Below are 57671 nucleotides of genomic sequence, written 5' to 3'. Positions count from 1 at the left end.
AAGGCGACGTGATCAATACGGCGAAGGAGGGAGCGAGCGCCGCGATAAGTTCGCAACACCAGCGCGCGCGAGATGAGGCCCGACGCTCTGCGTTCCCGGAGCGAAAGCCGGCAGAAGGTGATTGCATCTGCCGCCGGTGTCGAAGCGGGACACCAGGCAACCGGCAACCGGCAACCGGCGCAGCATGTCCGTAATAGCGCCGCACGACGCAGGACCTCAAATACGGTCTGCGCGGCAAGCACCGGCCGCGGCGATTGTCGAACAGTCGATGTCCGACGAACGTAATCGGTCTATCGAGGACAGGGCCAGCGGAACGAGCGAGCGCACGGCCGGGCTGTTCGGGTACTCCCATCTGACCGGCGGATACGCTGGCGGACAGGCGGAGTATGTGCGCGTGCCCATGGCGGACACCACGCACGTCAAGGTTCCGGGGGGACTAACGGATGAACAGGTCCTTTTCCTCGGCGACATTTTTCCGACCGGCTGGCAGGCGGCGGCAAACTGCGACATACAACCCGAGGACACCGTCGCCATCTGGGGTGCGGGGCCGGTCGGCCAAATGGCGATCCGCAGCGCGGTGCTTCTGGGAGCCCGACAGGTAGTGGTCATCGACCGGGTACCGGAGTGGGCGGCGACAATAACTACGTCCGGCGCATTGACTCATCAGAAACGATGGCGGCCTCATCGACAAGATTCCATTCGGCGCCTCGATGAACAAGGGTCTTACCTGGAAGATGGGCCAGACGCTGATCTGCGACGAATTCGACGCCTGTGCGGCGCATCCGGTTGTGGGCTGTTGCGCCTATTTCTTCCGTGGTGCGGCCGCGTTCAGGAACGGATTGAAGCCCGTCGATGCATTTTTCCGGACCCTTACCATTCGTGAGTTCTTTCAGACGGTCGAGCACGCTCTCCTCGTCGAAGTTGATCGTGATCGCACCGCCTGCTTTGGCCATCGCGAGTCGTGCTTCCCGAAAAGGTCGTGACGTTCACGGTTTGAGGACGACCTTGATGCAGCCGTCCTCCTTGTCACGAAACATTTTATACATGCCCGGCTCTCCTCGAGCGGAACCGTATGCGTGATAACAAAGGAGGGATCGATCTGCCCGTCCTGAATCCGGCGTAACAGATCATCTGTCCAGCGGTTGACGTGCGTTGTCGGCATGGAGTCCCACGCTACCCGTTCATTCGACGCCATGTACGATCATGTCAAGCAGGCGGTGATGCTGGAGACCGACCGGCCGCACGTCCTGCGGGAAATGTTCTACGTGTGCCGCCCTGCTGGCATTTTGTCGGTGCCCGGAGCTACGGCCGACTTCGCAGAGCGCTTGAGGCCGGCTGATCGGCTTCGTGAGGCTGGTTGTGCGTTGCCCGATAATTGCGCAAGCAGGTCCCCGTTGTCTCCCTGTTCGTTGTCATCAGGCGCATCCGGTCTTCTGCGCGCGGTTGCTCGACGTAGCAAGCGGCGGCTTCGGTAACATTGACGACCTCGATCTGCACTCGTCGCCGCGTGGCTAGTTGCGTAAGACCCGGCCTTTAAGCGGCTCCAGACGAGGCTTTGCCTCGGAGCCGATGATCTCCGTACAGTTGAGCCAGCCGGTCACCGTAGCTTTGAGCGTTCGATGCCGACGCCTCGCACGATGGGACGGACGGTCGCAGTCGTAACCTTCAAATGCCTCAACCGCTTCAGTTTCTGTTATCGAAGCGAGCAACCGACGCGTAACTTCTTTCCAAGCCTGTGGACGCGCGCTTTCTCGCCGAGGCCATCTTGAACCGCTCCCGGCACGCTTCGGGGGTCGTCGCTCACCCACTTGCTGTCTGCGTCCCCGTCCAGCTTTGCATCGGCCGCATCCCCGCTTATGCGCACGCATGCCCTACGCCGATGACGACGGAAGGCCGGTCAGGAACATCAGTCGGCTCGCACGTCAATCCGATCTAGCGAGGTCGCCCGCACTCTGCCCGCGGGAATTAGGGGTTCGGAACTGTCCACAATCGCTACCCGAGCGACAGCGATTGTTCCCGCCACTTTCCCCGGGACAACAAGCAGCGGCTGACCGCGCCGACTCCCGAGCAACCGCTGCGGCGGACGCAATGTTGACCGGGTCCAGAAACGTCTCCAGAGTGTTTTCGAACTCAGCGCGCGTAGCTGCAAACAAACCGTGGCGCGTCCGTGTACCGATGTCTTGCATGTACCCGCCAGTAAGCGAACGCCTTTATAACAGCGGCTGGGAAGTGCTGCAACTGGAGATCGACGACTTCGCTGAGCGATCCGGGAGAAAACGCCGCGTCGGCCCAAGCCTGCTTCCGGCGAACCGTCTATACATCCTGTATGGCCGGGACCGCAGCTTTTGGAGGTGGCAGATACGTGGGACGCAGCCAAGGTTGCGTCGACAGCTGCGGTAAGGAGACGGTTGGAGAACTGTCTCACAGTATCGGGATCCATGGTGGCGAGGCGCGTACCGCGCGTTAACGGGCGTCGTCCAGACACGCTGTCGTGCGACTCATACGGCGCCGCCGCGGGCCCAGAAACGAACCGCCCTGGCCTGCGTTGCGCTGGCGGCGAAGGCGTCGTTCCTGTTAGCGCTTTCACTCCGCCGGCGCATCCTGGCCGGCCCCCAGATCGGCGCCGGTCACGGGATCGGTTTCAGACCCGGAAGCGGTTCGGGATGCCATCGCACTCAACACCTTGACGTCCGCTTCGGACACCCTGAACCCCACGATTAGCAGCGTAGTAAGGGGCGCCCGGCGAACGCATAACTGACATGTCGGCCGCCTGGACGACGACGGACGCGTGAGCGGAATGTCGCCGGCCCCTCTTAGAGCGGGTGCTCCGGCGCGAAGTGCACGCGAGCTCCTGGGACTGCGCTTGCGACTTGGCATTCGTCGTGCCCGCAGCCCCGCCTGTCTCGGCGTAGATCGCCGAAGCTCTCCCGCCTGGTCACCGGCTGCCGTCGTGTCGGCGAGCCGTCGGCGCGGAACCAGATTTGGAGCCGCGTCGCGCGAGCGAGCGCTTTTTTTTCTTTGCATCGCCTGTAACAGGCAACCCCAGCTGAGGTCGGAATTCGTGCTTCCGGCCAGGAATGGCAACTTCTTGCCGTGCAGCTAGCAGACGACGGGCGTCCCGACCAGCCGGAACGGCTGCCATCTCTTTCTTGCTCCCTCGGACCGGCCGCCCTTGTGAGCCTTCCTGACGTCTCAGCGTTGCCAAGCACCAGCAGCCTGCATGCATCGCGGCGACATTTTTTTATGACAAGGTATGATCCCGGTTCGCACAGTGGCATCCCGTGTGCGTGTGTCTTGCAGCCACCGACGTACTCGGTGGCTTTTTTTGCGGGTCGCTAGGTATTCCCCGTTGCTGGCTGCGTCGCACCATGCGACCCCTCAGGCGGTTTCATGGACGCTCGGTGGCGACGAATGCTGCACCGCGCTTGCGGGCCACCTGTTCGCAAACGCAGTAGCGAAATATTCGCTCGCTCAGGACGCGACCAGTTTTTCGCGCCCCATCCTCGAGTCCCTCGAAGACGAGCACGCTAGCTCCTCACGATTTTTTCCCGTGCGACACGGGACCCTCGCACGAATTTTTCGCGTTGTCGGTATCGTCGGGCAGGTCAGGATTGGTCCTGGCTTCGACACGGAGAACTGACCCGGCGATTGCCGGCTCCGGGTAGGCACAACCGATCGAGCGTATTGGAGCGCGCCGTTCCGTGCGGCCGCACTGAGCCGCCAGGCGACGAACTTGGCATATGCTGCTAGGTAAAAATGCGCGGGCAATTCGCCAGCGTCGACGGCGCCGTGGGAGATGTCCCTCTCTGAGACAGACAAACGCCGACGTCGCGTCGCCGTTGAAACCGCTGCATCGTTTGATATGGTAGGCAGGTCGTATTCAGGCCGACTTCCGGAATCAGAGAATCGGTGCCCCACCCGTCACCGCAATGGTCGCGCCGGAAATATAACTCGCCTCGTCGGAAGCCAGCATTACGTAAGCCGGCGCGACTTCTGCCGGCTGCCCGGGCCGTTTCATCGGCACCTGCGAGCCAAACTGCTGGACCTTTTCTGGCGGCATTGTCGACGGAATGAGCGGCGTCCAGATGGGCCCCGGTGCGACGCAATTCGCGCGAATGCCCTTCTCGGCAAGCAGTTGGTCGAGGCCCGCAGTGAAGTTTTGAACAGCGCCCTTCGTGGTCGCGTACGCGAGCAACCCGGGGTTTGGTTTATCGGCATTGATTGACGTCGTGTTCAGGATTGCCGCGCCCGGCTGCATGTGCCGTACCGCCGCGCGTGTAATCCGGAACATTGCGCCGATGTTGGTATCAAACGTGCGTTCCCATTCTTCGTCACTGATATCATCAAGCGACTCGTGCGTCATCTGGTACGCCGCATTGTTCACCAGCACATCGAGTTTGCCGAATGCGTCTACGGCGCGTTTCACTATTTCGTTGCAGTGCGCCGGATCCGCGATATCCCCGCGCAGCAGAACTGCGCGGCGCCCCGCCTCTTCGACCCAGCGCGCAGTTTCGCGCATCGTCGTCCTCCTCGAGATAGGAAATCAGCACGTCCGCGCCTTCCCGCGCGAACGCTATTGCGACCGCCCGGCCAATCCCGCTGTCGCCGCCCGTAATGATCGTGGCCTTGCCGGCGAGGCGGCCCGAACCCCTGTACGAGTGCTCGCCATGATCCGGTTGGGGCTTCATGTCGGCGGTTCGGCCCGGCACGGCGTTTTGCTGCGGCGTATCGATCGGAGGCCCCGGACGTTGGGTTTTGCTCATGGCGTTCTCCAGGTGAGAATTCAGGGCCCGTTGCGTTCGTCCGGCGCTTGCCGCCATACGCGACGCGCCACGCGCGGTGTCACCCTGGTTAAGCAACGGTCGGACCCGCAACGTGCGGCATGCAGCTCGGCTCACCGGTCATTCGAACTATGCGGTCCGCCGACTGGAGCCGTGTCCGGCAGCCGGGGCCACCGCTGCGAGTGGGGCGCGGTGAGCAGCCGCGCCCCGTACTTCGCTCCGCGCTGGCCGCGAGCGGCGACGCCCCGAAATCCGCTCTTGGGATCATCTGCTTAGTCGACCGGCTGGATTGCCAAGGCGCTTATAGCGGCACGGTTGCCGGGCGACCGCAACGCGGCGGCTTAGGTGCGCGGATCTGCGTGTCACGTGGACGCGACCGCACTGGCGCTGCGAGCAGGCGCGATGGTCAGCCTGGGAAGAACCCGTCCGCTCCACTGATTCCGCTGATCCCACAGCAGCAAAGGCCGCTGGCGTATGCCCGCTTACTGAATAGGGAGTCTGACACCGGTGGAATGGAAAAGCGAGCTACGATGTTCACCTATGGCGGGGCTCACTCCTGGATGAGATCCGCAGGTGTCTCTTTTGCGTAGCATTGCGCTTTCGTACATGACTCGACCGGCACGCGTCCGGCCCTGTGACTAGGGGACCTCGACGGAAAAATCTCGCGCTTCGTTCGCCATGATGGAACCCGTCGCTCATCAGGCATGAGGGTGCCGGATCGATGCGCTTAATAGCCCTGGCTTGGGCCGCTCCTCAAGCGACTGGCTGCTGATTGCTGGCAACCGGCCTTGCCAGACGCATTTAGGGCGGGGACAGGCGTATAACCCTGAACAGGGTGGCTTGCCGTGGGTCCTCCGGAAGCGAAGGTTTTTGCCCGCCCAACTTGTGGGGGGCGTTTCCCATGTGGCGCGGGTCGGCAGAATCCGGCACGTATCGTTTCGTTGGGCGCCAGGTGCCAGAACGGTGCGTCGCGAGGACCTCCTCCGACTACGTACATAAAAAAAGCCAAGGCGCAGAGACCTTGGCTCGACAGGGTCTGCTGGTGGGGATGAACAGCAGATCCAGGTGAGGTTGCAGCGTCTGAGAATCGCCGCAGCCAACTTAACGATAGCACCGCTTCGTTGTCAGGCAAAGCGCAATGTTTCGCGAACAGACGCTTACGATGCCTCACGGCCTTACGAAGTTATGCGCCGTAACAAGAAGGTGCGCCGTCGAGGACGCGCGGCGACGCCCGGAACGCTCTGCTTGTCGCGCTCAGAGAGCGTCTATTGTTCATGCGGCAAAAGCGTCGGACATGGCGATTTTCGCAATAATGAACGAATCGTTTCGCGAATCGAGTCGTCATCGTCGTGAGTGTTTGCATGAAGCGCGGTCGAAGACCCGCGCTGGTCTACCCGGCGCTGCGCAATGCCCGACTCAGGAAACAACTGCCGATTCCTGGCCGTGCGCACGCGTCATCCAACGTTTTGCGCAGCAAGTCGTAGGCAGCGTCCTTGGTCACCGCGAGCCTTTCGATTCGCGCGCCAATCTCTTTCTGTTCCGAAGCATCGTCCGAGTTTGTCGCCGCTGTTTTGCAAGCGATAAATGCTCCTGCAAGCCGCGGAAGACAGACCATAAGGCATACTCGATCTTTTGTCGCTGCACTTCTTCGAGCGACAGAGCGGAACGGCGTGACCGGTGTGACACCGGTAGCGAAGTGGTGCGTTTTCACCGATGCGCTAGACAACGCCGCCGCACTCCGGGCACGTCAATGGGCTGCGCGTACCGACCGACTCAATGGCGTCGACGCTGGCCTTTCGGTCAATGCGATTTGCGCTTCGACTGCGACGACGCGTTGTGCGCCAACTTTCGGATCGATCCGATACCTTCGTGGCTGCGGATGGTGCGCCGCAGCATGTCGCCGAAGATCCCGCACCATATTGAGGTTGTGCCGCAACTTACGCTTGACGTGAGCCGCACAAGGGCGTCGGTCGGCTGTTCCGTCTGGACATGTATTCGTTGCTTCGGGGCGCAGGAAATCTTTGACCGTCCTGAGTACTTGTTGACGAGATCCGGTATGGAAGTCTTTCGGCGACCGGGAAAATGAGAGACCTGCTCGACGCCTGTCGAGCACCCTTCGAAGCAGGGCCCCGGAATGGGCAGATGGCTGAACTGACCTTGACAGAGGCCCGGTCGGAGCGACTCGCGGCCGAAAAGCCGCTAGCCGACGCACTTCCTTAGATCTACCGCGGGCAGCCCGCGCTGCAAGTGAGAGGAATCTGCTGGGGGCGCCAGAGCGTCGCGCCGGGCGCGTCGGACATTGTCGACGCCCTCGAAAAGCGATCAGATGAGGCAGATAGCGCCGATCATCCGGGGGCGCGGGACATCGCGTTCGCTCCGCGCGCCCATTCTTCACTTGCGCCGACGAGCCGCCTAGCGGGCTAGGTGTAAGCCAGCCTTCAAAAATCCGGCGCATTGGCCGTAATCGTTGACGCTGGGCGCGAAAAATGCGCAGCCTTTGAAAGATTTAACCTGTTTCGGAAATATGCCAATGGGCTCTTCTCGCGAAAGCATTTTTTTAGCCGAACACGGCATGGCGGCCGCACGGTGCTTTCGATCCGTATTTCAGCCGATCTACGGCCTCGCCTATCAAAGACCCGTCGGTTATGAGGTCCTGCTTCGCGAAAGCCACGCTGACGGCAGCCTTCACACCCCGGCAGAGTTTACCGGGCATCGCCGTGGAACAATCTTCGGCGCGATCGACCGGAAAAGCCACGCGCTGCACCTTGAAAATTCTGCGCATGCGATGCCCGACGACCACTGGCTGTTTCTTAACATCAGCGCTTCAACGATGCGGCGTCCCGGCTATGCGGGCCGGCTTGCCGCGCGTGCGGAACAATGTGGACTGCCGTCCGGGCGAATCGTGCTGGAAATTCTTGAAGACGCGGACTGTGAAGGGACAGACCTTGCAATGACAGTCGAAGGATTCCGTGCGGCGGGGTTCCTGATCGCGCTTGACGACTTTGGTGTCGGCTATTCGAACCTCGCGCGGCTGGTGCGGCTGCGGCCCGATGTAGTCAAACTCGACCAGTCTCTTCTGAGAACGGTCGGGATTGACGGGCAACTGCTCGCGCATCTCGTCCGGCTGTTGCACGAAAAAGGCATTCTGGTCGTCGCGGAGGGGGTTGAGACCGACGACGAATTGCTCGCCACCGTGCAGGCAAACGTCGATTTCGCGCAAGGGTTCTTTCTGGGCTCGCCGCAAATCGCTCCGGTTGCAGATCGGGTCGCCGCCGCCAGAATTGAAGACGCTTATGAGGGGTTGAGCGGCATGATCGCTGCGCCTCAGGCGCCAGACGGCTTCTCAGCGGCACTGGGACGGGCCATTCCCGACTTGATTGCCGGAAAACCACCGCAGACATGCTTCGCAGATCTGCTGGTCATGCCCGGGTGCGTGGGCTGCTTCGTGCTGGATGGGCGCGGAAGGCAACGCGGACCGACGTTATGGGGACCCGACGCCCAATCGGCTGATCAACGGTTCGCTCCCATGGCGGAGTTCGCAAGCGCGAGGTGGGACAACAGGGAGTACTTCAGGCTTGCCCTCAGTCATCCAGGCCACGTTGTGCAGAGCCAGCGCAGCCGGTCGGTGAACGGCGCCCAGTTGTGCCTAACCATTGCCGTCGCTCTTCAATACTTTGGTCAGCCGCAGATCTTTGGTGTGGATGTGGCGCTTGCATACTGACTGTTCATGGCGATTCCGGTGTTGCAACGGTGATCTTGGCCGCGATCACGCTCTGGCAGTCACTATCGTACGGCGGCGGAAGCAAAGAGTCCCGAACCGGGTGACGCAGGCGATAGGGAACAACCGCCCGGTCAGCGGACAATGGGCAAGGAACAAACAGGCACGCGGCGATAGAATAGCGCCTTCTTTGGCGCTTTCGTGTGGATACGCGGACCCAGGAGCCCTGGCGTACCGGCTTTTCAGCAACCGGAGTCCGCAAAACAAATTGGCGGCGCGTTGGGCAACCCGCTCGTCCCGCACACCTGAGCGAGGAGCGAAGGACCTCCGGCCTGCAATTGTTGATTCGTGATGGCTAACGCCCCCGGGGGGAGACGACACTTGTCCATCAATACGCCACATTTATGGAACGAACCGGCGCTTCCGGCCCGAAATTTTTCCGCAATGCGCCGCGTCCTCGCGGCCATGCTGCTCGCCTCCGTCGCGATCCCGCTAGTATGTTTCGCCGGCTACTGTTACTTTGACTATCAGCGGCGGCTGGCAGCGATCGCCGAAGGACTGGACAGGCTGACGCTCGTGGCGCACGAACAGGCGCTCAAGGTGTTCGAGATGAACACGGCGATTGCGGGGCGGGTGGATGACGTACTGGGGTACGACACACCTGCCGGAATCAGACAGCGGGAAGCGCCGCTTCATCAGCGACTCGCGGACATGAGTGCGGATTCACCGCAGGTTTCTGCCATTTCAGTCTATGGACCAGCCGGCGTGCTGCTGGCGAGCAGTCTCTATTCACCGCCGCCCGAGGTGTCGATCAACGACCGCGACGATTTCAGAGCTGCCCGCGATCTCCGTCCACAACCATACTTCTCGCTGCCCTATGTCGAGCGTCTGAAGGGGGAAACCGTCGTAACCACGACCGTCGGCCGCAGCGATGAGCGGGGGGCATTTCTTGGCGTCGTATCCGTCGCGCTACGGCGAAGCTATTTCATTGATTTCTACCGGCAGCTTATCCGCAGCAGCCCGGGGATGTCGGTCGGCCTTTACAGGCGCGTCGACGGAGGCGCGCTGGTTCAGGTCGCGAACAGCGACCGACCGGTCGAGCCAGCAGGAAGCGCGGCTTTCACCCGTGCGCTGCGGGACAACGTCCTGTACGGCAGCTTCGAGACCGGCTCACGACATGTCACGTGGGGAGCGATCGTCAGCTTCCGGCGAGCCGGTGCCTACCCGCTCTATGTCGCGACCACTTACGACAAGCAGGTTCTTTTTCATGACTGGTCCCGCAATCTCCTGGTCGTCGCCGCCATCACCGCCGTGCCGTGCGCCGCAATCTGGGCGCTGATACTGTTTTCCTTCCTGCAGCTTCGCACCGAGGAACTTGCCTGGCGGCACTGGCAGAACGAAGTGGCCTTAAGGATCTCTGCGGAGGCAGCCAGTCGCGAGCTGATGAAGCTGGGCGCAATGGGCAACCTCGTCGCGAATGTTGCGCATGCTTTCAACAATCTGCTTGCGGTGGTTTCAAGCATCACGGCGCTCGCTCGCGAGAAGGCCTTCAGCAACCTCGAACCGGAGGTCGTGTCGCTGGAAGGAGCGGCACTTGACGCGCGGACACTGGCACAGCGACTGATGAGCGTGGCCCGCAAGCAGATCCTCACTCCTGCGCTGCTTCACCTGGATGCATGGCTACCTTCCAACGGACCCGTAATACAGGTGGCGCTCGGTGACGACATCGAATTGCTGATCCAGGTGCAGGACGTCTGGCCTGTAATGGTGGACCCTCGGGAACTGCAGGCGGCGCTGGTCAATATCGCATGCAATGCCAAAGAAGCGATGCGCGGCCCAGGAAGGGTGACGCTCAGGTGCCGGAATCTAACCTCACCGGTCGATACCGCAGCCCTGACTGGCGAGTATGTGTTGATTTCTGTCTCGGACAACGGGTCGGGAATGTCGGGCCCAGTCGCCCGGCACGCATTCGAGCCTTTTTTCACGACGAAGCGCGGCGCGGCCGGCACCGGGCTGGGCCTGACTCAGGTGCTGTCGATGTGCGACCAGGCTGGAGGCGCAGCCCGCATTGACAGTGCAGCCGGCAACGGCACGACCGTGAGCATCTACCTCCCGCGCAGCAGGGCCCCCATAACGACGCAAACCTCGCAGACGATTGATCCGCCGAGTCCAGCGGCATCCTCTACGGCGGTCCTTCTCGTCGAGGACGACGTACACGTTGCTGCAGGCGTGAGCGCCTTGCTGGAGCTGTTCGGCTGCGCAGTCATTCACGAGTCCAGCGCCGATGGCGCACTGATGCGCCTGCGCGCGGGAGACCGGTTCGACGTCGTCCTGTCGGATATTCAGATGCCCGGCGAGCTGAACGGCATTGACCTGGCCGAAGAAGTTCAGCGCCGGTGGCCACATTCGCGCATCGCGCTGATGACGGGTTATGCCGAGGAAATGACCCGAGCGCGTGGCGTCGGCATCCCGATGTTTGGCAAGCCTTTCAATGTTGACGAACTGAAGGCCTTCATCTTCGACAGTGGCCCGGTCAATCCGCGCTGGTGACAGGACTATGGAGGGCAGAAGAATCTGGATCTATTCGCGTGCATACCCGCCTCTCCGATAGTCTGTCGAAGGGACTTTTCAGCCAGCGCGCCCCCACCGCTGCGGCCGGTGCACCCGCGGCTGAGCCGGCTGAGGCGTTCCGCAACGGGTCGAGTTCCCGTTGCCGCCACGTCGCATGCTGCCTCCCATCCTGAGGCGAGGTTAGCAGACACGCAGACGTCTGCTAATTTATGCAGGATTTAGGGTGCGAGCGGGCGATCGACGACCCGCTGGCACATAATGCGCAAGGCGGGCTCCGGAAGTGTTCCTGAGCTTCTCGCCGCTCAGTTCGAAAAGCACGGCAAGACTGCTGCGGCGGCACGGTCTCAAAGACACCCGCTGCACCGCCGCAGGTATCGCCGGCTCCGCTGTGTCGGCCGAGCGATTCATCGCGATCGTAGCTGAACCGGGCCTTGGCGCACTCCGCGAGCGAGGGCGCGAAAACCCCTTGCGATTGCGTCTACTGTAGCCCTATCTCATTCAACAGGCCCAGCAGCATCTCAGGGTCTACCGGCTTGACGAGGTGCCGCGCAAAACCGCTCTCACTCGACCGGGTGATATCGTCCTCCGTGCCGAATCCGGTGAGCGCGATGATTGTTGCGTCGCGCGAGTGCGGTAAGGTCCTGAGTTTGCGCGCGACGTCGTGACCGCTCATCCCGGGCATGCCAATATCCATCAGGACGACGTCGGGCGACCAGGCGGCGGCCGCTTCGAGCGCGGTTGGCCCGTTTTCCGCTACCCGGACCTCATGCGCGTTCATGCGAAGGACCATCGCGAGTGAATCTGCCGCATCGCGGTTGTCGTCAACAACCAGGATCTGGAGGTGCCGGCTGGCGGACCCACTGGCCGCGCCTATTGCGTCGCCCCCCGGTTCCGGCGGCTTCGCGAGTGGTAGTCGAACGCTGAAGCGGCTCCCGCGCCTCGGCCCCGCGCTCGTCGCCGAGATGTCGCCCCCGTGCATCTGAACGATCGACTGAACCACAGAGAGTCCGATGCCAAGGCCGGTGCTCGATTGCCGGGTGAGCGGGTCGACCTGCACAAACAGGTCAAAAAGATGAGGCAGGTCGCCGGGAGCGATCCCGATCCCGTTGTCTTCCACCGCGATGACAGCGGAGCTGTCGGTAACCCTCACGCTGATGCTGATTTCACCATGTTCGTTGGTGTATTTGATGGCGTTATCCAGCAGGTTGGACATCACCTGCGCGAGCCGGGTCACGTCGGCGTCCACGAATACAGGCCTCTCGGCAGGATTGATCACCAGTCGATGATGGCGCGCTTCGGCGAGTGGCCTCACGATCTCAACCGCATGAGAGATGGTCTGCTGCAGATCGACGACTTCCATCCTGAGCTTGATCTTCCCGGTCGTGATCCGTGAAACATCGAGCAGGTCATCAATCAGGCTGGACAGATGCTGACTTTGTCGCTCGACTACTTCCTGCACCCACTGTATGTCCGAGGGCAGGCTTTCACGCCGGTCCTTCATGACCTGTGCGACGTTGCGGATGGGCGCCAGCGGATTTCGCAGTTCATGCGCCAGCATGGCGAGAAAAACGTCCTTGCGTCGGTCTGCCTCCCGCAGCGATTCTTCCGCCTTCCTGCGCTCCGTAATATCGGCGAGCGTTCCCGTAAAACAGTGAGACGCGCCGGCGTCGGAGAACTGGAATCGTCCGCACAGCTCGAGGATGCGCAGGGCCTGATCGTTCTTGCGATGGATCCGGAACGTTACGCTGATCTGCTGGCCGGGCACCTGGCCCGCATCAAACTGCCGCGCCAGTTCAGCGACGTCGTCGGGATGAACAACGGCACGCATGAACTCATCGCCAGAGAGCGGCCCATCCGTCGGCCGCTGCCCGGTGATTTCATACATCCTCGCGTTCTCCCACACACCGGCGCCTCTTTCCAGGTCCCACTCGAATATTCCGAGGCCCGCTGCGGCCGCTGCGATCCGCAACCGCTCCTCGCTTTCCTGTCGGGCTGCCTCTGCACGATCACGCGCCTGAAGCGATTCTTCGAGCCGTTGGTCCTGCTCCTGGATGAGTTGGCGGATGGCGCTGTGGATAATTGCGCCGAAGAGCTCCTCAATGGTGCGTTGTGCCTGAACCTCGAGCTTGCGAGACCGGCCCGCGACGTTCGAAAAATAATCGCTCGCGAGATCCTGCACACATTTTCGGAGCAGGTCCAGTTCCCGATAGAGCTCATCAAGCTGGAAGCCCTGCATCCAGCGGTAGTGACCGTAATTACGGGCGTCACGCTCGATGCGGCCAGAAGCCCGACGAGCGGACTGACACTTCAGCGCGTCACAGATTTCCGAATAGATCGCGGGCAAATGGTCAACGAGCTGCTCGGTCGTCAATCGCTGCGCCTGCGGCATCGCGGGATCGTCGAGGACGGCGCTCAGCCACCGGCGTGTCACAAGATCGCGCTTTCTCTCCAAGTGCAGGGGCAGTTCCCGAAACGGCTCGCTACGTTTCGCTTTCATGTCGTCCTTCGACTTTGGGCTTGCCGAACATCCGGCCGCGGCGACCGGCGGATCACAAACGGGAAATAGGCACTCGCGTCGAGCGAAGGCGCAGTAGGGAATGCGACTGTGAGAGGCTGTCTGCGCGAAATGGGACCGCGCGCGGTGAATCGCAGCCCCAGTCCGTGCATGACCTGCGGCTGCGTACAATTATCATAGACCATGCCACGCCTGTGCGCGCCGCGACTCTCCCGTATGAACCGCCGAAGAATCGCAGCACCATCCACCAGCCGGTCCCTTGTTCCGTCTGTCACGTCCGACTCCCCCAGCCTGCAATTGACCAACATTCTGATCTGCTGCCAGCAGGTTCGTGCTCGGCGAACCAGCGCGTGACGACAACCGGCCGAAGAAGATGCGCACTATCACGGCTCGCCTCGCTTATGCGGGCACATCAACTGCTGGCTGTCGGGTTCAACCTGAAAAGGAGCCTGACACAAGAGCAATCGTCTTTAACGGCATTGGGAATGTTTCGCTGGATGAAGTTCCGGATCCTCGCTTACAGCACGACAACGATGCAATCGTACGGCTGACGGCAAGCGCGATCTGCGGAACGGACCTGCCCATGGTGCGCGGTACGCTTGGCGGCATGCTGCCGGGACCATCCTTGGCGACGAAGGCATTGGTATTGTGGAGGAAGTCCGCGTGCGGTGCGGAACCTGCGACGCGGTGACCGCGTCCTGATCCCGTCGGCATTTCCTGCGGTTGTTGTTCTAACTGTCGCGCCGGCTACACCGCGCAGTGCGATACGGCCAATCCGAACGGCTCTCTCGCCGGTACCGCGTTCTTCGACGGTGCGCACGGCGATGGCCGAACTGGCCAACAGGGCCGGCGCCGAACACCGCGACGCGACAGTATCGCCCGGCGTTATTTCGCACGCTGCGCACGGAAGGCCGGTTGGAAAGATGTCAGACAGCAGGGATCGCCCTGTCTTCGTCGATGCTGTCGGGCAACCGGATCAGGCTGGCGTTGGCAAAAGGAGTGCGGGCATACTCGGCCTGAAGACCGTGAATGGGCCGGTCGACTTCGAAACTGCTCGGCGCCGGACGGGTGATAGCAGTGGACCGGCTGCCCGACCGGCTCGAGACGGCGCGTCCCATGAGGCCAGGTCATCAATTTCGCCGAGGAAAACCTTGCTGCACATATCGCATCCTGCCATTTTTCCGCGCGGCTCCTCGAAGGCGAGACTAGAAACATACAAAGCCTTACCCGCTAAGACGTCTCGGGCAGCAAGCGCGCAAAAGTTCCGATTCTTGAGCGCACCCAAGCCTGAAAGATGATCGGAGCCCTAGCACATGGTCCGCTGACCGTCGTCGCACGGCACGGGGATTGCTCACGCTCCCGTATCAGCCCCTGTTGTGCGAATGGCAGAATCGCAGGAATTCGACCAAGGAGGACTAACAATCCATTGGACGGCGAGGAAACCCCCTGATCATTGAACTGCAGACGAAGTCGAGCGATGCCCTGCGGACGCTGTGCTGCGATCTAGTGTTCAATGGGTACGCCACGACGGCTGTCGTCAAACGAATTTGGTAACGCAGGCTTGCCCCCTCCCGCGGACAATCAACTACCGCCGGTCCTACGGCGGTAGCCGACGCGACCTGGGCCGAGCGTCTGCACAAGTTTGCGCCCGAGCAAATCCGAGCGGCTCCCGGTCAGACCCTTTTGATATGCGTGGGCCAAGGAGGCCGAGCCTGCCGATAGATTGCCGGTCCGCTGCTATCGCCACCGTCATCCGTCACCACCCAACGGCACGGATCGACACATGGACAAGGATGGCGCGCCGTATTACAGTGCGTTCCCTGCCTTCTTGCCTCGATTACCACCTAACGCCTCGGCCGCCACTTTCTCTGCTGCCAACAGCGAAAGTGCTTCGTCGGTTGCCTTCTCCTGCTTCAGGGTTTCAATCAAAAGGTTGACTGCCTCCGTCTCCTCCAGCTGTTTGCCCAGAGCTATCAACGAGCCATACGAAGCGATTTCATAGTGCTCGACCTTTTGGGCGGCTGCGATCAGAGCGGTATCCAGAACGGCGCCTTTCTCAATCTCTTCAATCTGTTCTTGGCCTTCCTCGACAAGACCTTCCATGGCCACGCACTTGATGCGCTTGAGCTTGATTCCGGTTGCCTCGACGACCTGATCGATCCTTTGAATCTGACCATGTGTTTCCTCAAGGTGTTTCTCGAATGCCGACCTGAGGCCCGGGCTGGTCGACGCTCGCGCCATTTTAGGCAGCGACTTGGTCATCTGCTTTTCGGCGCTATAGATGTCGGACAGCGAATGGATGAATAAATCCTTCAGCGTCTTCGTACTCATGTCTTTCTCCTGACTCTGTTTCGTGCCGCAGCCCACAGGTGCGGAGTACCAGTCGCGCCGCATTCGACATGCCTGAGGGGCCAGCGACCAGAGCCTCGGGAAATCGCTGGTGACTATCGTCAGCGATCTATTCAAACACGATCTCCTGCGGCGGCGAAGTACGCTCGTCGAAATGACGGCGGGCCCTAGGGTCTGCGGGGGGGTTGTCGATCTTTTCCCCCGGCCTTTCCGCATCTGTCGTGGTGCAGAGAACCCCAGGCAACGCCCTTCTTGCATGGTTTTCGCGTAAGCGTTGTAAATCGCTACGCTCGCCTTGGGAAGTGGGAAGTCCGCACTCCGTCTGAAAATGCTTCTCGGTCCTTGAATGTTGCGTCGAAACCCTCGGCGCCAGGCTTGAGCGTCGTGAATTTCCCGATCAGCGTTTTTACAAGAAAGCGCTCGACATAGGCTTCGTCGACATCCTTCTGCGCGTCACCCGTCAATGCTTCGTGGGAAAACTGGATACAGAAGCTCTTCTTCGATCATCGTGTGAATGGACAATTCCTCGCAGGCCTGTTTTGCCAGGGTCCCCTTGGCGCCGAGATCGTCGTCGGAGGTCTTTTCAAACGCAGAAAAAAGCTTTTCAACCGCCCGATGATCTTTGAGCGACAATGCAAGTGCGCATCGGCTGCCACGACGACGTGGACAGCCCGTTCCCCTGGCGAAAGTGGGAGAGAATCGCGTCATCGGGGACCTCCCCCGCAACGAGTGCCGGAGCCAACTCATGTCACTGATGCAATCGATGCCGTCGCCGCGGATCACCGCCATGATCCGCCTTGATCACATGCATGTGCTAGCAACGTTTCATCGCTATCACGTCGACTCGCCCCGTTGGCGCAAAACCGCCATCGTCAACGTTGCCTGCGCCGCGTTGGAAATTCACGCGCAACTCGAAGAAGAGATTTTTTATCCCGCGCTCAGAGCCGCTGGCGTAGCGGAAGTGGCGCTCGACAAAAGCGTTCCCGAACACGACGCGATGAGAGCGACAATTGCGAGTCTTCGAAGCACAGAGCCGGGCACTAACGAATACGACGTGCTGTTCATGACGCTCATGCGGGAAGTCATGCACCACGTCGCTGACGAGGAGACGATCCTCCTGCCGCAGGCGGAAAAAACGATGAACGCGGAGTTGCGAGCTCTCGGGTCGCGAATGACACGCCGAAGGCTTGCGCTCCTGGCGCAGCGACCGGGCGAAATCGCGGTGAATACGGCGGGGACATTTCCTTTGATGACGTTTGCCATTGGCGCCTTCGCCCTGCTGGGCGCTGCCAGGTTGGGACGCCGGCGCAGGACGGCTCGCTGAGTTCTCGCAGGCCTCCCTATCCTATTTGCCCTGCGAGCCTCGAAAAGACCCAGCACGACGGTCCCGCGCCTTACGCGAGCGTCTGCCGGATTACATACTGCTGGCCAGCCGCCCGTCCCTGCTTAATGAATCACTAGCAGTACGAACATTGCCGTAACCGCCACTCCCATCACGACGGTCGCAAGCCACCCGACGGCCCGCAGGCTGCCCGGAATGGTGAATTTCCCCATCACGTCCGCATGCGATGCCATCTTCATGGTGAGCACCATGATCGGGACCGACGTCACGCCGTTGATGACCGCGCTCCAGAAAAGCGCCTTGATCGGGTCGATCGATGTGAAGCCAAGCGCGAGGCCCACCAGCGTGGCAAGCACGATGATCCCGTAGAAACGCTTGGCCAGCCGGGGAGCCAACTCCAGACTGTTTTTCCACCGGAACGCGCCCGCCATTGCATAAGCTGCGGAGCCGGCGAGAACCGGCAACGCAAGCAGTCCCGTACCGATGATGCCGAGACTGAACAGCAGAAATGCAAATTGCCCCGCAATCGGCTTGAGTGCCGAGGCCGCCTGCGACGACGTCTGGATATCAGTCACGTTGTGCGCGTGGAGGGTCGCAGCGGTCGTGAGAATGATGAAGAACGCAATCAGGTTCGAGAAGGCCATACCGACCCGCGTATCGGATCCGATGCGCCTGAGATTCGCCACCGCCTGCCGGGGCGCCGTCCTCAGCGGACGCTGCCCGTGCGCGGCCTGCAGTTCCTCGACCTCCTGTGAGGCTTGCCAGAAGAACAGATAGGGGCTGATAGTTGTGCCGAACACTGCGACGACGGTAGTGAGATAGACACTACTCCACGACGGATGGGGAAACACGGTCCGGGCTGCAACGGTCATCCACGGAATCTTCACGGCGAAGACGACGCCCACATACGCAAATAGCGCAAGCGTGAGCCATTTGAGCACCCGCACGTAGCTTTTGTACGGCACGAAGACCTGCAGCCCCAGCGAAAACACGGCCAGTCCGATCGTATAGATCCGCGTCGGGCCCCCCGCCACCAGATTGACGGCCGCGCCCATCGCGGTGAGGTCGGCCGCAATGTTGATGGTATTTGCCACGAGCAGCAGCACGACAGCGCCGTAAAGGAGCGAAACCGGATAATGATGGCGGATATTCGTCGCCAGTCCGTGGCCGCTGACGCGCCCGATCCTCGCGCTGATGATCTGGATCGCGACCATCAGCGGATATGTAAGGAGGACCGTCCAGAGGATGTTGTAGCCGAATGCCGCGCCGGCCTGCGAATAGGTGGCAATGCCGCTCGGATCGTCGTCGGCGGCACCCGTGATCACGCCGGGACCGAGTTTCTCAAGCCAGGGACTGGCCGGGCGATCCGGCGCCGAGGAAGGGGTGAGGTTGGTTTCCATCTGATCTCCCTCCGCCTGGCCAGGCGCCAGTTTGCCAGCATCTCGGTCGCCGATTGTCGCGCACCTGCGCTGCTGCGGCCGGATCGCCGTGACATTCTATTTCCAGTGACAAAGATCCACGCCGCAAAAGAACGACAGCAATACTCGTGCCCAAAAATGCAACCACGAAGGACGAATGGCCGGGGCCCCGCTGGGGCTTGCAGGCCCAAAATGGGAAGAGACGGGCCAGAAATGTGCGTTTTGTTTTGAGCCGGGCTGGGAAAGCGCGCATGCCCTATAGCGCATTACGCGGCGCGCTTCGGTCACAGTAGGAGAGGATCAGTTCGTTCAGTTGGGTGATGCTCGCGGGTTTAACCAGGTGGTGATCGAAACCCGCCTGCTTCGCGCGTTGGAGATGCTCTTCTCCAGCATACCCACTATGCGCAATGAGCATGGTATCCGCGAAACCGGATATCGCGCGCAGTCGGCGAGCGACCTCGTAGCCGTCCATGTCCGGCAATCCGATATCGAGCAGCACTATGCCAGGATGGAAATCCTTCGCACGCAGCAAGGCAGATGGACCGTCCCCCGCGATCTCGACCTTGTGTCCCTGCAGCCCGAGCAGCATTGCGGTGCTTTCGGCCGCATCGGTGTTGTCGTCCACAATGAGGATCCGTTGAGGGGGCACCGGAATCGCAGGGGTCGATAGGGCGGCTGCCGGGGGCTGGCTCAGCCTGCTGTCTGTTGCTGTAAGAGCTGGAAGCTGGACAACGAACGTGCTGCCGCGCCCCGGTCCTTCGCTTGATGCTCGCACGATTCCATGATGCAGGCCGACCAGCCGATGCACCAGTGCGAGCCCCAGGCCCAGCCCCGCGGACTTGCGGTCAAGCGAGCGTTCCGCCTGTACAAAGATGGTGAAGATCGTTGGCAGAAAATCCGCCGCCATGCCGATGCCGTTGTCCTCAAACGTTAGTGTTGCCTGAGCGTCGTCACGGGTGAGCGAGACTGAAATTTTACCGCCGGGCGACGTGTATTTGATCGCGTTGCCGAGCAGGTTGACGACAATCTGTTCGAGCCGCATCGCGTCTCCTTCGACCACCACGGCCTCAGCCGGCAGCGCAAGCATGAAATCGTGCTCGCGGGCGTCGATCTCCGCACGCATGGTGGCAGCCCCGTGCCGCACGATCTGCACGAGATCGATCGGCTCGACCTTGAGCTTGATGATGCCGCGTGTAATGCGCGACACGTCCAGCAGGTCGTCAACCAGGCCGATTTCGTGTTTCAACTGCCGCTTTGCCGCGTTTCGCGCACTTAGTTCAGTGGCAGCATCGACATCCTTCCGTTCCCATATCTCCAGACCGTTACTGATCGCCGCAAGCGGGTTGCGCAATTCGTGCGCGAGCATCGCGAGGAACTCGTCTTTCTGATGGTCGGCCGCTTCCAGTCGTTCGACTAACAGGTGATGCTGCGTAATGTCTTCAATGGTCAGCACGATCAGTTCGTGCACTCGTCCGACCACGCGGGCGGCGTTCAGCCGCATCGTGCGTGAGCCAATATCCTCAAAGACGTGCGTGATCAGGAAGTCGCGAACGACCGCTGTCTGCGGCAGAATCTTTTCGAGCAACTGGCGCAGGGGCGGAATATTCCACTGCTGGTTTCCCAGCGAATAAAGCATCGTACCGATCGTGCTCTCGGATGTCGTTTGAAAGGTCTGGTAGAACGCGCGGTTGGCCCGCGTCACACGCAGGTCTGGCTCCAGGACAAGCAGCGGTTCCGACATCGTGTCGATAATCGCGTCCGAGTAATCGCGCGCCCGGACCACGTCCCCGTGAAGGTTCTTGAGTTCGTGATTGCGGTAGCGCAACTCGTCGTTGGTGGTGGACAGTTCCTCGTTCAGCGACTGAAGTTCTTCCTTGGCGGTCTCAAGTTCTTCATTGGTACTCTGGAATTCCTCGTTACTCGATGCAGCTCTTCTTCGCTTGACTTGAGCTCTTCGCGCGCACTCTCATGTTCCTCGAGCATCGTTCGAAGCTGCGTTCTCATGGCACCCACCTCGGCGGTCAGTCGGGCGATTTCTTCGTCTTTTGGATCCTTGCCCTGCGCGGCAACCTTGCGCCCCAGACGCTGGCGTAGCGTCTGCAACATGAGGGCCTTCAACGTTTCGTCTTTTTGCACCGGCAACGCGTCCGGACTTTGCGGCAAGCCCTCAAAAAAAATCAGGAACCAGCGGCCTTCCATTGCAGCGGTCTGAACCGGATGCACTTCAAGACTTGCAGTCACCGGGCCACCAGTATTACCGGTTTGGAGGTCGGCCTTGCGAACAGCAACTCCCTCCTGACGCGCCCGCCTGATCGCGTCGTTAAGGGCAGGAAACACCTCCGGTCTGGCGAGTCGCTGGAGGTTCGTGCTCGGGGGACCGCTCGGGTTGACCAGATAGGCAGAGGTGTCGCCCCGAAATTCGATGATGTTCAGATCATCATCGCACAGCACGGACGGCGGGACATACCGGGCAAGCGAGACGCGATCAACTTCGGCGCGAAGCAATGATGCGTCGTCCGGCACTGAATCGCCGCCCGACACGCTCCGGGAACGGACGGCGGTTGAAGGGACTAACGTTGACGCGAGATGCATCTCGGCAGGTGGTCCCATGCGGGGTTTTTTGCTGTACAGCTTGCTGCGCTTGTTCTCGATAACGCCAAAGAGCTAGGAAAAGGCGCCGACCGTCTCGGAGGGGCCTAGCATCAGCACGCCATCCGGTTTAAGCGCGTAGTGAAAGAGTGGCATGACGCTGCGCTGCGCCGACGCGCTCAGATAGATCAGCAGGTTACGGCAACTGACCAGATTCATCCGTGAAAACGGTGGATCGCTCACCACGTCGTGGCGCGCAAACGTACAGAGGTCCCTTACGGCCTTGTCAACGCAGTAGTGCTCGCCGTCACGCACGAAAAACCTCTCCAGACGCTCGGGCGACACGTTTCGCGCGATGTTCTCGATGTACCGGCCGGCGCGGGCCGTTTCCAGTGCTTCCGGACTGACATCCGTGCCGAAGATCTGGACCGATGGGGTTTTCGCGTGGTCGCCGAGGTATTCAAGCAGGCATATGGCAATCGAATAGACTTCCTCGCCAGTCGCACATCCTGGCACCCAGATGCGTAACGTCGTTACAGTCTCGTCAGCCATGAGGCGGGGGAAAACGCTCTGGGTCAACACCTCAAACGTTTCGGGATCACGAAAGAATTCGGTGACATGGATGAGCAGATCCCGCCCCAATGCGAGCGTCTCTGCAGGCTCGGATTCGAGCACGGTAACGTATTGTGCAATCGAGGTCAGTTGCCGCAATGCCATGCGGCGCGACAGCCTGCGCTGGATCGTGCCGTGTTTGTAGCGGGTGAAATCGATGTTGCAGGCATTCTGCAGAAGTCGGAAGATGGGGCGCAGGCTGGATTCGGCCGGTTCGACCGACTCACGTTTTACACCGGGCACCAGCCCGATTGCCGCATGCGGCATGCTGTTAAAGAGCGCCGACGCGTCCTGGGCGAACGTGAAGCCTCCTTCAGCCTGCACAGCCTGAAGACCTAACGCGCCATCAGAACCGCTACCGGACAGAATCACGCCAATGGCGTTCGGCCCCTGGTCGCTGGCAAGCGATTCGAGCAGATCGTCAATCGGCATCGGTGGTCCGAGCGACTCGTCGCGCGGTTGCAAACGGATCCGGCGGTCGACCACGAACATCCGTTTGTTCGCGGGAATGGTGTACAGATGGTCTACTTCAATCACCATGCCGTCGACGGCTTCCTGGACTGGCACGGCGATGCGCTTGGCCAGAATCTCCGCGAGGAGACTCTGCCGGGAGGGGTCGAGATGCTGCGCCACGAGAAAGGCCATCCCGCTCACGGCAGGGAATTCGGACATCATTTCCGAAATCGCCTCAAGTCCGCCTGCGGACGCGCCAATACCGACGAGTGGAAAAATTGGCGGGGCCGTTCCGGTAGCCGTCGTTGCGGGATTGGTCACATTGTCTCCAGAGCGGCGAAGTCGCGGGGTCGACCGCCTGCGTGTCGACGCAGCACGACGCCGCAATCGGGGCTTTCGACCCACATGTTGCAAGAATGCGTCTTCGTAACCCAGGAGCGCACGTGACGCATGCCACCTTATACGTTCTCGTGACCGGCTACGCCCTGACTATTAACCTCGCCTAACGTGCCAGGGGGCAAGCCACGATTCCGTTCCTGTTGTTCAATCCATGCCAGAAGCGCCTGCTTGATGATCCAGCCTCGCGATCGATCCAGACGTGAGGCAAGCTGATCAACCTTTTGCGCCAGCGGCAAAGGGACGTGGGCGGTAAGGACACGGGTGGTCGATTCGGTCATGTCGCTGCCTCTCTCTTTGCATTTACGTCCGTAAGACTCCGTCAGAGTCGCCCCGGTTAATTTTCTGTATCGCTGCGGCGCAGCGAGCCCACTGTAAGGTTATTCTAATCGAAGTGATTAACCGGCCCGCCAATGTGAGGTCACACGCCCCTAAAATTCACGCGATGCCGGGCTAAAGTTCGCGCAGGTCAAAAGGAACGTCCAGTTTCGAACCTGATGGCCATCGGGCACTTTTTTTGCGTTATCGGATTATCCGGAGGGTACCGTGAAAAAACGCGACATTATTGTAGTGGCGGCTTCGACGGGGGGGCCTTCCGCGCTCAAGCGCCTTATATCAGCGTGGCCTGCCGATCTGCCTGCGGCCGTTTTCGTCGTGGTGCATATCGGCGCCCAGCCCAGCCTCCTTCCGCAGGTACTGCAAAACTCTTGCGCTTTACGCATCCAGCATGCCGTCCATGAACAGGAATTTCAGGATTCTGTTGTTTATATTGCCCCGCCGGACCGTCACCTGATAATTCAGGACGGTAAGACGCTTCTGACGTCTGGTCCCAAGGAGAATTTCACTCGTCCGGCGGCTGACCCTTTATTTCGATCCGCTGCGATTAACTACGGTGATCGCGTGATCGGGATTATCCTGACCGGTCACCTCGATGATGGCGCGGCTGGACTTAAGGCAATCGATGCATGTGGCGGATTCATTGCGGTGCAGGATCCGGCAGAATCTGCTGCGCCCAGCATGCCTGAAAATGCGCTGCGCGCGGTTAAGGCGGACGTCGTTGGTTCGGTCGCTGAACTCGCCTCTGGGGTAGCCAGACTGTTGGATCAACCTGTAGCAGCGAAACCTGGAGCGCCGAACGTTAAGCGCATCGCCGCGGTCGAAACGCAAATTGCATTGTCGGGGAAGGCCAGCGTCGACACGATTGAGTCGATCGGTACTCGCAGCCCATTGACTTGTCCTGAATGCGGCGGCGTTGTCTGGCGCATTGGTGAAAACGCACCCCTTCGCTATCGGTGTCATACCGGTCACGCCTTTTCAGCTCTCTCGCTCGAAGAAGTGCAGCGAGAACAAACCGAGAACGCTCTGTGGTCTGTTGTTCGGGGTCTTCAGGAGCGATTGTCGCTGGCAAAACAGCAGGCGGCAAACATAGACGATCCTTCGGAACAGGCAGAAAACAGCGCGCGAATCGAAAGACTTGCAGGTGCCGAAGACGCCGCGTACGACTTGCTGCTCAAAACGGTGCGCGACACGTAATCCCAGCCTGGTCCCGAATAGACTTTTTTACACACCGTTCGGCCGCGCTGTCATTTGTCAGAATGAGACTACTGGCCGCTGCTAGACAGCCTGGGTTGTGCCTCAACCGGACGTCGGGCGGCGCTCAGAACGGCACTCAGATTAGAGTCCCTTTCGTCATTCCATGACGTCGTTTCGTCGAGCTGCCAGATCCCTGTCTGACAGATATGTCGGTGCGTACAAAAAATCCGATTCTTGACGGTACCCCAGATCGCCAGACCGTCGTTGCAACGGGCGCCACCCGGCGGACGAGCAATTGTGTCGATGGCTGGTGCTTGTTATCGACCGTCGGTCGCCAAGCAACAGAGGATAAGGCGGGAACTGATTGCCAATACGCTTTGCATCCGACGATGCGGGTGACGGCAGCGATCACGGATTGGCTGGATGCCGGACCGATCCGCGAGAGGGGTGAATATATCGAAGTGCTGGATTGGAGTGAGATTGAAAGGCGCGTATTCGATTGCTATGGCGTCGTGAAGCGGGAATTCGACCGGTTGCTTTTACCTCCTTGGACGATGGGCTTCTAGCGGCAGGGAGAGTGAACCATTCCGGGGGCCGGCGTCACTGACCGACTTTTCGACTGTCAGACGGCCTTGCCTTTCCTGCGGGCGCGCAGTAGCGTAGAAATGCTCACCCCCGATCGCTCGGCGGCCTCTTGGTAGGTCGTGCCCTGCCTGATCAGGGACAAGCCCTTGTTCACCAGGTGCGGTGTCGCGTTGGGCCGGCCGAGACGCTTGCCCTTGGCGCGCGCATTGGCCAGGCCCGAGCGGACACGTTCCCGAATAAGCTCCCTTTCGAATTCCGCGACCGTCGGGAGCAAATGCGCCTGCATCCGGCCATTGGCGTGCTCATGTCGATCTGGCCCGGTACCACGAAGGCCACTCCGAGCGCTTCCAGTTCCGCCATTGTCAGGATCAGAACCTGCACGCTGTGCCCCCAGCGGTCCAGGGCCTGGACCAGGATCATATCGACGGCACGGGTGCGCGCCAGTTGCATGATCTCTTCGCGCAGCGGCCTCTTGTGCGACGCGCCGCTGGCGGTTTCCTGCATCTCTCGCACGATCTTCCAGCCGCGGGCTTTCGCGTAGTTGCACAATTCCCGGCGTTGCCGGTCGGTGGATTGGTCCGGGGTGGACACGCGGGTATAGACGGCTACACGCATGGTCAAAAACCCCTCCCATTCTGGTGCCCAGCCCCCAGTCCTGGCGGGCCTTGCAGGGCATCGTTTTTGACGGTCAAAATCAGGTGATTCTGACGGTCATTTACTAAGCTTAGGTGACAATGACAAATGCAACCAGCGCCGCGGTTTACCGGCTCCACGTATGGATTCGCCAGATCAGCCCGATGATCTGGCGCCGGTTGCTGGTACGCAGCGACAGCACGATCGCCGACCTGCATTACGCACTGCAGATCGCGTTCGGCTGGAGCGACGCGCATTTGAATCTGTTTCAGATTCATGGCCAGGACTATGGCGTGTACCACGACGGCGGCACGAGCTTCTCGACTGATCCGGACCAGGTTCGACTGTGCGATTTCAAATTCCGTATCAACGAACGCTTCCGCTACGAGTACGACTTCGGCGACGGCTGGCAACACGAAGTGCGCGTTGAAGCGCGCCTGGCGCAGGACGAAAAACGCACCTACCCGTACTGCATTGGCGGGAAGCGGCGGGCGCCACCGGAAGGCTGCGGTGGCGTTCTGGCCTTCATGGCACGACGGGATGCGGTCCCATCGCACCTTGAAGATTTACTCGAGGCCATCCAGGCCGACCTGGATGGGAACGACATCGAGGCCGTCCGGGATCGAAGCGAGGATATCGCAGCGTTACGTGAATGGCTGACGCTGGATGAGTTTGACCGGCGCGGGGTCAACCGCCGGCTCAAGCAGTACGCGATCCACGATGAGTCCTGGATGTGGCAATAGACAGGAGCCGACAATGAAAATCCGAATACAGGTAGTCGTTGAAGCTGAAAACGGCGAACCGGAGAAGGTCGACGAAATCGCGCGGCTGGAGCGCGGTGCGCTGCGGCCGGAGAGCCTTGGCCTGACACTCGCGGAGGCGAAAGTGTTGCTACACGGCATGCAGCAGGCGGTAGTCACCGGGCAGATCGTGGAATACCTCGAGAAATTCAAGACCTGTCCGGACTGCGGCGCGCACCGGACCCGGAAAGGGCAACATCCCCTTGTTTATCGAACCCTGTTCGGGAAACTTAACCTGGTCAGCCCGCGTCTTTACGACTGCCCCTGCCAGAATCATGGCCGCCATAGTTCAAGCCCCCTGGCCGAGCTGCTGAGCACGCATTGCGCGCCGGAACTACTGTATCTGGAAACCAGGTTCGCTTCGCTGATGTCCTATGGGCTGAGCGTTGAGTTGCTGACGGAAGTCCTGCCGATCGCCGAAGAGATCAGCTCCACGTCCGTGCGGCGCCACCTGCAACGCGTTGCCGAACGGATCGAGGGTGAGCTGGGCGAGGAACAGTTCCAGTTCATTGAAGGTTGTCCCAGCGATTGGGCGAAACAACCGCCGCCGGGGCCACCGTTGACGGTCGGCCTGGACGGCGGCTATGTGCATGCTTCGGACCAGAAGTCGAAAGCCGAAGGCTGGTTCGAGGTCATTGCCGGCAAGAGTGTCCAGACCGAGGGTGGCGCCAAGGTGTTTGCATTCGTCAACAAGTACGACACCAAGCCCAAGCGGCGGCTTTACGAGGTGCTGAAATCGCAGGGTCTGCAAATGAATCAGCAAGTCGTCTTTCTGTCGGATGGCGGCGACACCGTGCGTGATCTGCAGCACTATCTCAGCCCGGAAGCCGAACATCTGCTCGACTGGTTCCACATCAGCATGCGCCTGACCGTCATGAGGCAGATGATCAAGGGGATGACGGCGGAACTGAAGCCCGGCGACAAATACCCGGAAACTGCAACGCCGCTGGCCGATCTGGTACGGGAATTCCGCATCTATATCGGTGCCAACCAGGCGTTCATTCCGAACTACGGCGACCGCTACCGGCATGATGAGACGATTTCCACGGCGTTTGTCGAGTCGACCGTGAACTACGTGGTCAGCAAGCGCTTTGTGAAAAAACAGCAGATGCGTTGGACCCAGCGCGGCGCGCATCTGCTGCTGCAAATCCGCGTGCAGGTCCTCAACGACGATCTGCGGAAAACCTTCGCTCGCTGGTTTCCGGGAATGAGAGCGGAAGAACCAGCGGCGCTAAAGGAGGCAGCATGAAAACGCCGGCCCCCGGAATGGTTCACTCCCGACGCGTTTGGCCAGGTCGATGGCAATGGTCGTGGGTTCCATCAGCTTTCTCCTTAACGGGATGTCCCAACGGAAACGATACTCGGGCTCGACGTCATCGCCAGGGCTGCTGCGACGTCTGGGCGACCGCTAAGGCGGGATGCGACCATTCCATCTAAATAGCTGCCGCTACGACATCTTGAAATGGCTATGACAGTGTTGCAGTTAGTTAAAACATGACTTGGGCAATCTTTAGCGATCTCTCATACGCACATTTTGTGCTATTATTGTGCATATATTGTGCATGGAGTATCGCTGATGAAACCGGATTCCGCTCACGCCGGCGCAACAACGGGCGCCAGCTTTGACCAGTTCATGGCTTCATTGCGCGATCCCGACAACCCGGCGCCGATCCTGTCAGCGCGCCGTTTCGGCGAGGTGCTGCACATCGATCTGCAGACGCTCGCCGAGCAGGCGCACGTGCATCGGAATACGCTCAGCCGCCAGCCCGGCTCGGAAAGCGTTCAACGGTTCCTGCGCGATGCGCTCAGGGTGATCCGGGCCGCCACGGACATTTCGGGCGATGTCGGTCAGGCCTTGTTCTGGTACAGAAATGAGCCGCTGCCGGTGTTTGATTACCAGACGGCCGAACAGCTGGTATCCGATGGTCGGACTGACGATCTGCTTCGATACGTGTCCTCGCTCGAGGCCGGCGCAGCGGGATGATCCTCATCACCCTGTCCGGTCTCACAGCGTACCGGATGCACGTACCGAAGTGGGCTGTGGCGCCGACCAGCGGTGCCGGCGCAGGCCGGCACGGCGGTCGGGTTAATCGCATCGGACTGAACGCCCTCTATCTCGCCCTGGACGTGCAAACTGCGGTATCGGAGTATCAGCAGATTTCCCCATTGATGCCGCCCGGCACGCTCGTCAGTTACCAGGTCACTGCAGATCCGGTTGTCGATTTCACAGGTGGCTATCAGAGCGGCGTCTGGTCGCCTCTATGGGAAGAATTCTATTGCGACTGGCGCGCTGCTGGTTTAACCAGCGCATCGAACCGCCAAGCTGGATCCTCGCTGATGAAGCCGTCGCCGCTGGCGCAAAAGGCATCCTCTTCCGATCACTCCTGTCAGCCGAAGGAGTGAACCTGGTCATGTACGTCGACGACCTAGCTCCCACGGACCGCCTTGACGTTCATGACCCGCAACGTTCGCTTCCCCGGGATCAGTCGTCGTGGACATAGGGCGTAGCTGCCCCCCAAACACACCTGGTCGGCTGCGGTCTAGCCATCCGGACTTGAGGCAGCCGTGATCACCGGACGACAAAATCGCCGGCGCCCAGTCGTACCACTGCATCCTGGCGCGCCAGCCACTTCCTTCGTGCGACGGCAACGATTCGCTCCCGACCATCATCAAATGTCCGAAGAGTACGCGCTGCGTCGGCATCTGTGGGGAGCCAGAAATATTCTTCCAGCGCAGTCCGGTCGATCACACCTTCGATCTGGCGGCCACCCGCCGACAGCGTAAAAGTCACCGAACGACCATCGTGCGAGACGGCGACCGCGTGATCCAGAACGTCCATGAAACACTCCGTGAAAAACCGTGCATCGCTCTTCTATTTGTACGAAGCGGCTGAATTTAATTTACCAGAACATGCCAATAACGTCGACCTCAAATGACTGCCCTCTCTACTCCAACAGACAGCGACATCCCCGCCTAACTCGATCGGTGAGCCTTTACGGGAACGCGAGGGTCGCAGAGCGAATACGACGCTCATGATTCCAGATAAATATAGGAATCCCATAAAATGTTGCTTCTTGGCACCTGCGACGAGGTGTTGGGCGACAGAATGAACGGCGAATGTTAGCGTTTATCGAAGCCTGTGAGAGGTTTTGCAAGGAAACGGCAGCCGGAACCGTTGCGTCGCTGGCCTAACCGTTTCCGTTGCATGAAATCCCGCTGCGAGCCCTGATCTGTCGTTGGTGGACACCAGAAAAACGCAACACTTAAAAAGATACCGCTGACGTCGCTACTAAAGTTTATTTCAGATTGCGTAGGATACCTATGCAATGACGCCTTCACGCAGCATTGCCTGAATTTTCTGCGCTTTCGGCCTGTTGCACACTCTCGTAGATTTCGCGGAGGCTTGCGCGATGGAACGCTTTCTTCCGGCGCGGAAACATTCGACGTCAAGGGCACGCAGGATCGCTCATCTTGCGCCACCAGTTTTAGCGGAACGCACGTAGAGGTACCAGAATGTGCGTCGTGCTCAGGAGCAGTCAGAAAGCCATTGATTTAAAGAAATATTAATTTGGGGCCTCAAGGCAAAGCCGCACCGGGCTGAGATCGTCTTAACCGGGTATTTGCATGTAGATCAAGGGAACCCCAGAAATCTTTCATACACGAAACGCTCAAGCAATTAAGCATCCGCTGGCGACAGGATGTCGCACTGGGCACGCGGATAAACCATTTATAGTGCACTGCACAAGCCCGTGCGATCGGTAGGTGGGATCTGACGGTCGTGTTATAGTGCACCGCACAAACCTCGTCCGATCGGCAAGTGCGATCTGACGACCGCGTCCGGCGTTGCCGGGTTGCGGACAGACATGCTGCTGAAGGTGATTCGACACGCCTGTCAGCTTCGCCCAGTTTCTGTCTACACCATCAAAATGAGGTCCTTGTGAAATACCTTCCCCGCATCGCCGCGTCTGGAGCACTCCTGGTCGTCGCTCTCGGTATCGTCACCTTCGTCCAGATCAAGTTCGCGCCGCAATCCGCAGACAACAACCCGGTCGCACGGATCGTCCTGAACGTCGAGTCGCAACTGAACGGCTGAGCGACTCCACCGCTGTATGTAGCCCGCGCCCCGCAGGCAAAGAAAAACCCTCCAGGCTCCGAAGAGAACTGGCGGGTTTGAGCTACTGATTTCGGATTCACATACCAGGCGATGGTAATGGAGTTGACGCCTGCTCAGGCTCCTCCAGCGACCAGTCAGCCTCCATGTCCACGGCATCCAACACCTTGGGCAGGTCACCAATCGTCAATTCGAGACACTTCATCGTGGCCTCGTGAGACAGGCAACCCTCCCCTTCGACGTTTCGATCATCAGAAACTTGAAGAGCGTGTCGCCACACTGATCCAGCGCACGCCAGCCCTCCCCGCCTTGCGCAAATTGTCACCGCGCAACCTGAAGGCACGGCCGAATCCAGAATTTGTGCAACAGCCTCCTGCACAAATTGAAACCTCTTCGGCTCGGGCAATCGCGTCATGCCGTCGTCAAGCCCCGCAAAGTCGCGATACAGCGGTACGTCATAGAGCGCTTCTTCCATCGCCGGGTCTGACAGACCAAACCACTGCTGCATAAAGTGAATCTGCAGCATCGTGGCAATCGGAAATGGCGGCCGTCCCGTTTTACCCTTCGGATAGTGCGGCTCAATCAGGGCAATCAGCTGCGACCACGGCACCACGCGCCTCATCTCTTCGAGAAATTCCCGCTTGCGCGTGCGTTTCGTTGACAGATCCAGACCAAGGCCAAGTTGTGCCATCACCCACCCCTTAAATTCTCCTGCTCCCAGGATAGTCCACGCTCACGTCAATGCCAGGACTTTTGCAGACTTTCCCTAACCGCGCGAACCCGGTAGCGCTGTGGGAACCACCAACCGAGATAAAGGATGACCCCGGGCAAGAATCCCGCCTCCGCCGCGCCCAGCAAGAACCTGAAAAGATAGAACGAAGACGGCGACGTTGTCAGCGCCATCATCGCAGACACAATCCCCCAGGTCAGCATGATCCGGGAAATCCAGTGCCGCGCACCAACCTTCTGCAACAGCAAGTTACTTGGCACCTCAAACAGAAAATAAGCAATAAAGAAGATGCTTGCACCCAGACCGTACTGTGTACTGGTGAACCCGAGCTCTTTGTTCATGTGCAGTGCGGCGAATGCCACGTTGACGCGGTCGAGATATGCTGACAGATAAGAAAGGAAAAGCAGAGGAACGATGCGCCACCAGATCTTACTCATGAGCCGCTTTTCGTCTGTAACAGCAACTACACTTCGACCCGACTTCACATCGAGATTCTCATCTCTGGCCATAAATTTTCCTTTTTATGTTTCAAGCACACAACGACGCAATCTCACGGCCGATCGCCTCGCTACTGATAAAGGGCACATCGCAATTGGAGAGATATATGAAGGAAACCTTCGGCCCGGTCATCCGCAAGATGACGCACTTGAAGCCATCCATTCTTCCCCCATGGGAAATGTATGGCGCCCCCGAAACGTTTCCAAATTCCATGCCGCATCCGTACATCAGATCATCCGGGCGTGGCACTGCAGGAAAGGACAACATCCCTTTGATGACACCGCCTGGCGGAAGGGCATCGTTCCAGAAGTTCCTTTCCCATTTGACCAGATCGTCTGCGCAAGTCAGCAGACCGACATCGCCGACAACATCGAAATTCTTGAATTTCGAAAGGTACTTTCCTGGTTTCCGCAGGTCGGGCACGTATGCGGTCGCTCGCCTCTGAACGACGCGAGACCGCGCCGTCTCGAAGAAGGAGCATTTCATGCCTAGAGGCCCGAAGATATAGTCATCCGCTACCGACGCGAAATCCTTGCCCGTAATACGCTCGATAACGTCCGCGAGGATTATGTAGTTCGAGTTGCTGTAAGCAAATTCCCGGCAGGGACGCGACTGCAGCCCGCTTCTTTCTGCGATTGCCTGTCTCGCACGCGCCATGCCGAAATAGCTTTTCCCACCAGCGAAGCCTTTCGCCACGTCACCATGCGCGTCAAGTATCTCGACATTCTTCGAAACGTAGTCGGCAACGCCGGCGGTATGCCGCACCAGATCCACGATGCGAAGCTCGTAGGGGAAGTCACGGCAGTAGTCCAGAATAGAGCGCGCGTCGTCCTCTAGCCTGAGCCACCCCTCGTCGATAAGCCTCAGGATGAGGCATGCTGTGAACTGCTTCGTCTCCGAGCCAATGTGAAAGATCGTATCTTTTGCAACTGGCGCGTCCCACTCGAGATTCGCGTATCCGAACGTCCGCTCCAGTTCAACCTCTCCTTCCCGAATAACGGCGCAAACATATCCCGGCGTTTTCTCGCCAGGAAAACGCCTTTCGATAGCGTCGAGGAATCCATGTATTTTCTTCATGTCAATGTATCTATCTGCCTCCACATCGACAGGAGCCGCTAAGCGGCACCTGTCTTTAACCTCCAGGCATAGCAAAATCTCGTCAGGCCTGGTCCCCGAGTCAGCCTCTATGAGATCTTCCGGAAACGGGTAATCGTGTTGGGCATCATGTCCGCGATGTAAATGTCACCTCTGTGATCAGTACAGACGCCATGACCGATCGCACCGAACGTTCGACAACGCCCCAATAACTCCCCTTCAGGCGAGTAGGCCGAAATCCGGGGGGTCAGGTCGGTTACATAGACGATTCCTGACGCAGCCTGGCAAATCTCGGTCGGATGATGCGCGCGGCAAAAAGTCCCAAGCCTTGCCCCATCCAGCGAGAACCTCTCCACCCGGTTGTTTTCGCGGTCAGCAACGAGGATCGAGTTATCGTGAGTCACCCAGATCGAATGAGGATTTGAAAACTGCCCGTCTTCGTCGCCGGAGCCCCCCCAAGTCTTGAGATGCTCTCCAGAAGGGGCGAACTTGTGAATGTGGGAATTTCCATAACCATCCGAAACGAAAATATGACCATCGGCGCTGACACCGACATCCGTTGGATGATTGAATGGTTCCCCGTAGGTGGGGTAGTCTTGCCGGCCGATGGTAAGTACGTGCTGGAGGCCGGAGTCGAACTTGTGAACGCAGTGCCGATCCGAATCAACGATGAACACCGAATCATCTCTGGCGATGAAAATACCGTGTCCATGCGATAGTACATCGCTGCTGAGTTGACGAACCAGTTTCCCGTCCGGGTCGAAAACCTGGATGACGGGATTTCCGCGGTTCACCAGGAAAAGGTTTCCATGACTGTCTACCGCAACCTGAGAAACAAATCCTTTCGGGGATGCTTCGGACCATTCAATCCAGTCTCGGTCAACCAAGTACCGCTCCCCTCCCAGGGTGACGTATCTGGCCATATTGTTTGCGTCGAGTAGGCTCATAATTTTTATCCCAGACGTTCAAGAGAGAAAGTGTCGGTTGACCGGAGAAAATGTGGACCTCCGAGCCTCGCTACCGGAGAAAGTTGCTCAAGGTCAAGCCGGAATGTCTCTGGATCCAGCATCGCCTCGTCAACATGGATCAGCTCCACGTTACCCACAACAATCCATCCTCCTCCTGGCCGGTCACTGATCTGATGTATATCCCGCACGGTACATTCGAAGGCAACCGGGCTCTCTTTCACACGAGGGGGGCTCACGCGCTCGGATCGAACGGGAGTGGCATTGCACAGTTCAAATTCCGAGTGCCCACGCGGCAACGCTGTCCCGCAAAGGTTGGCAGCTTCGACGTTCGCGGTGTTCACCATGTGAACGACGAACTCCGGCACCTGCTCGAGATTGAGCAACGTGTCGTTCTTAACACGGTCAGCCGGACCCACCTTCGGACAGAACATCACGGTCATCGGGACCGAACACACGCCCATGAAATAGGAGAAGGGCGCCAGATTGGTCGTTCCGTCGCGGCTTATAGTGCTGATCCACGAGATCGGCCGCGGCAGGATCGAACTCATCATGAAATTGTAGATTTGTCGCTCTGAAAGGCTGGACGGGTCAAGCGTCGACATGACTGCTCCGAGGGAAAAATTGCCGAATGATGGTCTTCAGATCAACGAAATTTGAAGCTTCTGACTGAGCGTCGGTCAGCGGGTGCCCAACGAGTTCCTCTACGAGGGAAGAAAGAGAGATGAGGGCGAACGAATCCAGAATGTCGCCGCCGATCAACTGCGACGTCTCCGTGATTCGCTCAGGTGCAATACCGGACTGGATCGATACCCAGTTCCGAAGCATGATGAATGCCTCGTCTGGCGAAATGGTTGCGTTATCCACGTGCTACGCCCCTGGCAATTCGCTCGACCCGGTACGCTTCTACCGTCGACGCGTAATTCTTGAAACTTCCCTTCAGCAGCCTACGCTGGATTTTTCCGGTATGCGTGCGCGGAATGATCTCGTGCCCGCAAAGGACGACCTTCGGTCGCAGTCGGAGAGGCATGCTCTCGACGGCCCTCTTAAGGTCTTCCATCACGCCTTCAGCGGCTTGCTCCTCGATCACCAGCCCCACTTCTTCGCCGTAAAGCGAATGTTCGAAGCCAAGTGCGACAAGGTTGTTGACTAGGCTCGGGACCTTGTCCACGATCGCTGCTTCAACGGCCATAGGGCTCACCTTTTCCCCTGATCGAACAATGACGTCCTTGATCCGGTCAGTGATAAAGAAAAATGCTTTTCCCTCCCGCCGGATCGCATATCCTTCGTCGCCCGAGCGCAGCCACCCATCCACGATCGCGTCCGCCGTTGCCTGCGTGTTATTGTGGTAGCCAAGCGTCAGGCTGGGGCCCCTGACCCAAAGCTCACCGATCTCGCCGTCCTGCGCCAGTGCCCCGTCTGGCAAACGAACCTCGACGCCGTCCAGACACGAACCGACACATGGCGTAGCTTCGCCGAACATCAAATGATCGCGCAGATCCTTCTGCACCGTCACCGGCAGACAGGTCGCGAAGTTGGTAAATTCGGAAAGACCCTAGGCGTGCGCGATACGGATACCAGAACGGGTCTCGAATGATTGAGCAAGATGCGTTGGTAATGGTGCGGCTGAAACGAAGATAAAGCGCAGCGTAGGCACATCAACTGCACGGACGGCGGTTCGCTCGAGAAGATGCAGTAGGTTTGGTACCATGCTCGTCAGCGTGACGTTGAGCGCCCGGATGATCTTCGGCCATGCGAGCGGGTCCATACGCTCGGCTACCAGTAAGTGACCTCCCGTCAGAAGGCATGTCATCATTCCAAATCCGACTGCGTGCGCATGATAGAACGGCATAATCGAAAGCTGTGTCGGCGCAGCAATGTCCAAAGCCTTGACCATGCTCCATGCATTGGCAAGGAGATTGCCGTGCATCTGAACGACCCCCTTTGGAAACGCAGTCGTACCCGATGTATACAGGGTAATCGCCGGAGAGGTTTTGCAAGGAACGAAATCCGACCGGCGACTCTTTCCGCCGAACTGCACGGTATCGATATCTTGTACGAAGCGGCAGCGACTAAAGTCCCGCTCAGCCGTGCGAGCCGTCACGTCGTCGGTCAGTACTCCAACCGCGGCAGAATCGGAGAGCACGAACTCAAGCTCTCGCGCCGAGTACGACGGGTTCAAGGGCACGACGACCGCACCTATCGACATTAAGGCGAGGTAGATAATCGGCACTTCGAGCCTGTTCTTCAGCAGCGTTGCGACCCGGTCGCCTGGCTTGATTTCGAGCTGAAGGAAGTAGGACGACCAGCATTCAATCGCGTCGAGATATTCTGCATAAGAGAGCCGGCTAGCCTCTTCGCTTCCCTTAATGAACGATATCGCTGGTGCCGTACCGGTTACAGAGGTCGAAATTTTTTCTAGTAACTGAGGAATGCTATCTATTGGTTGAATCGTTTCGAAAGAAAATAACACGTCGATCCTTTCATGGTTTACGTCAGGATGCCTTGCGCGCCCTGGCGAGTTGGTTAGAGAGAAGTTTCGTCGGACGGCTGCGGTCTCTCAGCGACCTGTTCCAGCAACGTCGCAAGTTCCGATGCGCAGCCCCAAGAGAGGGTGAATCCTGACCCGCCATGCCCGTAGTTGTGAAACAGTCTGGGCACGCTATCGTCCGCTCCGAGGCGCACTGTCGGTCTGCGTGGACGGAACCCGACGCTACATCGCTTAATACGTGCGTTGGCTATTTCCGGAGCCAGTCGCGCGCAACGGGCCATGATGTCATCAACAACAGACGGATCCACGTGCGTCCCGGTCTGAGCAGGTTCAGCTGTCCCACCGAGAATGCAGTCGGTGGCTCGTTCGATAACATATGTCGGACGGTATTGATTACTGTCGTCGATGAAGCAGCCCGAGAAATGAGCCGGCTTTTCGACCTCGATAACCACTCCACGGACGATGTCCATGGTCCTGTCGCGACACAACAACGACGCTCCAAAACCCGAGCAATTCACTGTCACGTCGTAGCCGGACATCTGAGGATTGCCCAAGTCCTGCACAAATTCCTTCTGGAATCGACCTCCGAGGTCAAGGAACATCTCGTTGAGATACGCCAAATATGTGGGAGTGTCCGCAACGAGAACCGGAACCTGGTATGCACATTGGTACGGTGCGTTCAGCTCCGTTGCCCCGATTCTGCGCGCATAGGGTAGCGCGGATCCCCACCACAACCGTTCAAGTTGTGTGGTAAAGAATTCGGTTAACGTCCGACGCATGATTCCGGACTTTGGGTCACAAACAAACTTGTCAAGTGACGAATAAGTTTCGGCCGCCCTGCGAAGGTAGGCTGCGTCTGGCTCCTGAAAAAACGGGTGCCAGATTGCTCCGGCGATTATGGAAGCGCTCACGGCCGGCATGTCGATCGCGCTAACAACGACAGTGTGCCCCCGTATCAATAGAGTGACTGCGGTTGTCAATCCACTCAGGCCCGCCCCAACCACAAGTATCTGCATTAGCTTTCCTCTGTCGAGAACACAGACGGATCTTTCAGGCCACTGCCCGTACCGAGCAGCACCACGTGCTCTCCCGATCTGACAACGTCCTCGGCTAACAGTCTGGTCAGGCCGTTGTACGTCGCGCCGGCTGAGGGCTCAAGGAATACTCCGTAATGCTTGGCCAATTGCCTCGTGGAATGAACGATTTCCCCCTCATCGAGCTCGACACATACCCCATCGAAATCGATGAGGGCTTTGATTGCCGAGACAAAGTCCTTTGGCTCGCGAACCGCAATACTGTCGGCGCACGTTTTTGGGGAGACTATCGGAACGGGTTGAAACAGGCCTGCATTGAGCCTTGCAGCCTGCAGTCCCAAGGAAATCGCATTCGAAGAACGCGCTTGCACGCAGGCTAATCTCGGAAGCCGTTTAACGAGGCCCAGTGCGCGAAGCTCGATGAATCCCTTCGCAACGGAACTCAGGATATTTCCGTCGCCGGTGGGAACGAAGATCCAGTCGGGAGATTGCCAACCCAGTTGCTCGGCAATCTCAAACGCAACCGTTTTCTTGCCTTCACGTGTAAACGGATTCGCCCCGGTGTTGCGGCAGTAGGCGCCGGTACGGGCCGCGAATTCAGAAGCCCGGTGGTACGCCATATCGTAATCACCGTCAACCGTCACTACTGTCGCGCCAAAGGCCTTGACTTGGGCCAGTTTGGCCGTGGGTGCATTTTGCGGCACGAATATCGTGGCATTCATTCGCTGGGACGCCGCGAGGCACGCGAGCGAAGCCGCTGCATTGCCCGTCGATGCCGTGACCACGTGATCGATTCCATTTTCCCGCGCCACCGCCAATACAAGTTCGCTCGCCCGGTCTTTCAATGAACCCGACGGGTTTCGCGACTCGTCCTTGACATAGAGGTGGATCCCGGACTGTATGCCAAAATCGTAAAGGGGTGTACCGCCAACCTGGAGCGGGCTTGCGTATTGCTTGTCGGCCGGAAGCAGCCGGGCGTACTTCCACAGCGTCTCGCCGTGGAAGCGCTCGACTCCATCGTCGGACGCCATGCTCGAGAGCACGTCCACATCGAGGCGCGCAGACCTGCAACACCGGCAAGTTGAGGCCCATGCATTCGATGTCTGCGACTCAGCGCACACACCACAGCGGAAGGTGTACAGTCTTTTCATTCGAGCGCGCCAGGATTGAGCAGGTGCACCATCGCCGCATTCTGCGCATGCATCCGGTTGCTCGCTTGGGCAAATACCGCGGAACTCGCACCGTCAATGATCTCATCAGTGACCTCCTGGCCGCGATCCGCGGGCAAGCAATGCATGTAGATCGAATCGCTTGCTGTACGCAGTCGCTTGGAGTCGTCGTAAATCCAGTCCCGGTTCGCCTCAAATAGACTCGTCATTGCCACCTCCTCGACTGTGTCGCCGTATTGTTCTGGAAGGTGCTTCAGGCTGCACCATGACTTCGCATAAACGATGTCCGCGCCTTCAATCGCCTCGTCGAAGCTATGGGTGATTCGAAGAGAGCCACCTGACAGTTGTGCCTTGGATTCAGCCAACTTCACTATTTCCTCGTCGAGCTCGAAGCCTTCAGGATATGCAAGCACGATGTCCAGAGCGCAGTTTGCTGAAGCCAACAAAACGCTCTGCGGAACCGCTACCGGCTTATGCCAACTTCCCGAGTAGGCCCAACTGATCACGATCTTCTTTCTCTTCGCCCCGAACTTCTCACGGATCGTTATCATGTCGGCAAGTGCTTGGCAGGGGTGAAACTTGTCGCATTCCATGTTGATAATCGGGATGCTGGCCCACTGTGAAAACTCGACCATGGCCCGATGTGCTTCACCATAAACCCATCCGGCCGGTTCGCCATACATGCGGATGGCAATCGCGTCGCCGTACTCTGAAAGCACGCGCGCCACATCGGAAATTCGTTCTGTCGCGTAAGGAATCTCGCGACCGGGCAATGCGGGTGTATAGATACCAGCTTGGGGATCCAGTACAACTGGAATTCCACCGAGCTTCGCGAGCCCCGTCTGGAAGCTGCTACGTGTGCGCAGGGATTGATTGAAGAACAGAAAATAGATAGCGCGGCTTTTCAGCACTGCACCTTTGCTTTCCCAATCGGTATTCTTCAGGGCGAGCGCAGCTCCGATCAATTTCTGATATTCGTTCGGCGACATCACGGCTTCTGGGTTGATCCAGTTTCTCATATGACCTCCTGTTTAGCATTGACGTATTAAAGGCAGATCGGAACACCCAACTGTTCGAAGAGACGTCGAGTAGCGACGGATGCTGACAGTAGCGCTGCATGGCTCCTTATCGGATCTACCAGTGATCCGGTAACTTCCTCGATCTGCGAATCCGCGAGGCCAACGCTCGTGAGGTCTTCGCAAATATTTTTGAGGTCCGGAGTAAGAAAATTTTGCAATGCAATGGGCGCTACATACTCGACTACCTCTAACTCCCGACGACTTAAGCAGGGAATGAGGGACTTCGCCAGTCTTGAAAACGATGCGTGATGATAGGATTCGTCCCGCGCATGATCTGAAAGAATCGCCCGTACAGGACCGAACACCTTCTCGTCAGCTGCCTTTCGCAAGGTTCCGCTGATCAGCGTTTCTGTAACGATGGCGCAGGTAGTGGCAGCTAACCATGCGTCATCTCCAGAGAACCGGTTGACCTCACTAACCAAGTCGTTCAAGTCCTGGAAGGTCCGGCGTACCAGCTTGAATCCTGTGACTTCCTGGAGTTCATAGCCAAACTCCGACATCATGAGAACGTGGTATCCCTCGTCGGTGTAGATTTTCAGCAAATCTGCTTTCGACGCGCGCGGTAAGTCAAAGCCTGTAAGCAGTAGTGCCAATGCTCGGTTAACGATTTCAATCTCAACTCGCTCCGTTCGCAGGAGATAGTCGCTCAGCCGCCCCCAGCGCACCCGAGCGATCGCTTCTGGGCCTAGGTCAGCGACATGCCGGTGGTCAGCAAATTCGGTCAGGGAAGGACTGAACAGATGGCTCCTGCCTAGATCGAATCGCTCGTCAATGGACACCCGTTGCTTGCTTCTCACGACTGCGTGGCTGTCCCAACTATCTTCGCCGTCGTCCCTGTAAACTGACAGATAGTCAGCGAAATACATGCTACCGTTCTCTGTAACCATCATTGATTCCTGATCCTGCTGCGACAAATCGTCGTGGATGGTCCTTCGCTTCTGATCTAGAACTTCTGTAGCGGGGCTGCCTGAGCGAGGACAAACACGACTCCCTAAATGCGGGCGAGATCGAAAAAGAAATTTTCCACCGGAGCGAAGCTACTTTTCGACGCTGACAGGACGTGCTGGCCAAGCGCCAGGTCAAGAATCCCCATACCAAACGGCGAGAAGATAACCGTCCGATCCTGAGGAATCGAACAACCAGTACTGAGCATTTCGGGCAATGACGTTGTGACGAAATCTCGACTGCCAGTAGCAGTTTCCGTCAAATGGAGCGAGGTCTGAGCTTTCATACAATGCTCAATGTCGTCAACGATGTTATAGGACGACAGGATTACCTCAGGCGAGAGATCGCGCAGAGAAAGATGTAGAACGAGGGGATTATGCGAAAACCAGTCGACACTGCGCACATGTGGTGTCGCGGCAGTGGTCCCAAACAGCACAATTTCGCCGTAGCGGATAGCTTCTTCGAGACAATCCGAGACCAAAACGTCCGGGAGTCCGCAACGTTCGAGTCGTGCGACCGTTTCCGATGAATAGTCGTTGTTAAGGTCGTACACTCGCACGCCCTTTATCTCGATACTGCATGCACCCAAGAAATCAACGACATAGCGGCTGATCAATCCGGCTCCCACAATAGACAGCCTGATTGCCTGCGTGCCTCGCTGGCCTAAGATAAGCCGTGCCATGCTCGCGGCGCTGGCTGCCGTTCGCGCGGCGCTGATAATACTTGCTTCCATGCAAGCCGTCGGATATCCCGTCGCAGAATCATTCAAAATAAGCACCGCGGCCGCCCTCGGAATACCTAATGCCAGATTGCCGGGAAAGCTCGAGATCCATTTTATGCCCGTAATCGCAGTTGTCGATTCACCTTTAGCTTGGATGTGGGCCGGCAGCGCGATAATCCGATCGGAAGGTGCCTCAGGAAACTTTAGAAAGTAACTATCCGGATTGACCGTCGCGCGATCAAAATGGCGACGGTATGCATCTTCAATCACATCGATTACTTCGCGTCTGTTGTTGTAGACGACATGGCCAACTTGCTTTCCTGTGATTACCCGGAACTCCGGGCTGGCGCTGATCGCATAATTCATAGTTGATACTCCACTTCCTTTCTAACTTCTTTCACGCCGGCATTGAACCGTGCTTCCACCCAATCGTCGTTGTAGATGGTCGTTAGATACTTGTCTCCGAGGTCCGGAGAGATCGTGACGACCACGTCACCCTCGTCGATGTGTTGCTCGAAGTCGCATATTCCGGAGAGCACGGATCCTGTGGAGCCTCCAACCAACAATCCACCGCGCGCGATCTGCCGACACATCGCGACGGCTGCGGCCTCGTCAACATGATGGATATGATCCACGATCGATTCATCTACAATCTCTGGCCGTCGGCTTGTGCCAAGCCCCGGAATGTGTCGAGGCCCTGCGGCCCCCCCAAACGTCACTGATCCACTTGTGTCCACTGCGACAATCTTTGTTGCCGGACTGTGCTTCCTGAAGTAGCGGGCACACCCCATTAGAGTTCCAGTGGTGCCCGCGCCGACGAACAGCCAGTCCACTTTGGGAAAGCGATCCGATATCTCGCGGGCCGTGTAATTAAAATGCGCTTGCCAGTTACTCGGATTCGCATACTGGTTCACCCATACAAGCGACTGGTCGTCGGCGCACAGTTTGTTTATAAGCTTGATTCGCGTACCGAGGAAGCCGCCCATTTGATCCCGCTCAGTGACCACCCGCACCTCCGCTCCGAAGGCCCTCATCAGGTTGACACTCTGCGTGGAGGCGTTTGGATCTGTCACGCAAACAAACTTGTAACCTTTATTGGCACAAACTGCGCTGAGCGCAACCCCTAGGTTTCCGGAGCTTGATTCAATTACAGTGTTTCCGTCTTTGAGACGACCCGAATTCTCTAAATCTTCAATAAGCTGAATAGCGGGAACTACTTTGATGGATCCGCAAGGATTCAAGCCATCCAATTTGACGTGTACTGGAGCGCTCACAAGCCCTTCGATTATCGCGAACGCATCCCTTGCATAGGAAACGTATCCAGCATTTACACTGATCTTCATTCGCAGTCCTTATTTGCATCGAAACATGTTTCTTCTGCCTTTCTGCGATCCGACCTGCTAGACCGCCCCTTGACGCTGTCGTTAGACTATCGGGCCAAAAAGTCGCGCCGAGTTGTTTCATCGACAACGATTATGTTTGACCCCTGCATCGATCAGCAAGGTTTTTTCGCGTCAAACTTTCTCAAGGTCATGTGAGTAAAAATGATCCAGTGCTTTCGTCGACATGACATAAACTTCACCGCGGTCGCCGGGCAGTCATCGTTTTATGTCTCTTGCATATTCTGACGACTTCCTACCATTCCGTGAACTGCCCCATACCACACGCGTCGCAGTGCACGGCTGAGATTTATTTGATAGAGGTTCGGTCGTGATCTTACGAATCCCTAACCACCAGCTCACAGCTTTATCAAGGGGCATTCAGATATGAAGCGTATTACCGCTGTCGCCCACGAACCCTACGTCATATTGACGATGATGGGCTGTTATGCATCTCTCATGGGATTTCGCAATGCGGCGATCTCCATCACGCTCGCGCAGCGCCAATTGTCCGCCGGCGCAATCGGGATGAATGGTCTCGGTCAATGCATTGCGATGCTTCTGGTGGCGTTGGTCCTACCGCGTGCGATCACCCGCGTCGGCTGCAGAAACGCATGCGCACTCGCCTTAAGCGTGGAGGCGACTGCGCTCGCCCTCCTTGCCCTGTCCGACAATCTACTTGTGTGGTTTGTCTGCCGGACCCTGCTGGGATTGTCCACAGCCGCGCTCTGCGCGGCTGGAGAAACGTTGTTGGGAGCATCTACCCCCGATGACTCGAGAGGCCGCATTATGGGTATCTACACCGCGATCTTAGGTGTCGGACTGTCCGCCGGCCCTGCACTTCTTAGTGCGTCGGTGTTTGGCGGCCTTTCGCCGTTTGCTACCGTTTGGGTATTGGTCGGATTGACCGCAATACTTGTTGCGTGTCTGCGCCCTTCCTCCGAGAATCAGCACCTTGAACATCCTGCGCACACCTCCATCCGGAACTTCTTGACCAAGGCTCCGTTGATCGCCGTCCTGTTTGTTCTGATTGGCATGAAAGACACAGCACAATCCACATTCTTACCCATCCTAGGTATGCAATTGGGTTTATCAAGCGCATCCTCCTCGCTCCTTCTGTCAGCGTGCCTCCTCGGGGGCGTTACGATTCCTGCGCTAGTTGGAACATACTCTGACAGAACAGACAAACGGCTGTTGCTTTCCGTCGTCTGTTTGGTGTACGGCGGACTCTCCTTCGTTCTTGTTGGGGTGCTGCATCAACCCGTATTGAGATTTATGGTTGCCTTTGCGTTCGGAGGGTTCGGTAGTAGCATTTTTGCCCTCGGGATGACGTTGGTAGGAAACAGATTCAGTGGTCACGAGCTGACGTCAGCGTATGTGGCTACTGGTTCGCTCTGGGGCGTCGGCTCCCTCTTAGGAAATATCGTCGTCGGTGGTGCGATTGGCGAGCAAGGCGGGATGGGATTTTCGACGTCTACCGGGGGACCGTTTCTCCTAGTCGGACTGCTTTTCCTATGGGTCCTTGCTCGGGTTTCGAGAGTGGAAATGTTTCGCGGCGCTCGTTCTGATGATGCGCGTTGAAAAAACAACGCGGTAAACGGACGTCTTTCAATGCATTAATTGAAAGAGCAACATTTAACTCGCGTATCGACATACGGCACCACTCAGGCGCGGTAGTTGACGATTTGGCCTTTCTTCGCGGATCGTCGTTCGCCGCTGGTTAATTTCGATTAGGTATCCTGCATGCCTGGTTGCTGCTCAAAAAATGAGCGGGTATTACCCCCTTGTGCAGAGTCTATCGGAAGGTCGGAGACGCTATAGACGTACCCAGCCATCAGACGTTCGTTGCTCACGGAGCCGCCATTCGAGGCCGGAGAGAGTGTGCGATCTGACGACCGGGAACGTGCATGTCCGAGACAATATTTACCCTTTCAGCGTCTATCTTAGCCACTGCTCCACCAAGGGTCTTGTCGCGTTTCGTCAGCGGCAACTAGTATTCCGCAAAGCCGCTAGAACTTGATGTTCCTCAAGACACGGTCACCAGGCAATGGCGAGGCCATCGTCCATCCATCACGAGCGCAATGTCCGACGGACGAAGAGACTGAGGCTTCGTGTGGACAGTCCGTAGGTCTGACGCCCGATGCAGCGAAAAAGAGAAGGACGCAAGCCATTGCCATCACCAAGAAGCAACGCAGGCGCAGGCGCCGGCGCCTCGGCGGAGGTCAAGACCTTAATTGCGTCGATAGCTATCTGCCCACCCAGAGCACGAGCGAACCCACAATTCATCCGGAGAACGGCAGTCGAAACAAAGCACGAGCCCTTGCCACTCGAGGCGGAAGGGTTAGTCAAAGGCGACAAACTGAAAATTCACCCCTGATTTTTGATATTTTTTCGTTTTAAATCAATGGCTGCACTATACAACCTTTCACAGAGATGACGCACCGATTCGAAAAAATCCTTTGGAATCAATGCCATCACTATACAACTTTATTTTGTCTAAACACGAGCCACTATCTCTTGCTTGGTTTGCATGGTCTTTCTCTTTCCCTATGTTGCCCGCACGACGGCGCGAGCCGCTTTTCCTACACAGTGATAACGAGATCGGTGTACTTCGACAGATGACCGTCCGAAGTGACCAACCGCAACGGCTCCGACATTGCCTGCGCTACCAGAAGCCGGTCAAACGGGTCGCGATGAATGTCAGGCAGATTGCGAACCAATGCAGCGTGAACGGCGCGTACTGGCAGTTCCAAGTATCCGCTGGCCTCAATCTCTGAAACAAGCATATCGACGTCGGCCTCAAGTTTGCCGAGACCAACCTTGATCGAAGCCTCCCAGATGCTCGCGCTGCTTACATATACTTCGTCAGCTTCCAGAATCAGCTTGCGCACCGCTTTAGTCAGCTTGCGGTCATCCATGACCGACCAGAGGTAGACGTGTGTATCAAGAAGCAGGCGCATTAACGACCCTCGAATGCTGCAATCACATCACCGGGAAGCGGGGCATCGAAATCGTCCGCAATACGGACCTTGCCCTTGAGGCCGCCGAAACGACGCGTGACCTTCGCCCGCTCCATCGGCACCAGTCGGGCGGCCGGCCGGCCGGCCTTGGCGATGACGATTTCCTCACCGCTGGCTGCGGCATCGACCAGGCGCGAAAACTGGGTTTTCGCCTCGTGAATATTGACTGTCTGCATAACTGCTCCTAATGGACTAAGCCCATATTAGTCCATCAGACCGCAGCGGTCAAGCGGCAAGGTCCTCCGCATAACTTGACGGAACAGAAGCGCTACTGCTTGAGTCGTTCGCCTGCCTCGGAACGCCCACATGTCCTCGACCTATTACGAGGAAGTGTGAGACAAACAAGCCCAAAATGCTTACGTGTGGCCTTTGCTAGTTCCTCGAAGGGTAAGCCTTCAAGTGTTACGCTTACAAGCATTAGATTCTGGCAGGTGTTCACGTGCGTTTACTCTTCACTGACGAGAATTTCACGATGGTCGGCACCCCGGTATTGAATGTTCCGTTCCTGATCGATAGGGAAATGGAGCTCGTGGAGCCCGCCAATAATTACCTGCTCTATCTGGCAGTCCATCACAGGAATAGCACATTTCTCCGCTCTGGAGTTTCCGCGCCGTTAGCTTATAGGGGAACCCGTCGGTCTTGAGAATGAGGCACTGTCCGGATCTAGCCCGCGATATTCGCTCTCGCGCGTTGAGACACCGTGGCTCGACTGGTCAACCATGCCGGTCCCTATTGACGACGGTGGCGCAAGTCACCTGAAGGGCCATCCCGTGCCCCGAATTGCGTTGAACTCGACGGACGGCGACACTGTTGACCTGAGTCGTCTCGCGGGCCGCGTGATTATTTACGCCTACCCCTGGAAAAAGCGTCCTGACGGTCCGCTGCCGGACGGGTGGGTGTCAATCCCCGGCGCTGCGGGATGTACGCCGCAGTCATGTGCCTTCCGCGATCATGCACGGGAAATCAAGGTAGCGGGTGCAAGCTATATCTTTGGACTTTCAACGCAAGATACGCCCTATCAACGAGGCGCTGTTGAGCGTCTGCAACTCCCGTATCCGCTATTGTCAGACGAGCATCTTTCGTTGGCAAAGGCGCTTTCCCTACCGACGTTCACTACTGCCGGCATGACGCTGTTGAAGCGCTTGACGATGATCATTAACGATGGGGTAATTGAACACGTTTTCTATCCGGTATTTCCGCCCGATCGGAATGCGGCTCAGGTGCTCTCCTGGCTGGAGACGCGTTGCGGTAACTGAGCGTCTAACCTCGAATCAGCTGCTCCTGTCGAGCGGCCGGTTTACGACGATCGCGCTGGGCCGAACCCTTCGCGGCTCCGACTTTCGTCGGTCTGGCGCCGCTTTCACATTGGACAAGGGATTTTTTTCGATGAAACAGGAAGATCGGATGCACTCCGTATCGAAGACATTTGCGACGCCGCTCGATTTGTATAGAGCAATCTCGCGCGTATGGTCCGGAGACACGTCAAGTCCGACCAACGCCTGGTCACCATCGAATCCGGCGCAGAATCATTGCAGCGTCACCTCGCTCGTTGTGCACGATTATTTCAGTGGTGAGATTCTTACTACGCGGACGTCGGGCGGCACGCACTTCTACAACCTGATCGACGGAAAAAAGTGGGATCTGACCGTGAGCCAGTTCGCCGAACCGGTGCCGTATGACGACGCGCCTTCCACTCGCGAAGCGGCATTGGCGGATACCTCGCAGGAAAAATATGCGCTTCTCAACTCGAGACTGAAAGGAAACAAATAGATAACGCCAAATGCGCTCGGGTTGTGACGCTGCCTGGTATTGCGTCTGGCCAACTGGCGACCATCGTCATCGCCCGCGTTTGCGACTTCAGGAAGAGCGATTATCGGCGATCTAGGTCATCAGATCGCTGGGCGGCGACGAACTTGCGGGTTCGCTTGCCAAGAACTCCTCGCGGCCGGAAACACAGCTCAGGGTCCTAACGGCGATTATGGTGTTCCATTCTTGCAATACGCTGCAAAGCCGGGGCGATCGGCAAGGCGGTGGAAATAATCGGACACCGCGGGAAAGCGGGGACGCTCAATCGGAGTGCTGAACCAGCGATTCACGGACAATCCGATAGGAACGTCGGCGAGGCTGAACTGCTCCCCGGCGACGAACGCGCCTGTTGCATGAAGTTGACTATCCAATATGCGCATGTGCCGAGCCCAGCTTGTGAGCGACGTGGCAATCTCATCCAGTGACTGATGCGCGGGAGATTTTCTGACCAAGCCGAGAAATGCGTAGCTCCAGGACCGATTCAAGTCCGTTGCCTGCCAGTCCATCCACTGATCGATCCTTGCCCGCTTTGTAGGGGTGGTGGATAAAGCGCTTCGCCGCCATAGCGGGAAACCAGATAGCGGATGATCGAGTTCGACTCCCAAACCACGAAGTCCCCATCCTTGATGACAGGCACAAGGCCATTGGGATTCAACGATAGAAATTCGGGGGTGTCAGTTTGTTTAAAACCCGTGCCCCAGTCCTCCCGCACAAAGGGAATTTGCAACTCGGCACAAACCCAGAGCACTTGCGGACGTTGATGGAGGATGCTTTTCCGAGGATCTTCAGCATGCGAGGCTCTGGTAATTGGCAATGCCGCCAGTCTAGGCAAGTAAAATTTTGATGTAATGTGCCGGCCGCCGTAAGGCGTCTCTCGCCGTTGCGAGCATGAGGATTGTCGCCAATTTACGGCCTGCTGTCGAACGTCTCTAACTGGCCGAGATGGAATGGACACCGCCCTCCCTCCGGGGAAGTGGGCACGATCGAGGGCCCCCAGGACCGAACGGCATCAATGTGCCAAAGTGGAGTTGCGACACAACCACTTGAGGAACGGAGGCCCCAGATGAATGCTACGACATATGGACTCGATATTGCAAAACGGGTGTTCCAGCTGTACTGGGTCGACGCCCAAACCGGCGAGATCGCGAATCGGAAATTCGGACGTGACGACTTAATCGCGTTTCTCGCGCAGCGCCCCGCCGGTCGGGTCGCCCTCGAGGCGTGCGGAAGTGCTCACTGGTGGGCGCGTAAGATCCGCGCGCTCGGACACGAGGTGGTGCTATTGCATGCCCAATTTATTCGACCTTTCGTGCAAACGAACAAGACCGACGCGGCGGACGCCCGGGCAATCTGGACTGCAGTGCAGCAACCTGGCATGCGCACTGTTGCTGCCAAGACTGAAGATCAGCAAGCGATGCTAAGCCTTCACCGTATGCGTTCGTTGCTCGTAAAGTTCCGGACGATGCAGATAAATCAGTTGCGTGGGTTGCTGTATGAATTCGGCGTGACGTTTCGTGCAGGACGCGTGGCGGGACTGGCCGAGATCAGGGAGCGCATGGCAGACCTCGAAGACGCACTACCTCAATCAATAGTCCTAACCCTTCACGAACAATTGCGCCGCATCAACGCGTTCGAAGAAGACATCGATCAGCTCGAGAAGCGGATTGGCGCCTGGCAGAAGCACGAAGCGGCATGTCGTGCGATCTCCGAAGTGCCGGGCATCGGCCGCCTGACTGCAACGGCCTTAGTGGCAACAATTGGAGATGCGAAGACGTTCAGGTCGGGACGCGAGTTCGCAGCGTTTCTGGGGCTTGTTCCTCGCCAGAATGGTACAGGCGGAAAGATCCGGCTGGGCTCGATCTCCAGGCGAGGCGACCCATACCTGTGTACGTTGTTGATACATGGGGCGCGCTCAGTTCTGTGTCACACCAAGGTGCCAACCGCATGGCAAAAGGCAATGCAGGTACGACGTCCAGCAAATGTAGTGGCGGTGGCCTTGGCAAACAAAATGGCGCGAATCGCCTGGGCGATCCTCGCTCACGAGACTTCGTACGAAGCGCATCATGTAAGCAACAGACTCGCATAGCAGAATTGGCACTTTGAAGCGTTGAGAAACTGGTAGGTTGCTAGGGTTGAGTTCAATGTGATGGCGAGACAGGTCGGACCGCAGGAACGCAAACCTGAACACAGTCTTGTGCTTCAAGCACGTGGCCGAGATGAGGACGTTCCTGGCGAATTCCATCAGGGCCCGCAGCTTCGGCTTGCAAAAGGCCGCATATAAGACCGCAGCCGATACCTCGTTCACGCGTCACATCAAGATCAACTTGGCAAACCGGGCGGTGTCCATATAAGCCTGTGTGAAAACGCAAAAGTATTCGGTTTTCGGGTGTCACTTTGCCCTTCCCGAGTCGTTGCCAAGCCAATACGGCGCAATCTGAGGGGTCGATTTCTTAGGCCGCCGCATTCAGCAAGTGTTTTCACACAACCTCGGCCATCTACGGTCATTCGGCCGGGAGCTCGCGCAGACATTCCACTGTCGGCCCTATCGCCGACACCAGTCGTTGACGCGTCGATTGCACTAAGCGGCAAAAATCGGTACAGCAACTGGTGCTACGACGATCAGCGTTCTGAACCTTGAGTTTCTATTCGTCCGGCCGCGGATGACCTTGACGAATCAGCATTTTTGACCTTCCAAGGCACCGACGTTAGGATTCGCAGCGTTTGACGAACAGCTGTTCAACCTCTACAACTCTCTTAGTCTTATTAACTTCGTTGCCGAGGAAGACGGGACAGCCGCCTTTGGGACACACTCCAGAGAATGCAAGCACATGAGAAGAGCAGCTACTTTCTTGATGTTCCTGGCCGCCACGACTGTGCTGTTGGCGACTTTCGCGCTAGCCGAAACCGCCTACGTGTCGGTGGGCGATGCGGATGTGAACATCAAATGCACGTGCGTGGCTGACGGGTCATATTGCCAATCAAAACTCTTCGACGGGATGCAGGACAAGCCGCGCGTTACCTGGTATCAGTCTGTTCACGTTAGAGGCGGGAAGCCGGCAAATCTCGATGCAGCTTGCTACCGCAAACGCGACGTCGAATATCTTGGTGGTGGAGCTTGCTGCGTCGTACCCGGCGATGAGAAAACTTCGATCGACAATCTGTTCCGCGGCGAAGTCCAATAGCCGCGTGGCAGGTTTTGACAGCCAGCAACCTTCAGTGTGCGTCCTGCGCCCAGTCGACTTGCTAATAGATTCGGCGAGATTAGCGACGTGCTGGACGGCGCTTAATACGGACAGTCGTCGATGCCCATTGCAGCGGTTCGATTCGTCCGCCGTGGCAAGAAGGGAGTTGAGCCTAGGAATTGCGTCAAGGCGGCCGCCATATGCCGCAACGGCCACTGGTCCTTGGTGTTAACTGATTATTACGCCGGTTAGTAACTATACTTGTTTGCCATGGAGTCCACGAAGCACCAATGTAAATTAGGGGGGATGTTGGGATGCGAACAGGAGTAATTCCACGTGCTATCCATAAACGCCAATCGAAATTGCCGCCCCATTTTATCAGCTACATCGAGGTAAAACGTCCCAGAATGAGACGCTTTCAAATTTGACTCAATGTATCTGACTATTTCCATTTGCATCCCATAGCCATTGTTGAGCGTTGTAAGCCAAACAACCCAAGCTTGCGACCCGTCTTCGACACTGTAGAACGAAGTGAACGGTATTTCTTCACCGCTAGTATCAATAAACAATATTCTGAACCGAGCTAGATGGTCCCCGTGAAGGTATATCTGAGAACTGAAATGGACGACGCTCGGATTCAACAGCTTTAACTGAGCCAGTTGCTCCGCCTGGGATGAGTTGGGCCCAACGAAGATAACTGGATTCCCGATCTCCAGTAGAAACTTGGCGTCGCGTCCAACATATTCTGACTTAAAAAGCGGTCCTGTGGCCGAATCAGGCATCAGATGAAATTCGGCAGCCGGCACAGTTGGCGGGGCTAGCGTCTCCAACGGAGAGAAGAAATCCATAAAATAGCAATGGCCACTTTCATTCGGTCTTTTACATTCAGCAAACTCCTGTTTGTAAATTGCCAGCCGTCTATTAATTTCGTTTATCGCTGCGCTCGCATTCCGACCGGCGTACATTTTTGAATAGATGCCGCCGCTCTCATAGTCGTGCCAGCGGTTCAATTGTGCGGTAAGTTCCCTTATTCTGCCAACAATATCCCTGAGGTCGGCTTCTTGAGAATCGGTCCAACGGGTGGTGCCGGCAGGATTCCACTTAAAATCCTCCATCGAGGCCACCACGTTATTGATATGCCGGCGCATTGTCAGACTTGAAGTGTGTTAGGAAATCCGACAATCCCTTCTCTACTACGGAGATTGCATCGGACTCCTTTACACCGGTCGACACTATCTGCGCGAGCGTTCCTAAGCCGCCGCCTCCCGTTGCGGTAACTTGGACTTGTACTCGGTCTTGTTTGGACGCTTTGTGCAATTCGTTGTTGACAGCCATTGTTGCGGTAGCCCCGATCTCCGCATAGCCACCTTTGACTGTTATGTCGCGAGCGACGGTATCTTTAAAATCTTTGGTCACATGACCGATTATGATAGCGGCTGACGCGACGGCGCCTCGCCTCTCAATGGAGACATACCGCGATCCGCATAACTTTTCAAAATCCCATCCGTCTGATAGAACGTCCTTAGCCTCCTGTACTAGGGAGGCGGAGGAAGGTATTTGCCAACGGCCAAAATCCGTGGATGCACTAACTACTATGACGACGCTATCTTCCGTTGTGGCATTTTTTATTTCAGACTTTATATCTCCGGCAGCTCCGATTTTATTGATATTCACGTCGGCCTTAATCTCTCTATTTTCAACTGTTTCGATTTCGTCTATATTTCTAACGTAATAGAGGTGAAATGATGTACTCGGGGGGCCGTTGTCTAAAGGTACTGCAGAGGTGAAATGAATACAAGGAAACTTGGGTTCGGTAATATCGTTTGGAGAAAAGTTTTTTCCTACAGCGAGCACGCTGTCTTCGCTGTATAAATAGGTGCGTGGGTCCGCGATGCCGCCGTCTGGAGATCCTCCAAATGAGGCGCCGCTAATAACGAGCGCAGCAATTGCAAAAGCACGGGCGCGTACGTCGTAGTTTGTGCACATTGTCATGAATCCTTCTTCGGCGCGAACATAGCGGCGCGTCGCCATCATGCGCGGAAAGCCGAAATCTCTGCGATGCGATCATGTGTTACGAATTCGCAAATCTGGATTTTCAACACCAACCCGCGTACCCGGCGCCAACCCCTTGAGTCAAAGCCTTTTCAAGTTATACGTCGGGGTGGGACGTGTTACAAGCTGCAAACATGGAGAGTGACGCCGTACGCGTCACGGTCGATCGACCTCGCCCCGCGAGCAAATCGGAACCCAAGGCTGTGTAGGCCGACTCAGTGCGTCATCCATGACCGTTACGGCGCGCCGTCGCGGCCCACGGGACGAATGAACGACCGTTACACCTTGGAATCCGACTTGAGATATTGCGTGACCCAGTGGCCGCGTTGGGTCGATGGACTAAACCGCTCGCGCGGTAGGGGCTACGGTCCGGCGCTGAAGGTCAGGGAGAGGCCGGTCACGCGGCTTTATGTTGGCGAATGAGGCAATCCGCCTCGTTCTTCAACAGGAGCCGAATCATGACCTCCTTACCGGCAAACGCCAGCCCACTGCGCCAGCGCATGATCGACGACATGCGCATGCGCCAGCTTGCCCCCAAGACGCAGGACATTTATCTGCACATCGTGCGTGAGTTCGCCCGGTTTCTCGGGCGCTCACCTGACACGGCCACCGTCGAGGACCTGCGCCGCTACCAGCTCTATCTGGTCGACCACGGCACATCGGCCGTGTCGCTGAACCACGCGATCACCGGCCTGAAGTTCTTCTTCACAGTCACGCTCGACCGGCCCGAGTTGATGGTCAGGATGCAACCGGTGCGCGTGCCCCGCATATTGCCCGTCGTGCTCAGTCCCGATGAAGTGCGGCGACTCATCGAGGCGGCCGGCAACCTGAAGCACCAGACCGCGCTGTCGGTCGCGTACGGCGCGGGGCTACGCGCCAGCGAAGTGGTCGCGCTGAAGGTCACCGACGTCGACAGCGAACGCATGACGCTGCGCATCGAGCAGGGCAAGGGTCGCCGTGACCGCTACGCCATGCTCTCGCCGGTGCTGCTCGAGCGTCTGCGTGTGTGGTGGCGCGTGGCCCGTGCGCAGGGCAGGATGCTTGATGGCGGATGGCTGTTTCCCGGGCTCGATCCGCTCGATCAGTTAAGCACGCGACAGTTGAACCGTGCCATTCATGCCGCCGCCGAGGCTGCGAACATCGACAAGCGCGTGTCCATGCACACGCTGCGGCATAGCTTCGCGACACACCTCCTTGAACAGAAGGTGGACATCCGCGTGATCCAGGTGCTGCTCGGCCATGCGAAGCTCGAGGACACCGCGCTCTACGTCCAGGTGGCCACCGACCTGCTGCACGAGGTCACCAGTCCGCTGGACCGTCTGCCCTCCGAGTAGGCCCGCGCGCTGTAGCGCCTCATGCTGGAGGTTGCGGACATCTTCCGCAGCCACGGGCCAGCGTGGCGGACCACGACACACCTGAGCCTGGGGCAGCTGAAGGTCATGTCGGCCATCGAACGGTGCCGCACGGCGGCACTGGGCGGACATGTGCTGCGCTGTTCAGGCTGCGCAAGGATGGAGGTGTCCTTCAACTCGTGCCTTATGGGAAGTGGTTCCATATGGGGAGAAGATGTCTCGGAGCGAGCGCGGAGCGGACTACGCGCCCGTTTAACTCTCCATTAAAGCTTGGCCCTGAGCATGGCGATTACCTTGTCGGACGGCCGAAACGAACCCCTGCGCAAATGTGGTGGGACGATCGCATTGAGGGCTTCGAGCTTCTCAGTTGGGTCAGCGCGAGTGTAGATTTCAGTGGTCGCCAGATCGCTATGCCCGAGCCATAAGGACACTTTCCGGATATCCTGAGTGCTTCGTAGTACTATCATTGCGCAGGTATGCCTCAATACATGTGGTGATACCTGCTTCTTCGATAGCGAGGGACACGTATGACGAGCTGTCTCAGCATGGCATTTAAGGATATACGCGAAACCCCAGCGACTCATTGCTTCACCGCGAGCATTGACGAACAATTCCGGTACTGCAACAGCTCCCCGTACCGCTATCCAGGCACGCAATGCATTAGCAGTCGTTTTCCACAGGGGCAATGCGCGCTCCCGCCGACCCTTGCCGTGAACACGGATGCTCATCGACGGGAACACAACGTCGGCGGCTTGCAAACCCGTCAGTTCCGATACACGCAGTCCAGCGCAGATGGCCAGATGCAGCATCGCCCGGTCCCGGATCCCCTCGCGCGTTGACGGATCGGGCGCATCGAGCAGGGCCTGAACCTCTTCCTCGCCCAGACACGGCACTAACCGTGAATCAGTTTTCTTGTAGGGAATGCCCAGGATTCGTCGCGCCTGTTCGAGTATCGCGGGCTCGCGATACTCAAGGAAGTGGAAGAAGGACCTGATTGCAGCCAACCGGACATTGCGAGTCCCGGGCGAGTTCTGGCGCGTATCTTCCAGATATTCCAGGAAGTCGCTGATCAGTCTCGCATCGAGCTGCTCCAGCGCTAGCGACGACGGCGTCATCCTGAGTCGCCCGGCGGCAAACTCGAACAGGAGCTGGAAGGTGCAAGCATAGGAATCGCAGGTGTGTTGGCTGGCGCCTCTCTCATGAGCAAGGTTTTGACGAAGAAATGCCACAATGTGCGGCGCGATCGGGATCATTTCTGTTCTCCAGTGAGAAACCCTTCTGCGGCGACAGCAATGTCATGCAGAAGCTCGGGAGTTGCCTCCAGATACCAATAGGTGGCGTTGATGTTGACGTGACCCATGTAGGTCGCAAGGGCCAGCATGTGCCGCCCAACACGGTCCCGCCCTTCCGGGCTCACCTCCAGTGCCCTGACGGCGAACGTGTGCCTGAGCTCATGTAGGCGGGGACGGTGGCCGTTGTGGGTGGTGCCGATGCCGGCGATCTTCAGCAGCTTCTGGAACATCCAGTAAGCGACCGTATATCTGAGCGGGCGCCCATCGTCATCAACGAACACATGGTCGTCACCCGGACGGGCCCGCCGCCGCAGGGTCAAGTACCTCTGCAAACCCTCCGCCGCCGTCTCGTGCAGTGGAACCAGACGGCTCTTCTGGAATTTGCTCTTTCGAATGAGTAATCCTTCGGGGGTAATGTCGGCACGCCGCAGGTTCAGGGCCTCAGAGATCCGCATGCCGGTGGCGGACAGCAGGGCGATTAATGTCGCATACGTCTGTGGTTGCAACGTATCGCGAGGACCCGATTGCAAGGCTGCGTTGACCAGGCGCTCGATGTCGGCGCGCGAGTAGATGAACGGGACACGGCGTGTCTTTCGGTAGCCAAAGTACCGGGCGGGCGGCAGCTCATGGGTTTGATCTTCGGTACGCAGATACCGGGCGAACCGACACACGGTCTTTAGCCTCGCGTCACGCTGGGCCACCGACGCAGCCTCGGCGGCCCAGTCGATTGCGGTTTGCGCGCGAACGTGCGTTTCACCGCGCTTGACGGCAAAGCACGCGAAGCTGCGCAACAGATAGTCTGCGTTCAGTAATTTGAAGCCGGCGGCACGCCGCGCGGCAAGATAGGACTCCACGGCCGGCATCATTTCATCACCTCCGGCCATGGCTGCGCGATTTGCCTGAGCAGCGCAACGTCGACCTTGGCGTAATAGGCCGTGGTATCGATGCCGCGATGCCTCAGGACCTGGCCAATCTGGTCGAGGGGAAGCCCATGACGCAACATCTCGGTCGCCGCTGTGTGGCGCAGCAGATGTGCGCCTTTGGCGGGCGAACTCACCCCGGCCCGTTTTAGTGCACGCTTCACTACCGACGATATGCAATCGCCTGAGATAAACGGCTTGAAGGGGGCGATGTTTCGAACAAAGACGTGGTCGCTGCAGGCAACTCGAGGTCGCGACTCGATGTACCGCAGAAGTGCCTCACCAGCATCCTGCGGCAGCGGGAGACGAACTTCATAGCGTCCCTTTCCCGAGACGCGCAGCGTCCCGGTTTCCCACTCGATATCGCTCATGCGAAGGTTCGCCAGGTCACCAGCGCGAACCCCGAGTCGCACCAGCAACAGGACAATCGCGCGATCGCGAAGGCGTCCGCGTGAATTGCCATCGCATGCGGCAATCAGACGGTCAACTTCGTCAGCGCTTAGACACCGTGGCAGTGTCGCCAGGCGCCAGTGCGCCAACGCCGGAACAGCTTGATCGAGTCCGGCTCGACATAAACCCTGAACACCGAGATAACGCAGGAAGGCTCGCGCGCTGGTGACCAGCTTTTCTGCGGTACCGATGCCACAGTTGCAGGCACTGTTCAACAGGAACGTGCGCACGTGCTTTGCGTCCCACCGGGTCGCGTCACTACCAAGCACCTCCACGATCACTGCGGCATCACGACAGTAGAGCCGAATGGTCGACGCTTTCGCGCCTCGATGCGTGTGCAACCATCGCCGGAAACCGTTCACGATCTCAGGTTCTCGAATCTCGGCAATCGAGGGCTTGTTGTCCTGGCAGACGCCGATCTCAATCAGGTATTCGCGAAAGCGCTTGGCACCGAAATACAGATGGCGGTTGGCTTTACCTCCTTTTGCTTCCGGACAGGTGCAGGTAGGCAGATGATGATAGAAGATTTCTGGAGTTTGTGGACCCGCATCGGCCAGGGTATCGCCGTGCGCCAGCATGAAGCGGCCCAGATGGTCGGCGGCTCGCAGATAACGTACGGCGCTGGCCGCGGAGTATCCGTCCCGGTCGAGCGCATCAGCAAAGTCATCAATGAAGGCTCCGCTGGGCCCGGAGCGCAGGCGTTTCAAGGTTTTGGGTGCCACCAGGTATGTGTCTAGCATCACATCCTCCTATGATGGTTGCCAGGGAAAGCAAGACCACCATAGCAAGGACAGGCCGCGATTTTATGGGGAGTTGAATGGCAACTTGCCAGACATCAAACCGACACGGCCAGCCGGATTCGCGCCGAACCTGATCTGCAACTCCGCGTTAGGCAGAACTTCCCATAAGGCAGGTAACGGAGTGCACTCCGTTACGTGCCGGGACCGGCATTGCCCGAAGTGCCAGGCCAGCGCCGCACACCGCTGGCTGGAGGCACGCCAGGCCGATCTGCTACCCGTCGAGTACTTCCACGTCGTCTTCACGCTGCCCGCGCCCATCAGCGCGATCGCCTGGTACAACAAGCG

Annotated in this window: 43 protein-coding genes and 13 pseudogenes; 21 read left to right on the top strand and 35 right to left on the bottom strand. The window is 58.1% G+C overall.

Annotated features, from left to right (window positions below; genetic code table 11):
- Positions 1 to 280 precede the first annotated feature (280 nt).
- Positions 281 to 746, top strand: a pseudogene (locus ACAX43_RS28425) (hypothetical protein); the annotation flags it as partial.
- Positions 747 to 986: 240 nt separating this feature from the next.
- Here ACAX43_RS28425 and ACAX43_RS28420 read toward each other — a convergent pair.
- Positions 987 to 1162, bottom strand: a pseudogene (locus tag ACAX43_RS28420) (glutathione-dependent formaldehyde dehydrogenase); the annotation flags it as partial.
- On the opposite strand from ACAX43_RS28420, the pseudogene ACAX43_RS28415 reads away from it, so the two are divergent.
- Positions 1155 to 1328, top strand: a pseudogene (locus ACAX43_RS28415) (glutathione-dependent formaldehyde dehydrogenase); the annotation flags it as partial. The pseudogenes ACAX43_RS28420 and ACAX43_RS28415 sit on opposite strands and share 8 nt — an antisense overlap.
- 2570 nt (positions 1329 to 3898) lie before the next feature.
- On the opposite strand, the pseudogene ACAX43_RS28410 reads toward ACAX43_RS28415, so the two are convergent.
- Positions 3899 to 4763, bottom strand: a pseudogene (locus ACAX43_RS28410) (SDR family oxidoreductase).
- A 2485-nt stretch (positions 4764 to 7248) separates the two neighbouring features.
- On the opposite strand from ACAX43_RS28410, the gene ACAX43_RS28405 reads away from it, so the two are divergent.
- Together ACAX43_RS28405 and ACAX43_RS28400 are read left to right on the top strand one after the other, a co-directional pair.
- On the top strand, positions 7249 to 8502 hold the full coding sequence (locus tag ACAX43_RS28405) for an EAL domain-containing protein (protein WP_370711684.1): 1254 nt from the start codon (positions 7249 to 7251) through the stop codon (positions 8500 to 8502).
- 378 nt (positions 8503 to 8880) lie between these two features.
- Entirely contained in the window at positions 8881 to 11049 is a 2169-nt protein-coding gene (locus ACAX43_RS28400) for an ATP-binding protein (RefSeq protein WP_370711683.1), read from the top strand.
- 499 nt (positions 11050 to 11548) lie between these two features.
- On the opposite strand, the gene ACAX43_RS28395 is transcribed toward ACAX43_RS28400, so the two are convergent.
- The gene (locus ACAX43_RS28395) at positions 11549 to 13567 is read right to left on the bottom strand and encodes an ATP-binding protein (protein ID WP_370711682.1); all 2019 of its coding nucleotides are present in this window, start codon (positions 13565 to 13567) and stop codon (positions 11549 to 11551) included.
- Positions 13568 to 14048: 481 nt separating this feature from the next.
- Between ACAX43_RS28395 and ACAX43_RS28390 the strand changes: the two are divergent.
- Positions 14049 to 14400 (top strand): annotated as a pseudogene (locus ACAX43_RS28390) (alcohol dehydrogenase catalytic domain-containing protein); the annotation flags it as partial.
- 15 nt (positions 14401 to 14415) lie between these two features.
- On the opposite strand, the pseudogene ACAX43_RS28385 reads toward ACAX43_RS28390, so the two are convergent.
- From ACAX43_RS28385 to ACAX43_RS28375, 3 genes and pseudogenes are all read right to left on the bottom strand, one after another.
- A pseudogene (locus ACAX43_RS28385) lies at positions 14416 to 14610 on the bottom strand (glutathione-dependent formaldehyde dehydrogenase); the annotation flags it as partial.
- A gap of 781 nt (positions 14611 to 15391) precedes the next feature.
- Positions 15392 to 15916, bottom strand: a complete 525-nt coding sequence (locus tag ACAX43_RS28380; RefSeq protein WP_370711681.1) for a ferritin-like domain-containing protein — start codon at positions 15914 to 15916, stop codon at positions 15392 to 15394.
- A 359-nt stretch (positions 15917 to 16275) separates the two neighbouring features.
- Positions 16276 to 16642 (bottom strand): annotated as a pseudogene (locus ACAX43_RS28375) (hemerythrin domain-containing protein); the annotation flags it as partial.
- Between the two features lie 37 nt (positions 16643 to 16679).
- Between ACAX43_RS28375 and ACAX43_RS28370 the strand changes: the two are divergent.
- Complete coding sequence (locus ACAX43_RS28370; protein WP_370711680.1) at positions 16680 to 17258, top strand: hemerythrin domain-containing protein; 579 nt, start codon at positions 16680 to 16682, stop codon at positions 17256 to 17258.
- 122 nt (positions 17259 to 17380) lie between these two features.
- Here ACAX43_RS28370 and ACAX43_RS28365 read toward each other — a convergent pair whose 3' ends face one another.
- The 5 genes from ACAX43_RS28365 to ACAX43_RS28345 form a co-directional block, all read right to left on the bottom strand.
- The gene (locus ACAX43_RS28365; RefSeq protein ID WP_370711679.1) at positions 17381 to 18676 is read right to left on the bottom strand and encodes an NRAMP family divalent metal transporter; all 1296 of its coding nucleotides are present in this window, start codon (positions 18674 to 18676) and stop codon (positions 17381 to 17383) included.
- Between the two features lie 274 nt (positions 18677 to 18950).
- A complete protein-coding gene (locus ACAX43_RS28360; RefSeq protein ID WP_370711678.1) occupies positions 18951 to 20519 on the bottom strand; it encodes an ATP-binding protein in 1569 nt (522 codons plus the stop codon).
- A 29-nt stretch (positions 20520 to 20548) separates the two neighbouring features.
- Complete coding sequence (locus ACAX43_RS28355; RefSeq protein ID WP_370711677.1) at positions 20549 to 21217, bottom strand: hypothetical protein; 669 nt, start codon at positions 21215 to 21217, stop codon at positions 20549 to 20551.
- Between the two features lie 141 nt (positions 21218 to 21358).
- Complete coding sequence (locus tag ACAX43_RS28350; protein WP_370711676.1) at positions 21359 to 22669, bottom strand: CheR family methyltransferase; 1311 nt, start codon at positions 22667 to 22669, stop codon at positions 21359 to 21361.
- 137 nt (positions 22670 to 22806) lie between these two features.
- Positions 22807 to 23025, bottom strand: coding sequence for a ribbon-helix-helix domain-containing protein (locus ACAX43_RS28345; protein ID WP_370711675.1), 219 nt, complete (start codon positions 23023 to 23025; stop codon positions 22807 to 22809).
- 265 nt (positions 23026 to 23290) lie between these two features.
- On the opposite strand from ACAX43_RS28345, the gene ACAX43_RS28340 reads away from it, so the two are divergent.
- Positions 23291 to 24277: a chemotaxis protein CheB gene (locus ACAX43_RS28340; protein WP_370711674.1), complete on the top strand. Its 987-nt coding sequence runs from the start codon at positions 23291 to 23293 to the stop codon at positions 24275 to 24277.
- 212 nt (positions 24278 to 24489) lie between these two features.
- Positions 24490 to 24843, top strand: a complete 354-nt coding sequence (locus tag ACAX43_RS28335; RefSeq protein ID WP_370711673.1) for a hypothetical protein — start codon at positions 24490 to 24492, stop codon at positions 24841 to 24843.
- A 56-nt stretch (positions 24844 to 24899) separates the two neighbouring features.
- Here the strand turns inward: ACAX43_RS28335 and ACAX43_RS28330 are convergent.
- A pseudogene (locus ACAX43_RS28330) lies at positions 24900 to 25477 on the bottom strand (recombinase family protein).
- A gap of 119 nt (positions 25478 to 25596) precedes the next feature.
- Between ACAX43_RS28330 and ACAX43_RS28325 the strand changes: the two are divergent.
- The 4 genes from ACAX43_RS28325 to ACAX43_RS28310 all read left to right on the top strand — a co-directional run bounded on the left by ACAX43_RS28325 (position 25597) and on the right by ACAX43_RS28310 (position 28698).
- Entirely contained in the window at positions 25597 to 26238 is a 642-nt protein-coding gene (locus ACAX43_RS28325; RefSeq protein ID WP_370711672.1) for a plasmid pRiA4b ORF-3 family protein, read from the top strand.
- A gap of 13 nt (positions 26239 to 26251) precedes the next feature.
- Entirely contained in the window at positions 26252 to 27544 is a 1293-nt protein-coding gene (locus ACAX43_RS28320; protein WP_370711763.1) for an ISKra4 family transposase, read from the top strand.
- A 327-nt stretch (positions 27545 to 27871) separates the two neighbouring features.
- The gene (locus tag ACAX43_RS28315; protein WP_370711671.1) at positions 27872 to 28279 is read left to right on the top strand and encodes a DUF2384 domain-containing protein; all 408 of its coding nucleotides are present in this window, start codon (positions 27872 to 27874) and stop codon (positions 28277 to 28279) included.
- A complete protein-coding gene (locus tag ACAX43_RS28310; RefSeq protein WP_370711670.1) occupies positions 28276 to 28698 on the top strand; it encodes an RES domain-containing protein in 423 nt (140 codons plus the stop codon). Before ACAX43_RS28315 ends, ACAX43_RS28310 begins: the two co-directional genes overlap by 4 nt.
- Before the next feature lie 166 nt (positions 28699 to 28864).
- Here the strand turns inward: ACAX43_RS28310 and ACAX43_RS28305 are convergent, their stop codons facing one another.
- The gene (locus tag ACAX43_RS28305; protein ID WP_370711669.1) at positions 28865 to 29134 is read right to left on the bottom strand and encodes a DUF1488 family protein; all 270 of its coding nucleotides are present in this window, start codon (positions 29132 to 29134) and stop codon (positions 28865 to 28867) included.
- A 1098-nt stretch (positions 29135 to 30232) separates the two neighbouring features.
- Between ACAX43_RS28305 and ACAX43_RS28300 the strand changes: the two genes are divergently transcribed.
- Complete coding sequence (locus tag ACAX43_RS28300; RefSeq protein WP_370711668.1) at positions 30233 to 30388, top strand: hypothetical protein; 156 nt, start codon at positions 30233 to 30235, stop codon at positions 30386 to 30388.
- Positions 30389 to 30803: 415 nt separating this feature from the next.
- On the opposite strand, the pseudogene ACAX43_RS28295 reads toward ACAX43_RS28300, so the two are convergent.
- The 14 genes and pseudogenes from ACAX43_RS28295 to sbnA all read right to left on the bottom strand — a co-directional run.
- Positions 30804 to 31097 (bottom strand): annotated as a pseudogene (locus ACAX43_RS28295) (transposase); the annotation flags it as partial.
- A 77-nt stretch (positions 31098 to 31174) separates the two neighbouring features.
- Positions 31175 to 31645, bottom strand: a pseudogene (locus ACAX43_RS28290) (MFS transporter); the annotation flags it as partial.
- A gap of 19 nt (positions 31646 to 31664) precedes the next feature.
- The gene (locus ACAX43_RS28285; RefSeq protein ID WP_370711667.1) at positions 31665 to 32711 is read right to left on the bottom strand and encodes a serine hydrolase domain-containing protein; all 1047 of its coding nucleotides are present in this window, start codon (positions 32709 to 32711) and stop codon (positions 31665 to 31667) included.
- A gap of 107 nt (positions 32712 to 32818) precedes the next feature.
- Entirely contained in the window at positions 32819 to 33676 is an 858-nt protein-coding gene (locus ACAX43_RS28280; RefSeq protein WP_370711666.1) for a hypothetical protein, read from the bottom strand.
- Positions 33677 to 33681: 5 nt separating this feature from the next.
- The gene (locus ACAX43_RS28275; RefSeq protein ID WP_370711665.1) at positions 33682 to 34299 is read right to left on the bottom strand and encodes a flavin reductase family protein; all 618 of its coding nucleotides are present in this window, start codon (positions 34297 to 34299) and stop codon (positions 33682 to 33684) included.
- Positions 34286 to 34561 (bottom strand): hypothetical protein, encoded by a 276-nt coding sequence (locus ACAX43_RS28270; RefSeq protein ID WP_370711664.1) that lies wholly within the window; start codon positions 34559 to 34561, stop codon positions 34286 to 34288. Before ACAX43_RS28270 ends, ACAX43_RS28275 begins: the two co-directional genes overlap by 14 nt.
- The gene (locus ACAX43_RS28265; RefSeq protein ID WP_370711663.1) at positions 34554 to 35204 is read right to left on the bottom strand and encodes a hypothetical protein; all 651 of its coding nucleotides are present in this window, start codon (positions 35202 to 35204) and stop codon (positions 34554 to 34556) included. The genes ACAX43_RS28270 and ACAX43_RS28265 overlap by 8 nt, the downstream gene beginning before the upstream one ends.
- Positions 35205 to 35249: 45 nt before the next feature.
- Positions 35250 to 36167 (bottom strand): class I adenylate-forming enzyme family protein, encoded by a 918-nt coding sequence (locus ACAX43_RS28260; protein WP_370711662.1) that lies wholly within the window; start codon positions 36165 to 36167, stop codon positions 35250 to 35252.
- Between the two features lie 53 nt (positions 36168 to 36220).
- Complete coding sequence (locus ACAX43_RS28255) at positions 36221 to 37201, bottom strand: FAD-dependent oxidoreductase (RefSeq protein ID WP_370711661.1); 981 nt, start codon at positions 37199 to 37201, stop codon at positions 36221 to 36223.
- Positions 37201 to 38250: a pyridoxal-phosphate dependent enzyme gene (locus tag ACAX43_RS28250; protein ID WP_370711660.1), complete on the bottom strand. Its 1050-nt coding sequence runs from the start codon at positions 38248 to 38250 to the stop codon at positions 37201 to 37203. Before ACAX43_RS28250 ends, ACAX43_RS28255 begins: the two co-directional genes overlap by 1 nt.
- A 116-nt stretch (positions 38251 to 38366) precedes the next feature.
- The gene (locus tag ACAX43_RS28245) at positions 38367 to 39407 is read right to left on the bottom strand and encodes an ornithine carbamoyltransferase (protein ID WP_370711659.1); all 1041 of its coding nucleotides are present in this window, start codon (positions 39405 to 39407) and stop codon (positions 38367 to 38369) included.
- 26 nt (positions 39408 to 39433) lie between these two features.
- Positions 39434 to 40357, bottom strand: coding sequence for a diiron oxygenase (locus tag ACAX43_RS28240; protein WP_370711658.1), 924 nt, complete (start codon positions 40355 to 40357; stop codon positions 39434 to 39436).
- A 101-nt stretch (positions 40358 to 40458) separates the two neighbouring features.
- Positions 40459 to 41499, bottom strand: coding sequence for a 2,3-diaminopropionate biosynthesis protein SbnB (sbnB, locus tag ACAX43_RS28235; protein ID WP_370711657.1), 1041 nt, complete (start codon positions 41497 to 41499; stop codon positions 40459 to 40461).
- Complete coding sequence (sbnA, locus tag ACAX43_RS28230) at positions 41496 to 42476, bottom strand: 2,3-diaminopropionate biosynthesis protein SbnA (RefSeq protein WP_370711656.1); 981 nt, start codon at positions 42474 to 42476, stop codon at positions 41496 to 41498. Before sbnA ends, sbnB begins: the two co-directional genes overlap by 4 nt.
- Positions 42477 to 42899: 423 nt before the next feature.
- Here sbnA and ACAX43_RS28225 point away from each other — a divergent pair, with 423 nt between their 5' ends.
- Entirely contained in the window at positions 42900 to 44093 is a 1194-nt protein-coding gene (locus tag ACAX43_RS28225) for an MFS transporter (protein WP_370711655.1), read from the top strand.
- A gap of 1001 nt (positions 44094 to 45094) precedes the next feature.
- Here ACAX43_RS28225 and ACAX43_RS28220 read toward each other — a convergent pair.
- Both ACAX43_RS28220 and ACAX43_RS28215 read right to left on the bottom strand, forming a co-directional pair.
- Positions 45095 to 45472 carry a type II toxin-antitoxin system VapC family toxin gene (locus ACAX43_RS28220; RefSeq protein ID WP_370711654.1) on the bottom strand — a complete coding sequence of 126 codons (378 nt, stop codon included), beginning with the start codon at positions 45470 to 45472 and terminating at the stop codon, positions 45095 to 45097.
- Complete coding sequence (locus ACAX43_RS28215; RefSeq protein WP_370711653.1) at positions 45472 to 45708, bottom strand: type II toxin-antitoxin system Phd/YefM family antitoxin; 237 nt, start codon at positions 45706 to 45708, stop codon at positions 45472 to 45474. Before ACAX43_RS28215 ends, ACAX43_RS28220 begins: the two co-directional genes overlap by 1 nt.
- A gap of 543 nt (positions 45709 to 46251) precedes the next feature.
- Here ACAX43_RS28215 and ACAX43_RS28210 point away from each other — a divergent pair.
- Together ACAX43_RS28210 and ACAX43_RS28205 are read left to right on the top strand one after the other, a co-directional pair.
- Positions 46252 to 46788, top strand: coding sequence for a peroxiredoxin (locus ACAX43_RS28210; RefSeq protein ID WP_370711652.1), 537 nt, complete (start codon positions 46252 to 46254; stop codon positions 46786 to 46788).
- 130 nt (positions 46789 to 46918) lie between these two features.
- Positions 46919 to 47302 (top strand): hypothetical protein, encoded by a 384-nt coding sequence (locus ACAX43_RS28205; RefSeq protein WP_370711651.1) that lies wholly within the window; start codon positions 46919 to 46921, stop codon positions 47300 to 47302.
- A gap of 206 nt (positions 47303 to 47508) precedes the next feature.
- On the opposite strand, the pseudogene ACAX43_RS28200 reads toward ACAX43_RS28205, so the two are convergent.
- Positions 47509 to 48130 (bottom strand): annotated as a pseudogene (locus tag ACAX43_RS28200) (glutathione S-transferase family protein).
- A 271-nt stretch (positions 48131 to 48401) separates the two neighbouring features.
- Between ACAX43_RS28200 and ACAX43_RS28195 the strand changes: the two are divergent.
- Complete coding sequence (locus ACAX43_RS28195) at positions 48402 to 49424, top strand: IS110 family transposase (protein WP_370711650.1); 1023 nt, start codon at positions 48402 to 48404, stop codon at positions 49422 to 49424.
- A gap of 766 nt (positions 49425 to 50190) precedes the next feature.
- Complete coding sequence (locus ACAX43_RS28190) at positions 50191 to 50520, top strand: hypothetical protein (protein WP_370711649.1); 330 nt, start codon at positions 50191 to 50193, stop codon at positions 50518 to 50520.
- A gap of 248 nt (positions 50521 to 50768) precedes the next feature.
- On the opposite strand, the gene ACAX43_RS28185 is transcribed toward ACAX43_RS28190, so the two are convergent.
- Complete coding sequence (locus ACAX43_RS28185; protein ID WP_370711648.1) at positions 50769 to 51635, bottom strand: hypothetical protein; 867 nt, start codon at positions 51633 to 51635, stop codon at positions 50769 to 50771.
- Between the two features lie 13 nt (positions 51636 to 51648).
- Positions 51649 to 52554 carry a hypothetical protein gene (locus ACAX43_RS28180; RefSeq protein ID WP_370711647.1) on the bottom strand — a complete coding sequence of 302 codons (906 nt, stop codon included), beginning with the start codon at positions 52552 to 52554 and terminating at the stop codon, positions 51649 to 51651.
- Between the two features lie 476 nt (positions 52555 to 53030).
- On the opposite strand from ACAX43_RS28180, the gene ACAX43_RS28175 reads away from it, so the two are divergent.
- Together ACAX43_RS28175 and ACAX43_RS28170 are read left to right on the top strand one after the other, a co-directional pair.
- Positions 53031 to 53906: a site-specific integrase gene (locus ACAX43_RS28175; RefSeq protein WP_370711646.1), complete on the top strand. Its 876-nt coding sequence runs from the start codon at positions 53031 to 53033 to the stop codon at positions 53904 to 53906.
- 21 nt (positions 53907 to 53927) lie between these two features.
- Positions 53928 to 54107: pseudogene (locus ACAX43_RS28170) on the top strand (transposase zinc-binding domain-containing protein); the annotation flags it as partial.
- A gap of 80 nt (positions 54108 to 54187) precedes the next feature.
- On the opposite strand, the gene ACAX43_RS28165 reads toward ACAX43_RS28170, so the two are convergent.
- From ACAX43_RS28165 to ACAX43_RS28155, 3 genes are read right to left on the bottom strand one after another with little or no spacing between them, the layout of a single operon-like run.
- The gene (locus ACAX43_RS28165; protein ID WP_370711645.1) at positions 54188 to 55177 is read right to left on the bottom strand and encodes a tyrosine-type recombinase/integrase; all 990 of its coding nucleotides are present in this window, start codon (positions 55175 to 55177) and stop codon (positions 54188 to 54190) included.
- Complete coding sequence (locus ACAX43_RS28160; RefSeq protein ID WP_063500951.1) at positions 55174 to 56082, bottom strand: tyrosine-type recombinase/integrase; 909 nt, start codon at positions 56080 to 56082, stop codon at positions 55174 to 55176. Before ACAX43_RS28160 ends, ACAX43_RS28165 begins: the two co-directional genes overlap by 4 nt.
- Complete coding sequence (locus ACAX43_RS28155; RefSeq protein WP_370711644.1) at positions 56079 to 57326, bottom strand: site-specific integrase; 1248 nt, start codon at positions 57324 to 57326, stop codon at positions 56079 to 56081. The genes ACAX43_RS28160 and ACAX43_RS28155 overlap by 4 nt, the downstream gene beginning before the upstream one ends.
- Positions 57327 to 57507: 181 nt before the next feature.
- On the opposite strand from ACAX43_RS28155, the pseudogene ACAX43_RS28150 reads away from it, so the two are divergent.
- Positions 57508 to 57671 (top strand): annotated as a pseudogene (locus ACAX43_RS28150) (transposase zinc-binding domain-containing protein); the annotation flags it as partial.

Source organism: Paraburkholderia sp. IW21 (assembly GCF_041321145.1).
Classification (GTDB): domain Bacteria; phylum Pseudomonadota; class Gammaproteobacteria; order Burkholderiales; family Burkholderiaceae; genus Paraburkholderia.
Note: the sequence above shows the minus strand (reverse complement) of the source record. Positions and strands in the feature narration are given on the sequence as shown.

What these genes read in the sequence shown, in the direction of transcription:
- ACAX43_RS28395 (WP_370711682.1), bottom strand. Translation starts at nt 13,567, where the DNA reads ATGAAAGCGAAACGTAGCGAGCCGTTTCGGGAACTGCCCCTGCACTTG.
- ACAX43_RS28380 (WP_370711681.1), bottom strand. Translation starts at nt 15,916, where the DNA reads ATGAGTACGAAGACGCTGAAGGATTTATTCATCCATTCGCTGTCCGAC.
- ACAX43_RS28370 (WP_370711680.1), top strand. Translation starts at nt 16,680, where the DNA reads ATGTCACTGATGCAATCGATGCCGTCGCCGCGGATCACCGCCATGATC.
- ACAX43_RS28365 (WP_370711679.1), bottom strand. Translation starts at nt 18,676, where the DNA reads ATGGAAACCAACCTCACCCCTTCCTCGGCGCCGGATCGCCCGGCCAGT.
- ACAX43_RS28345 (WP_370711675.1), bottom strand. Translation starts at nt 23,025, where the DNA reads ATGACCGAATCGACCACCCGTGTCCTTACCGCCCACGTCCCTTTGCCG.
- ACAX43_RS28325 (WP_370711672.1), top strand. Translation starts at nt 25,597, where the DNA reads ATGACAAATGCAACCAGCGCCGCGGTTTACCGGCTCCACGTATGGATT.
- ACAX43_RS28320 (WP_370711763.1), top strand. Translation starts at nt 26,252, where the DNA reads ATGAAAATCCGAATACAGGTAGTCGTTGAAGCTGAAAACGGCGAACCG.
- ACAX43_RS28315 (WP_370711671.1), top strand. Translation starts at nt 27,872, where the DNA reads ATGAAACCGGATTCCGCTCACGCCGGCGCAACAACGGGCGCCAGCTTT.
- ACAX43_RS28310 (WP_370711670.1), top strand. Translation starts at nt 28,276, where the DNA reads ATGATCCTCATCACCCTGTCCGGTCTCACAGCGTACCGGATGCACGTA.
- ACAX43_RS28305 (WP_370711669.1), bottom strand. Translation starts at nt 29,134, where the DNA reads ATGGACGTTCTGGATCACGCGGTCGCCGTCTCGCACGATGGTCGTTCG.
- ACAX43_RS28285 (WP_370711667.1), bottom strand. Translation starts at nt 32,711, where the DNA reads ATGAAGAAAATACATGGATTCCTCGACGCTATCGAAAGGCGTTTTCCT.
- ACAX43_RS28280 (WP_370711666.1), bottom strand. Translation starts at nt 33,676, where the DNA reads ATGAGCCTACTCGACGCAAACAATATGGCCAGATACGTCACCCTGGGA.
- ACAX43_RS28275 (WP_370711665.1), bottom strand. Translation starts at nt 34,299, where the DNA reads ATGTCGACGCTTGACCCGTCCAGCCTTTCAGAGCGACAAATCTACAAT.
- ACAX43_RS28255 (WP_370711661.1), bottom strand. Translation starts at nt 37,201, where the DNA reads ATGCAGATACTTGTGGTTGGGGCGGGCCTGAGTGGATTGACAACCGCA.
- ACAX43_RS28250 (WP_370711660.1), bottom strand. Translation starts at nt 38,250, where the DNA reads ATGGCGTCCGACGATGGAGTCGAGCGCTTCCACGGCGAGACGCTGTGG.
- ACAX43_RS28245 (WP_370711659.1), bottom strand. Translation starts at nt 39,407, where the DNA reads ATGAGAAACTGGATCAACCCAGAAGCCGTGATGTCGCCGAACGAATAT.
- ACAX43_RS28240 (WP_370711658.1), bottom strand. Translation starts at nt 40,357, where the DNA reads ATGATGGTTACAGAGAACGGTAGCATGTATTTCGCTGACTATCTGTCA.
- sbnB (WP_370711657.1), bottom strand. Translation starts at nt 41,499, where the DNA reads ATGAATTATGCGATCAGCGCCAGCCCGGAGTTCCGGGTAATCACAGGA.
- sbnA (WP_370711656.1), bottom strand. Translation starts at nt 42,476, where the DNA reads ATGAAGATCAGTGTAAATGCTGGATACGTTTCCTATGCAAGGGATGCG.
- ACAX43_RS28225 (WP_370711655.1), top strand. Translation starts at nt 42,900, where the DNA reads ATGAAGCGTATTACCGCTGTCGCCCACGAACCCTACGTCATATTGACG.
- ACAX43_RS28220 (WP_370711654.1), bottom strand. Translation starts at nt 45,472, where the DNA reads ATGCGCCTGCTTCTTGATACACACGTCTACCTCTGGTCGGTCATGGAT.
- ACAX43_RS28215 (WP_370711653.1), bottom strand. Translation starts at nt 45,708, where the DNA reads ATGCAGACAGTCAATATTCACGAGGCGAAAACCCAGTTTTCGCGCCTG.
- ACAX43_RS28210 (WP_370711652.1), top strand. Translation starts at nt 46,252, where the DNA reads ATGCCGGTCCCTATTGACGACGGTGGCGCAAGTCACCTGAAGGGCCAT.
- ACAX43_RS28205 (WP_370711651.1), top strand. Translation starts at nt 46,919, where the DNA reads ATGAAACAGGAAGATCGGATGCACTCCGTATCGAAGACATTTGCGACG.
- ACAX43_RS28195 (WP_370711650.1), top strand. Translation starts at nt 48,402, where the DNA reads ATGAATGCTACGACATATGGACTCGATATTGCAAAACGGGTGTTCCAG.
- ACAX43_RS28190 (WP_370711649.1), top strand. Translation starts at nt 50,191, where the DNA reads ATGTTCCTGGCCGCCACGACTGTGCTGTTGGCGACTTTCGCGCTAGCC.
- ACAX43_RS28185 (WP_370711648.1), bottom strand. Translation starts at nt 51,635, where the DNA reads ATGGAGGATTTTAAGTGGAATCCTGCCGGCACCACCCGTTGGACCGAT.
- ACAX43_RS28180 (WP_370711647.1), bottom strand. Translation starts at nt 52,554, where the DNA reads ATGATGGCGACGCGCCGCTATGTTCGCGCCGAAGAAGGATTCATGACA.
- ACAX43_RS28175 (WP_370711646.1), top strand. Translation starts at nt 53,031, where the DNA reads ATGACCTCCTTACCGGCAAACGCCAGCCCACTGCGCCAGCGCATGATC.
- ACAX43_RS28165 (WP_370711645.1), bottom strand. Translation starts at nt 55,177, where the DNA reads ATGATCCCGATCGCGCCGCACATTGTGGCATTTCTTCGTCAAAACCTT.
- ACAX43_RS28160 (WP_063500951.1), bottom strand. Translation starts at nt 56,082, where the DNA reads ATGATGCCGGCCGTGGAGTCCTATCTTGCCGCGCGGCGTGCCGCCGGC.
- ACAX43_RS28155 (WP_370711644.1), bottom strand. Translation starts at nt 57,326, where the DNA reads ATGCTAGACACATACCTGGTGGCACCCAAAACCTTGAAACGCCTGCGC.